A 56,661-nucleotide genomic window follows, 5' to 3' on the forward strand; every position below is an offset into this window, starting at 1 on the left:
GCAATATGGAGGTCGCAATGCGTATTACAATTGTTTATTCTACTTTCACTGCAGCTGTACTGCTCGCTTACTCTCAGATTGGTCTTGCTGATAATGCTTCCGTCAAGATCACTTCTCCATCGGAGGGTGCCACACTGGACGCCATGGCTCAGAACAAGGTGGCCTATGAAGTCGTACCCGGTCCCAAGGGGGACCATGTTCACCTTTATGTGGATAATAAGGAAGTGGCTATTCTGCGTCAGCTAAAGGGCAGCTACACAATGGAAACGCTGGCAACGGGCAAGCATGATATTTGTGTCAAGGTTGTAAATAAAGGTCATACGCCTATTGGCGTGGAACAGTGTGTCAAAGTGACTGTCAACTAACATCGGTGGATCTGCAAAATCTGGCCTATACGGCCATACAGATAGTACATAATTTTGGCGCTGCGGCTGTAGTTGGCAGCGGCGTGTTTGCGCTATGGTCAGGACCTTGGCAAGCAGCGGCACGTAAACCACTGGCATGGGTAATGCTGGCAGGGTGGGTAGCGCAAGCTGCCAGTGGCGGCGCTTTTGGCGGAGTCAGCTGGGTTTATTACGGGCAGTTTCCGGATATTCATGGTGTTGCTATCATTGCGCTGTCGATCAAAGTAGCATGCGCTGCTGCGGGTATTCTGCTCGCCGCAGCATACATTAATAAGGGCAGTAACTGGAGCGAAAGCGCGCAGCAGAATACCTGGCGTATTCTTGCTGTGCTGGCCATCATTGCGCTGACTGCTGCTGCATTTTTGAGGTGGTTTTCCTGAAATGTGATTCAGTATTTCAGGGTAAGTGAGTGAAGTGCGCGCCCTGATTCGCTTCCAGTTTCTCGCGATATTGCCTGCTTAGTGCATTGAATCTAGGAGTGGGGCCAATATCTTCATAGATAGGATCATCCTGTTCATCACGTGCAATTTCCTTGCTGCCCTGTACATAGGGCATGGCACGTTCAAGTTCATTCAACGCTGCGGTCAGTAATTCTGTGATGATTTCTGTTTCACTTCGTAAGGGATACATTTCAGTCAGTGCGGCAATTTTTGCAGCATCACGTAGCGGTAGATGAATGCGGTATTCTCTCGCGGTTAAATGACCGCCTCCTGCGCGTTCCCATTCCCTGACAAGGTCGGCTATTTGCATCGTTTTCCTCCTATAGTTTTTAGCATTTATTGGCTATGAAAATTTGTGGAAGTAGCTTCATCATTGCCCTAGTCGGTCAATGAATTTCATGAAATGGTAGTGTGAATAAGAATTCATTGATTTTAAATATAGCATCTGACTGAAAAACGACCATATTTTGAATTACATTAAATGGTTATCTTGTTCCTTTGAAAAGATGCATTTTAGCGATAAAGAAAATTTGGTCTATAGTGAAATGAGCGCTGCTTAAAGCTCGTCCAGTTGCAAATTCCAGCTTTATTTTTAGGAGGGTAATTTCGATGCAAGTTTCTGCTATGGAGCAGACAATTTTAGATTTGACTGCCCCGGCCAAAGGCATTCTTGCAGCAGATGAAAGCACCGGCACGATGGAGAAGCGTTTGAAAAATGTCGGTGTGCAGTCCACCAAGGAAACGCGGCGCAGTTACAGGGAGTCCTTGTTTACGTCACCAGGGCTGAACAATTATATAAGCGGCGTGATTTTATTTGAAGAAACACTCAATCAGCGCAGTGAATCTGACGTACCTTTGCCGCAATTATTGTCTGCGCAGGGCATTGTGCCAGGGATCAAAGTGGATAAAGGCACTCAGGCACTTTCAAATTTTCCCGGTGACAAATGGACACAAGGCCTGGATGGTCTTTCTGAGCGACTTGCAGGATATAAGGAGTTGGGTGCATGTTTTGCAAAATGGCGTGCGGTATTTACGATAGGCGACGGTATTCCTTCATACCCTGTTATATCGGTTAATGCGGAAAGCCTGGCTCGTTATGCTGCTATCTGTCAGTCGCTCGATATAGTGCCAATTGTAGAGCCGGAAGTACTGATGGACGGAAACCATACTATCGAGCGCTGTGCCAGTGTGACAGAGCAGGTGCTGGAAACAGTTTTCCACTGCCTGCACAAGCATCGTGTGGTGCTCGAACATATGTTGTTAAAACCCAATATGGTTCTTCCAGGCAAAGACTGCTCACAGCAAGCAACACCGGAGGAAATTGCAGTAGCAACGTTGCGGTGTTTCTGCCGAACGATACCTGTCGCCGTGCCGGGGATCAATTTTCTTTCCGGCGGGCAAAGCGATGAAGCCGCCACGGCTAATCTTAACGCGATCAATGTCTGCGCAGGGCAAAAGCCTTGGCAACTAAGCTTTTCTTATGGCCGGGCATTACAGGCCCCTGCGCTAAAGGCATGGCATGGCGAAGCGGCAAATCAAAAAGCAGGCCAGCAAGCATTGCTGAAACGCGCACGCCTGAATAGCCTTGCGCGACAGGGAAAGTATCATACAAACATGGAAAACGAATAGGGTGAATCACATCGTTTGTTAGCGAAACCGCAAAACGGGCTTTGCGGTTTCTACCTGTAAAGGAGAAGATAATGGCAGAATTGGATAAAGAAGCCGTGATCGGCGTACTTAACAAAATACTGGAATCGGAACTGGCAGGCGTAGTGCGCTATACGCATTATTCCCTGCTGATTTATGGCTATAATCGCATCCCGATTGTGAGCTGGCTACGCGGACAAGCAGATGAAAGTCTGCTGCATGCGCAACGTGCCGGTGAACTGGTTACCCATCTTGGTGGACATCCCTCGTTAGCGATCGGGCCATTGCTGGAAACCCATAAACATAATATTGGTGACATTCTGCATGAATCGCTTGAGCATGAGCGTAACGCGCTGGCGGAATACAAACATCTGCTTGAACTGACGAAAGACCGTTCAGTGATGCTGGAAGAGTATGCCAGGGAATTGATTTCTCTCGAGGAGTTGCACGCAGGGGATGTGGATAAAATGTTACGCAAGCCAGGGGATATTGCTGTATTTTCGACCCCTTGAGAAGAGTCAAACTTGTCAATTGATGTACTCGATGCCCCCTATCCAGAGTTTGCAAGTTGTCTTTGGCCCCTGTTTTTGCGTGTCTGCAGCCAGTAATCTTCTAATCTAATGAGTTTTTATATCCTCATCATTCTCGTGGCAGCCATAACTGTTGCGAGAATGATGTTTGATTTCTGCGGCTTGCGATATACTAACAAAAACAACTGAAAGGATAGCTAATCTCATGAAATCTCGTCTTTTGTCAGGATTATTGTTGTGCCTGTGCACTTCTATGGTGATAGCAGGTAATTTTTACCGCTGGGTGGATGCCGAAGGTAAAGTGCATTACACCGATGAGCCACCGCCTGCTTCGGCTAAAAGCGTTCAGGAAAAAAAATTAAGTGGGAATGTCATTGAGATGGACAAGTCTTCCTACGCTACACAAGTGGCAGTAAAGCGCTTTCCGGTTGTGCTTTACACATCCGATTGTGGCGCTGGCTGTAATAAGGCGCGTGAACTTTTAGTCAATCGAGGTGTTCCTTACACCACTAAAAATATCACAACAGCAGCTGAGGGTGAGGCACTGAAAAAGTTGGTTGGTGCACTTGAAGTGCCAGTGCTTGTTGTTGGAAGCAGTGCCACAATAAAAGGATTTGAAGCGGGGGCATGGAACGCTGCGTTGGACGATGCAGGTTATCCTAAGGCGAGTGCTTCTCGATTACCTGCCACACCCAAAACAACAGCGGCCGAAAAGAAAGCAGAGGTTAAACCTGCCCCTGCAGCTAAATAATTACGGGTAAAAAATATACAGGCGATAACCTACCGCTTTTAAATCGTGGGTATCCAGATAAAGTTTCACGGTCACTTCACTGCCCGCTTTCATGCCTTTTGCAATATCTGCTTTGCTTATTTTGGGAGGTAGATAGTCAGCGGGGGCAAATGCGCGCCGTGCAGTGACGGTATCTTCTGTATTTGTTAGCGATAATTCCAGGCGTGGGTAATCTTGCGGAAACTTTGCCCGGTTGCGTAACACAGCGTTCAGTACCACTACCGTAGGCCGAGTGGGATCTGCCTGAAGTTCGGACGATTCTATGCTGATATTATCTGAATACTTAAGTAAATCATGCTTCCCCGGACAATCAAGGTGATTGCATAGTACAACCAGTTCAGCACCCATTTCAGTTAAAAACTGCGAGGTGGCACCATGTATGCCATAGCTGTTGTTATTGAAATTGTCGCCTGCAAAATAAGCCAGGTTGTAACGAAAGAAAACAGGTTGCGCAATGGCTGTCAGGATCAGTAACAGCGAGCCAATTACCCAGGGCCATACCCGTTTTTTTCTCTGAATAATCAATTCATCGTGTTCAAATTCGGATGTCACTTCCGCGACAGGACTTTCCCAGTCTGCATCGGATTCACTGATCAGGGTTTGCGGGAGTGTTTGTTCAAGAGGCGCAGGCCCAGTTTGCAGGGGTGCTGGTTCTGGTGCTATTTCAGGCTCTGAAGCAGGTTCAAATATTGACTCAGTTGTCGCTTCTGGAACTGGTTCATGTTCTGGTTCTTCGAAAGGTGCATATTCTGCATCAGTTTCTGGTTTCGGTATTTCAAAATAGGTAACTTGTTCCAGAGGTTCCAGATAAATTTCAAATGACTCTTTTACTGCGCCAATTTCACTTTTTTCAAAAGCTGTTTCTGGAATGGGAGCGCTTTCCGGTTCAGGTGAGATTTCAACTGGTTTTTGGGGCACTGAAGATGCGGTGCTGCTGCGCGGGGCCAGGCTTTCAAATGCATTGAACACGCGGGCGCAACGACCGCACCGCACATCCCCTTCATGGGCGTTGAGTTGCTCAGTAGAAACCCGGAACGTGGTTTTGCAACTCGGGCAGGTAGTAATCATATCGCCCATATCAGATTACCTTTTTATTCCAGCAAGTCTTACCCAGCCTTCATCCTGCCCGCTTACTGCCATCTCAAACCATTCCTGGTAAATAGCGAGAACATCCTGTGCCTGCTCAACAAGAATACCGGATAAGACGATGTGGCCGCCGCCACGAACGGAAGATGCTAATGCGGGAGCCAACACTTTTAATGGGTTGGTTAAAATGTTTGCAACCAGAATATCTGCCTTGAACGAAGGTGCAGCACCAGGCAAAAAGAATTCAGCGTCAACTTGATTTTGAGTGGCGTTGTCGTTGCTTGCCTGGATAGCCTGGGGGTCAATATCGACACCAACTGCCCGTCCTGCTCCCAGTTTCATCGCAGCGATGGCCAGAATGCCTGAACCGCAGCCGTAATCCAGCACGCTTTCTCCCCCTTTGATGTTTTCATCCAGCCATTGCAAACACAAACGCGTAGTGGGGTGGCTACCGGTACCAAAGGCAAGGCCCGGGTCCAGCACCAGATTAATGGCATCCTGTGCGGGCGCTGTGTGCCATGTGGGGACAATCCACAACCTGGGTGAAATTGGAATGGGATCGAATTGGGCCTGAGTCAAACGTACCCAGTCCTGTTCCTCTAAGTGATCTATGATGTAAGGTGGAATTTTTTCCAGGTGAGAAGCTTGTGCAGCAGCAGCCATAATGGCTGGCACATCGGCGTCAGTCGGAAACAGGGCGTTAACAATACTGCTCTGCCACAAACCGGCTTCAGGCTCACCCGGTTCACCAAAAATCGGCTTTTCCTGTTCAGTACCTGCTTCGGCATCTTCTATACTGGCTGACAGCGCACCTAAGTCCATCAAAATATCGCTTAGAATTTCCGCTGTCAGCTCGTCTGCTTGTATGTTGACTGATTGCCAGGCCATTTTCAGTTTGCTCCGCTGGCTATACAGTTAAGAATGGATGAACGAATTGATCAGGGCTTTTTAAGGTCAGCAATCTTCTTTTCCAGATAATGAATGCTCGCGCCACCTTGCAGAAAAGCCGCATCGTGCATCAGATCCTGATGCAGCGGAATATTGGTCATGATACCTTCTACCACTGTTTCAGAAAGTGCAGTCCTCATTCGCGCGATAGCTTGCTCTCGCGTGTCACCATGGGCAATGAGCTTGCCAATCATCGAATCGTAGTGCGGAGGAACAAAATAATTGTGGTAAACATGGGAATCAACACGGATACCAGGGCCGCCTGGCGTATGGTACTGGGTGATTCGTCCAGGAGAGGGTACAAAGGTATAAGGATTTTCTGCGTTGATACGGCATTCAATCGCATGCCCTTTAAAGGTGATTTCCTTTTGCTTGAAGCGCAGCTTTTCGCCGGCAGCAATGCGAATCTGTTCTTGCACAATATCCACGCCGGTAATTTGTTCAGTGACCGGGTGCTCTACTTGAACCCGTGTGTTCATTTCAATGAAGAAGAATTCATCGTTTTCATACAGGAATTCAAAGGTGCCTGCACCACGGTAACCAATCTTGCGGCAGGCTTCTGCACATCTTTCACCAATTTTATCCCGTAATTTTGTTGCCAGTCCCGGGGCAGGCGCTTCTTCCAGAATCTTTTGGTGGCGACGCTGCATGGAACAGTCACGCTCTCCTAAATGGATCGCATTGCCATGCTCGTCAGCCAATACCTGTATCTCAATATGGCGTGGATTTTCCAGGTATTTTTCCATATATACGGTGGGATTGCCAAAAGCTGTTTGCGCTTCAGCCTGAGTCATACTGACAGCGTTTAGCAATGCAGCTTCAGTATGAACAACGCGCATACCGCGTCCGCCACCGCCACCAGAAGCTTTGATAATGATCGGGTAGCCAATGTCGTGAGCAATACGCATCATTTCATCCGGGTCTTCAGGGACAGCCCCTTCAGAACCAGGCACGCAAGGTACATTTGCCGCTTTCATGGCATCTTTCGCGCTGACTTTGTCACCCATCAGGCGAATGGTTTCTGGTCGAGGACCGATAAAAACAAAACCACTTTGCTCGACACGCTCGGCAAAGTCTGCATTTTCAGAAAGAAAACCGTAACCAGGATGGATCGCTTCCGCATCCGTCACTTCGGCAGCGCTGATGATGGCCGGAACATGCAGGTAGCTCAGGCTGGACGGCGCTGGTCCAATGCAAACAGACTCATCTGCGAGCTTGACGTATTTTGCTTCGGCATCTGCTTCAGAGTGAACGGCAACAGTTTTAATGCCCATTTCACGACATGCACGCTGGATGCGTAGTGCAATTTCACCACGGTTGGCGATAAGAATTTTTTCAAACATGGGGTAACCTTAGTTTAACCACAAAGACCCTGAAGAGCAGGAAAACTTCATTCATTACAGGAGCCAGAGTTTATCTGCCCCTGATGGCTAACTGAAAATGTAATTAACCAATGACAAACAATGGCTCGCCGTATTCTACGGGATGGCCATTCTCAACCAGAATGGCTTTGATGACACCACCTTGATCGGCTTCAATTTCATTCAGTAGTTTCATTGCCTCGATAATACAAAGGGTGTCACCTGAATTAACCGATTGACCCACTTCAGCAAACGCTTTTGATCCGGGTGAAGCTGAGCGGTAGAAAGTTCCTACCATAGGCGAACGGACGATATGTCCATCCGGCGCAGATGGCTCAGCATCCACGATGGTAGCCGCAGCAGGCGTACCTACAGCAAAGGCTTGCGGTGCCTGTTGCGGAGCGTACATGTATTGAGCAGGCTGTGCGGATTGGTTAACGCGGGTAATGCGTACCTTTTCTTCGCCTTCGGATATTTCCAGTTCGGCAATGCCGGACTCTTCGACCAAATCGATCAGTTTTTTAAGTTTTCTAAGATCCATGATTAACCTTTGTTAAATTGGTGTAGTGCGAATTCCAGCGCCAGTTCATAGCCTTTGGCGCCAAGACCGCTGATAACGCCGATAGCAAGATCGGAAAAATAAGAGTGGTGCCGGAAGGGTTCACGGGCAAACACATTGGATAAATGAATTTCTATAAAAGGGATAGCTACGCCAGCCAAGGCGTCACGCAATGCAACACTGGTATGAGTGAAAGCAGCCGGGTTGATGAGAATGAAATCTACACCCGAAGCCGGGGCTTGGTGAATGCGATCGATCAGAGCAGCCTCGGCATTGCTTTGGAATGAATCAAGTACACAACCAGATTGCTCTGCCAGGGTTTTCAGGCGGTCATCAATATCGGCAAGTTTATCCGTACCGTAATGAGCCGGTTCGCGTGAGCCAAGCAGATTTAAGTTGGGGCCATGTAGTACCAGAATCTTCTTCATAAGCGCAAGTTTGACGCAAATAAGGTCATTTTGTCCAGTTTTTTGCAGATTTTCACGTCATTATAGCAGAGGGATTCTGTGACGGGTCAGCCTGTTGTATTAAAGTAATGGAACGAGTAATTGGTCTAGTTTTGCTTCGGTGATGCCACCGATTAATGAGGTCGTAATTTTACCATGACGATCAACAATCAGGGTATAGGGAAGTCCGCCAAGCCGGTTGCCAACCTGTTTAGAAAGTGAAATAGCGTCCATTTCACCCAGCAGGACAGGGTAGTTGATACCCATTTCATCTGAAAAGGCTTGCACTTTGTCCTTCTGGTCAATGGCGATCCCTATAAATACCAGGCCTTGTTTGCCGTATTTATCCTGTAGCTTGATAAATTCGGGAATTTCAGTACGACAAGGAGGGCACCAAGTAGCCCAGAAATTGACAACGAGCACTTTTCCCTTCCATTGGGAAAGTGGCTGCTTTTTGCCGATCAGGTCGTCAAAACTGGCATTAAATAATGTTGAGCTGACGTCTGGTTGTGTAACAGAGGTGGCAGGAGGAACATTATCTTTCAGGGCGTAGGTGAAGATCCCGACAGCAATGGCTACAGCTGCAACCAGACTGACTATAAGCGGTGTTTTGGCTATTTTCATTGGATTGAACTAGCGCATGTGAGTATTAAGATTGTTCAGAAATTTTTCTGCGGGCACATAGCCAATGATTTTTGCAGGCACAATTTCGGCACCATTTTTGTCAAAGAAGATAATGCCGGGAGGGCCGAACAGATTGAATTTTTTCAATAGTGCTTTATCCTCAAGACTGTTCAATGTCACGTCAGCCTGCAGCATGATGGCGTCTTTTAACTTGGCTTTTACTCTTGGGTCGCTAAAAGTAAAACGCTCAAATTCTTTGCAGGACACGCACCAGTCTGCGTAAAAGTCCAACATGACATACTTGCCCTTGGCCTCTTGAATTTGAGATTCCAGCTCAGCAATGTTTTTGACTCGCTTGAACTGAAGAGAAGTAGTCTCAGTTGCACCAGAAGCGGTTTCTGCAGCGCTTGCACGCAGTCCGGACAAAGGTTGAAGTATGTCACGTCCACCACTTAAAGCGCCTATCAGCATCGCAACTCCGGCAATCAAAGTAATGATGCCGACCCCTTTCCAGAATTTGGCAAAACCATGGGCATTGGTTGGTAGAGGATCCAGCGCTTTCAGGTAAATAGCCGAAACAATGAGGAGCGCAGCCCATAACAGCATATGGGCTACGGTTGGAATCACAGGTGAAATGAGCCAGATTGCCACGCCGATCAACAATACGCCAAAGAAGCTTTTAACGGCATTCATCCAGCCACCTGCTTTAGGCAATAACGCACCGGCAGAGACACCCACCAGAATCAGCGGGACGCCCATACCCATTGCCATGGCAAACAGAGCAGATCCGCCAAGCCATACATTGTGGGTTTGACCTATATACAGCAGCGCTCCGGCAAGGGGTGCAGCAACACATGGGCCTACTATCACGGCGGAAAGTACACCCATGATAAAGACGCCTATCGTGCTGCCGCCTTTCATTTTATTGCTGGCATTTGAAAACTTGCTCTGGATTGCACTGGGTAGTTGTAATTCATAGAAGCCGAACATGGAAAATGCCAGTACGACGAAGACCAGTGCGAAAGTGCTTAGTACCCAGGGATTTTGCAATGCAGCAGAGAGCAAGCTGCCGGAAAGTCCTGCTGCAATCCCTACCAGCGCATAGGTGATGGCCATTCCCAGTACATAGGAAAGGGATAGAACAAAAGCACGGGCTTTAGTCAGGTGTTGTCCTTGTCCAGCGATGATGCCTGACAAGATAGGGATCATCGGGAATACGCAGGGAGTCAGAGCTAACAGCAGTCCTGCACCAAAGAAAAAGCTGATTATCAGCCAGAAATTGCCACCCTGGAACAGGCGTTCTATAGTGGATGACTCCGATGATGTTTCATTTCCAGATGGTTGTGCTGGAGCAGCTGTTTCTGGCGTTACTTGCTCTGCTGAAGTTTTTTCAGGCTGAATGGAAGCTGAAGTAACAGTTTTAGTCAGTTCAGCTAAACTCAGGTTAAACGTTTTGTTAATAGGAGGGTAACAAATACCTTTCTCGCTACAGCCTTGAAAAGTAGCAACTAGTGTCACCTTTTCGGCTTGTTGTGTATCACGCTTTAATGTAATAACTGCTTGAAATGGTTGGTGGTAAACCTCGGTTTTTCCAAAATTAGGATCGGTTTTGATATCGCCTGCGGGTAGCTTTACTCCGGCAATACTGATCCCGGTACTATTTTTAAGCGTAAAACTGATTTTATCTCGATACAAATAGTAACTTGGTTCGGGTTTGAAATCGGCGAGCAGCGTATTGCCGTCTTTTACGGTGACATTCAATTTAAAAGCGACTTCCGGTGGGAGAAACTCGTCAGTTGAGCCACCCAGACTTGCGCCCAGTTGCTTCAGTTTTGCCAGTCCACTCAAGGGTTCGGACACCTGAGGAGTGGCAGTGGCCAGTTTAAGTTCTGCAGTTTGCGTAATGGGTGGGTAACATACACCTGCATCCGCACACCCCTGTGAAACTGCTTTTAATGAAACGGTTTGCAAGTTTGAATTGGCGTTCTTCAGGGGAATCGTTATTTTGACATCATGGCGATAGGTTTCCACTTTACCAAAATATTCATCCTGCTTTACTTTTCCGGGGGGAAGTGTTGGTGCGCCGATAGAGACTTCAGGGGTTGTGATCTCGAATTTGAATTTATCACGATAGAGATAATAGCCATCTTCAATTTTATATCTGACTTCAATTGTACCGGCGTCCGTCAGACGTGCCGAAAACTTGAAAGCCTGTTCTGGCTCCAGTAATTCTCCCTCAACAATTGCGTGAGCAAATAAAGGCAGGCACAAGAGCAGGGAAAGAAAAAAACGCTTCATTAAAAGTGGTCCTAAAGTGTGATGGTTTTTATTGGTTTCTGGTCTTATTTGTTTATTTTATCGTTTCGGCGGCAACCCATGCTAAATATTCCGGTAAACCACCCTGAACTGGGACATAGATAATTTCCGGAAGTTCATATGGATGAAGCTCCTTGATTGCTTTCTCAACCGCATCATAGCACTGCTGTGTTGTTTTTATAAAAATGGGCACTTCTTCCGCTGTTTCGACATTATCCTGCCAATGGTACACTGAAGTGCATGCAGCGAGAATATTGACGCAAGCAACTAACCGTTTTTGTACCAGAATCCGGGCCAGGGTTTCCGCACTCTTTCTGTCGGGCAAGTTGGTGATAATCAGTATGATATCCATTTTTTTACGTCATTGACTATTGTTAAGGCTGATTTTGCCCGCATATTAACTTTCAGGGCGCGCTTTTCACGTAAATTATATATTCAGGATACATTTTGCGTAGTTTTGGTTTTATTTTTTTAATTATTTTACTCGGATTTCCAGCATTGGAAATCTATACCTTATTCCAAGTGGCGCATGCGATAGGCTGGTGGCTATTACCATGGCTTATTTTTACCACGGGTGCAGGCTGGGTGTTGATTCAAGAAGAACGGCTGGCAATTTTTGGCAGGCTGATGCTGGCCATTCAAAGTGGTCAATCGCCTTTTGGTGCATTGTGGGATAGCGGGAGAACCATGGTAGCAGGAGTGCTGCTCATTTTCCCGGGCGTGTGGAGCGATGCGCTAGCGTTCATTTTGTTGTTGTTCCCACGTCAATCTGCAGGTGGTGGAGCAAGCCAAAACACACCGGCAGATGACGGCGTGATTGAGGGCGAATGGCGCAGGGTAAATTCCGAAAAGCTGGAATCTCGGGATAAGGTATGATTATTTCCCAGAATAAATTATTCTGGGATGGCAGTATTAGATGTCAGTGCCGCACGAATCCCGGCAGCAACATCCGGGTAGAGTAATTTTGCACGTAATTCTTGTTTGATACGGGTATTGGACAAACGACGTGACTCATCCATGAAGGAAAGCATGGCAGGGGAAATGCATGTCTTTGCTTCTTCTCTTGAGACGCGAGGGGGGCGTTGCAGACCATAATTGTCTGCTACCAGATCGAAGTATTCACCCATTTTCATCATGGAGTCATCGCTGGCGTTGTAAACCCGGCAAGGCATTCCTCTATAAAGTGCAATAGTAGCGAGATGGGCTAGATCATCCTTGTGAATGTGATTAGTGTAGCAATCTTCGTCACTATTCAAGGCTGGTGTCTGGTTCTGGAGGCGAGTAATGGGTAACCGATCTGCACCATAAATGCCAGGGACACGCAAAATACTGACACTGGTACCTGTTCGTCTGCTCCACGCCCGCAGTACTTTTTCTGCGTCCGCACGGCGAATGCCACGAGCGCTTTTGGGAGCGGTAGGGCGAGATTCTGAAACCCATTCGCCATTGCAATTGCCATAAACACCGCTGGTACTGATATAGACCAGACGTTGTGGTAAAATTTTTGATTTATTCAGTGCGCTAAGAAAATGCCGGGTACGTTTGTCTTTTTTGCCGTTGTTTTGTGGCGGCGCAAAATGCAGCACAAGGTCAGCCAGGCCTGAAATCCTTTTAAGGCTTTTGGGTTCATCCAGATCGCCCAGCACGGGTGTGACACCCAAGGCACGAATTTCGGAAAACCGCTCCTTATTTCGCGTTAGAGCATAAATATGGTAATTTTTGCGAAGGTAAGGCAGCGTGCGTTGTGCAACATCGCCAAATCCTATAATAAGTAATCGTCTCATGCGCATATTGTAGCAATATTGCCTGTTTCAGTGTATGTAAAAGGTTATCAGTATGTGTTCAAAGGGTCGCGAAGTTGGCATTCAGTGAATAGTAATATAAGGATTACCCATGTCTCATCAAATAACGATTAAACCAAGCAATCATGTTTTTACGGCAGGCGAAGACGAAACCATTCTTGAAGCCGCATTGCGTGAAGGTTTTGCTTTGGCTTATGGCTGTCGCAATGGTGCTTGTGGCACATGCAAAGGCAAAATACTGGAAGGTTCAGTGGATTATGGTGTTTATCAGGAAAATGCATTAAGCGAAGATGAAAAACAACGTGGAATGGCATTGTTTTGCTGTGCTCAGGCGCAGTCAGATTTGACGATAGAATGTCGTGAAATTGGCGCGGCCAAAGATATTCAGATTAAAATACTGCCCTGCCGCGTGCATCAGTTGGAAAAGCTGGCGGATGATGTCATTGTGATGCATCTCAAGTTACCCGCTAATGAGCGTTTGCAGTTTTTAGCGGGGCAGTATGTTGATATTCTGATGAAAGATGGCAAGCGTCGGAGCTTTTCTCTGGCAAATGCGCCACACGATGATGAATTGCTGCAGTTACACGTCCGCAATATTTCAGGTGGTGCTTTTACCGAGCATGTATTTACGAAAATGAAGGAAAAAGACATTCTGCGATTTGAAGGTCCGCTAGGGACATTCTTTCTGCGTGATGACAGTGATAAACCGATCATATTTGTGGCGGGCGGCACAGGTTTTGCGCCAATCAAGAGTATGCTGGAGCATGCTTTTCATGTTGAGTCAGACCGTCAGATGGTAATGTATTGGGGTGCACGTACTTTGTCTGATCTGTATATGCCGGAATTGCCGGGCCAGTGGCAGCAAGCCCACTCCAATTTTACTTTTATTCCGGTTCTTTCTGAGCCAAAACCAGAAGATAATTGGGATGGTCGTACAGGGTTAGTTCATGAAGCGATCATGAAAGACTTCCCGGATCTTTCCGGATATCAGGTTTATGCCTGCGGTTCACCGCCTATGGTAGAAGCAGCCCATCAGGGTTTTATACAACAAGGGTTGCCGGAAGAGGAATTTTTGTCTGATGCGTTCCTGTTTCAGTCAACGCCTGCACCCAAAAACTCAGATTGATTGCCTGACGGGAATGAGCAATGTAACCAGGGTTCTGAAGGCCGTGGATTATATTGCTTCCTGAATGATGATAAATTCGGCTTCTGCAGTAGCCTTGTTGATGCTGATGTGCATCTCGCAATAAGCATTTTGTGGCATGGGGTCATCGCCACACCCACAACAAATGACGATTTCCGTGAAAAATATCCCCACTTTGGTAAGAATGGTGTGCTCAGTCTCTGTGGTGCTTAACACCGTTGCTGAGATATTGCTGTCATCAACATAGCCGCCTTGGGAAATACCTTGATGCAATGGCAGCGTGCCTGTTTTTAACTCGACGATTTCATTTTTGAGTGTTTGTACGAAAGCGTCTGAATGCCAGTCACGCAATGAGCGGGGTAATTTAGGCATGGTCACGTTAAAGAGTTTGGAAGTGACGTTTTAACTGAAGGTACTCAGCCAGGTAGACTGTTTTGCTGTAATGTCAGTTCCAGACTCTTGCGGTAATGTCCGCAGGCATCATTTTCCCGCTTCATTTTTTCAAGCAACTGTGCGAACGCAATATGGGTTTCACTGGTTGGTTCAACGCTAAGACTGGCTTCCAGGTAGCTTTGTGATTTACCCCAAAGTTCCTGACGCATGCAAAGTTTTCCCAGCGTCAGCAATAACGCAGCGTCTTTGGGATGAGTAGATAGCCACTTTTCCGCACGTTCCAGTTGCTTGAGAATATCCTTGCTGTGACAGGTACCGTAGAGTTTGATCAAGTTGCTGTCCCATTGTTGCTCCAGGCTGGTTTCTATCATGCTCAGAGCGGTCTGGTCATCACCTATCTTGATGAACTGCTGGGCAGCAGTGAATGTCACTTTTGTGTTGGCGCGGATGGCGGAGGGGATTTTAAGCCAGTATGCTTTCAGCGTCTTGTCATCATCCTGTGCCTTGCGCTTGAGATTTTCCAGGTAGGCATTTATCTTTAATTGTTCAGCCTGAGTGGATTCGATAGCACCTCGTTTCTCAAGCTGGGTGACCAGGGTAAGTACTTGCTCCCAGTTTTTTGCTTGCTGCTGCGCTTTAAGTTCGAGTCTCATGGCAGACAGGTGCTTGGGTGCCAGTACACTAAGTTGTTTCAGACTGTCCATCGCTTCCGGAAAGGCGCGCTGGTCAATCAGCAGATCAGCTTGCGTCATCAAGCGCACAAGAGATTCATCGGGAGCCAGCCGTTCTGCGCGCATGAGGTATTCATCTCTGCGATTAAAAGCGCGTTGCTCATGGGCTGCGCGCGCAGCGAGTGTGGCTGTGATGGCAGGTGATTCCTGCATCTCCATGGCTTTGCTGGCCAGTTTTTCGGCTTTTTCATAGCGACCTTCGAAAAAGGCAAGAAGGGCATTGTCTGTGATTTTTCTGGCCTTCTTGTGTCGGCGTTCAAGTCGAAAGCTGCGTACGTAGGCTGGGAGGCGCAATGTATGTGTTGCAAGCCGAATTAAAATGTATCCCAGGAAAAAAATGCCAAGCAGAAGCGCAATCATTAAATTGAGCGCAAGCTCAATGCGATAGGGCGGGTAAACCAGCAAAACGTAGCTGGATGTGTTTTTGCCGGCAAGGGTAAATGCCACTGCCAGGCCGAATACAGCAAGAATCCAGAATAGTCCTCTCAACGTGGATTCCTTTCATGTGCTTGTTTGTAATTCTGCACCACCTGAAGACTCTCTGAAATATCAGGAGCGTTAATGCTGACTTGGCTTTCTGCCAACTGGCGCAAGGATGATTTCGCAAGCTTTGTGGATTTTGCATTGCTATCGAAATAGCGTGTCAGCCACTCTTGTGCTGCTTTCAGGTCCGCTTTATAACTTTGTTCATCATGTTGCAGTAAAGCAATGCGTGCTGTGAGTAGCCGAAGTTTCATGTTTTCACGGACAAAATAAGCTTGCTCAGGCGGCAGCAAAGGGATTTCAGGGTGGTCAATTTTACTCACCTGAACCATTTGTTTGATGTCCTGCCATGCTTCCAGACCCAATTGCTTCCACCACTTTTCGCTTGCATCTTTCTTTGGCGGAGGAATGTTGTCTTTCATGGGGGTGCCAATATCCAGAGGCAGGGAATCTATTCTGCCAATCATATCGTCAAGGCGCAGACTGATTCCAACCGTATCTACGAAAGGCATTGCCTGCAGCCGCTCGATATCCTTGTTGATGGCTTTGCGGATGCCAATAAACTGGGGTTTGTCTAATCGTTGTAGTCGGCTGTCAGCTGTCTGCATGGCAATCAACGCAGCTTTAACGTTGCCGGAAATCTGTAATTGCTGGCTGGCAATGGATAAAATTTGCTCGATATCTGCCAGCGCCCATTCATCGCGGTTGCGTGAGAGCTCCTGGTAGAGTGTTTCAAGTGCAACTTGCTGGTTTTGCGAATCTACCAGTTTGCTTTCGAGTACGCCCAGTTTAACCAGTGCTTCTCTGGTGCCTTCCTGAGCCTGGGAAGAAACGACTTGATTTTCTTTATTGGTGGACTCAAATTGAGCCAGGCGTTTACCCAAGGTTTGCTCAAGATCATTGATGCGATGCCGCGACTCAATACTCTGCCAGACAGAAAGAACCAAGGCAATGACGGCGATAATAAAGCCGAAACTAACATAACGGCTCCAACCGGAAAAGCGGCTGGGGCCAGAAGGGGTGGCTGGTTTTGGTGCTTCAATTGCTGCTTGTTCTGAATTTTCGGTGGTCATGCTTTATCTCTGCTGAACCATTCAATTAGGCCATTTAATAAATCTTCATCGGTCATTGGGGTAACAATCACCTGTGCCAGGCCGAGTTCACTGGCGGTTTGTGCAATTCTTTCATGAGGAACAAATACGGGTGTTTTAATCATCCACTGCCGCCCCAGTTTGCCTACCATATCATATAAGTTGTGCAGGCCTTCACCGCTGGTAACAATAATAGCATCTAGCTCATTGCGCGCCCAGTGACGCAAAAGTTCGCCAGAACTGGTGTTGGGTCGCGCGCGCCGGTAGCACTCTGCATATTCTATATGTGCTCCCCGGCTTACCAGGGTATCACCCAGAACTTCCCGGCCACCATCGCCGCGAAAAATCACGATACGCTTATCTTTCACATCCTGAAACTCAGGCATCGCCAACAGATTCTCGCTATCAAAGCGTGTGGTGGGTGTAATCACGTCCGTTACGCCAAAATGTTTCAACTCTTTTGTGCTGCCACGGCCAATGGAGGCGATTTTTAGATTGGGAGGCAGCTCACGGCGCGCCTTGATCAGGTTCATCGCTTTTTGTACGGCATTCGGGCTGATGAAAACAGCTATGTCAAATGTTTCCAGTCGTTCGATAAGTGCATTAAGCGGCTGTAAGTCTTCAGTGTCTAAAATCTCCAGCACCGGAAACAGAATGGGCGTGCCGCCATTGTTCCGGATTAATTCTGCTAAAGGTCCGGCCTGGTGCGCCGGGCGGGTAATGACAATACCGCGTCCTGAAAGCAGCTTGGTGGCAGGTTCGCTAAGGTTGGTGCCGAGATACTGCATTATTTAATGATCCAATGCCAGTGCGGCTAAAATTTCGCCTGCACCTTGGGCAAGTAATTGTTCCGCCAGATTGGTACCGAGTATTTCAGCCTCTTCCGGCAGGCCTTGCACAGCGGCTTCAATGATTTGACTGCCATCTGGCTTTGCAACAAATCCGCGCAGTTTCAGTACACCGTCTACTATTTCGGCAAAACCGCCTAATGGAACCTGGCAACTTCCTTCCAAAGTCCGGCTCATAGCGCGTTCTGCGCTCACACAATGGGCTGTTACGGGATGATTAAGGGGCTGAACCAGTTCGATTAAATCGGCCCGATCTGATCTGCATTCGATTCCCAATGCACCCTGGCCCACGGCGGGCAAGCTTTGTTCAGGGCTAAGCAAGGAGGCAATCCGGTCGCCCAATCCCAGGCGCTTGAGTCCGGCTGCAGCAAGAATAATCGCGCTGAATTGACCTTCATCCAGTTTTTTTAGACGGGTGCCGACATTTCCACGCAATGCCTTGATATTAAGATGAGGAAAACGGGCAAGTAGCACGCTTTGACGGCGCATGCTGGAGGTCCCTACAATACTGCCCTGCGGTAAATCAGCCAGGCTTTTAAATTGATTGGAAACAAAAGCATCGCGCGGGTCTTCTCGTTCCCCAATGGCGGCAAGGCAAAATCCTTCCGGCATGGTCATGGTGACATCTTTCATGGAGTGGACTGCGATGTCAGCGCGTCCTTCCGACATAGCCTGTTCCAATTCTTTGATGAACAGCCCTTTGCCACCAATTTTACTGAGGGGCATGTCTAAAATCTGATCACCTTTAGTGGTCATGCCCAAGATTCGGACCTCAAGTTCGGGGTATAATTGCCGTAAGCGTTGTTGTATGTACTCAGCTTGCCACATGGCAAGAGCGCTTTCACGCGAAGCAATGGTAAGCGTACCGAGCTTACTGGCGATAGTATGTGAACTATTACTCAAAAAAATCATCCAAAAAAAATTATAAATTAATGCCAACTTGAACAGGCGCAAATTGAATGAAACAAACCATAACACGAATAGCTGTCATTTTAACATGGATAATGGGAAGCTGGATGCCTGCAGCTTGGGCTGATGGTCTTCCTTATGTACAGGATTTTACAACAGAAGCTAAAGCTGCACAGGCAAAACAAGTTCCCATTCTGGTGTTATTCATGAGCCCGCATTGCGTATATTGTGAACGGGTATTGCAAGAATTTTTGCTGCCGATGGGGCGAAATGCTGACTATGATACCAAAGTCATTATGCGTCAAATCGATATGGGCAGTGAATCAAAATTACTGGATTTTAAGGGAAGATCAACCACGCAGAGCAAGTTTGCCAGTATGCATAAAGTACGCATGGTTCCGACGATAAAGGTATTTGATGCGCAGGGAAATGAATTGGCAGATCCGATTGTCGGTTTACTGACCCCGGATTATTACGGCGGTTATCTGGATAATGCCATTGATCAAGGACTGGCTAAAATCAGGGCTAACTAAACGGGGAATTTTTTTACCGCGATTGAAGCTGTGGTCAGTTTTTAATTTCCTTGACGAGGTGGAGCTGGCGTCGGCTGATGGCCAGCTTTTCATCCAGACCTTTTAACAGGACTACCCACCCGGATTGGGATTCTGCGTTTTCAGTTCCACCTTCGGTTTTCTCTAATCCGATGATAAATTCTTTTGCCACCAGGCAATTACGATGAATACGCACGAAGCGCGAGGCGTATTCCTGTTCCAGCTTGGTCAGGGATTCTTCCAGCAGATACTCTCGCTCGCAGGTTTTAATTGTGACGTATTTAAGCTCGGCTTTAAGGTAGAGGATTTCATTGATCGGGATAAGCTGGATTTTTCCGCGTTCAACCACGCTTAAATTGGCAGGTGCCCGTGGCGAGAGATGCTGTAGTGCAAGCAAGCTTGCGGCAGACAGGGCCTGCGCTTTTTTTAGAGCGGCAGCCAGGCGTTCAACCCGGATTGGCTTTAAAAGGTAATCAATGGCGTTCACTTCAAACGCCTGAATAGCATAATTGTCGTATGCCGTGGTAAAAATAATGGCAGGCGGCTCTGGCAATTTCTGAACGTGCTGGGCAAATTCAATCCCGTCCATTTCCGGCATGCGGATATCCAGAAGAATGACATCCGGTTTCACTTTATCAAGGGCAGCCAAAGCCACAGCACCATTTTTGGATTCTTCTACAATTTCCAGATTTAATTCTGCTGCGCAATCCGATAGTAACTCCCTCAAGCGTTTTCTGGCGGGCGCTTCATCGTCAACGAGCATGATTTTTAATGGGACCGTGTTCATTTTTGCGTGGTTACATAAGGGATAATGATGTGCACTTGATATGAATTCCCGCTAATTTTTGTTGTCAGACTGGCTTCTGCATCGAAATGCAGGGCAAGTCGTTCGCGAATGTTCTGCAATGCCATTTTATTACCAGAATGGTGATTGCCATCTTGTTGATAAGGATTTCGCAGCACCAGATTTACTTGATTACGCGTACTATATATATTGATGGTGATCTCACCTGCCTGGCTGGAAGGTTCGATGCCGTGGTATACGGCATTTTCCAGTAATGGCTGTAGCGCAAGTGGTGGAATGAGCGCCCCTTTGGGCATTTTGTCGGTATGCCAGGTTATCTGGAGCCGCTCGCCCAGGCGTAATTGCTCCAGATTGAGGTATTCCTTGCATAACTCGATTTCTCTTTCCAATGTGGTCAGTTGCCGATTGTCCGCCATGACTACGCGAAACAGATCAGCCATATCTTCCAATGCACGTTCAGCACGCTTTGGGTCAGTGCGAATCAAGCTGAGCACTGCATTGATACTATTAAACAGAAAGTGGGGGCGAATGCGCGCCTGCAGTGCTTGCAATCTGGCTTCGGCCAGCGCGGGAGAAAGTGCACGGCTACGCAAATTAAAGTAGGCGAGCAGAAAAGCGGTCATTGATCCGCTAAAAAACCAGTTTCGCTGTAGTGCGCTGGTTTCAAAAGTACCAAAGTAGCGTTGGTCCAGCATATAGATGGCTGTTGTCAGGCACAGCTCCAACGCAATGACGGCAAATACCCCTGACGGGTAAGTAATCTTTGCAAGCACCCGGTTTGAAAGACATAAAAGAATCAGGCTCAGTAATAAAATGGGCTGAACCAAAGCAGATATGGCTAATAATTCTTGCCATAAAAGGGCAACAGTTGGCGCTTTAGCTGCAGCTGCCAGCACACTTGCCGCATCCACAAAAACCAGGATGCGCAGGCTCGTCCCCATGTTGCAAAAATTTGGCAGGGAGATTGGAAGGTCGTTTTGATTTATAATTGCCATAATTTTCCATTTTGAACAAGGCAGTAACACTATGCAAGATAAAAAGAATGACGCTCCAGTTGAAAGCAAGGCGTGGTCTGGCAGATTTTCTGAACCCGTGGCAGAGCTGGTAAAGCGTTACACTGCCTCGGTGGGGTTTGATCATCGCCTGGCTGCTTACGATATACAAGGCTCGCTGGCGCATGCCCATATGTTGCAAGCAGCAGGTATTCTGGGCGCAGAAGACTGGGCTGCGATTCAAAGAGGCCTTGCAATGATCGAGCAAGAAATTAGCGATGGTCGATTCAAATGGTCTCTGGATCTGGAAGATGTTCACCTTAATATAGAGAAGCGTCTGACCGATTTAATTGGTGATGCAGGGAAGCGATTGCACACGGGTCGTTCACGTAATGACCAGGTTGCTACAGATATCCGGTTATACCTGCGGGCTTCTATTGATGGCCTGCTTGAATTGATTCGCCATGCCCAATTGGCTTTTCTGGATCTCGCTGAAAAAAATGCCGACACCATCATGCCAGGCTTTACTCATCTGCAAGTAGCGCAGCCTGTAACTTTTGGACATCATCTGATGGCTTATTTTGAGATGCTCAAGCGGGATGCGGATCGGTTGCAGGATTGTCGTAAGCGTGTGAATCGTTTGCCACTGGGCGCGGCTGCACTGGCAGGAACCAGCTATCCCATTGATCGGGAAATGGTCGCAAAAGAACTGGGGTTTGATGGTGTTTGTGAAAATTCACTGGATGCAGTTTCGGATCGCGATTTCGCCATCGAATTTGCATCTTGCGCTGCACTGATCATGACACATCTTTCCCGTTTGTCAGAAGAGCTCATCCTCTGGATGAGCCCGCGCTTCGGCTTCATTAGTATTGCAGATCGTTTTTGTACCGGCTCCAGCATTATGCCGCAAAAGAAAAATCCGGATGTGCCGGAATTGATTCGCGGTAAAACGGGGCGTATTAATGGGCATCTCGTCGCATTGCTAACGCTCATGAAGTCCCAGCCACTAGCATATAACAAAGATAATCAGGAAGATAAAGAACCATTGTTTGATACGGTGGATACATTAGCCAATACCCTCACAATTCTCGCAGACATGATGACAGGTATAACAGCAAAACCTGAAGCAATGCGGGCTGCTGCAGCGCAAGGGTTTGCCACGGCAACCGACCTGGCCGACTACATGGTCAAAAAAGGGTTGCCTTTCCGTGATGCTCATGAAGTGGTTGCATTGGCTGTTCGTCATGCTGAAACCAAGGGGTGTGATCTGAGTGATCTGCCTTTGGCAGAATTGCGTGGGTTCTCTGATTTAATCGAAGATGATGTTTTTGGTGTACTCACGCTGGAAGGTTCACTGAACAGTCGTAACCATATTGGTGGAACTGCACCCAATCAGGTCAGGGCTGCGATTGGTCGAGCGCGCAAATTGCTGGGTTAGAAATCGGACCTGGTTAGTTTAAGTTAACAACTTAGGGATACGATTAAGTCGGGGACACGTGAAGTCGGCAAATTTTACGAGTCTCGGTAATGCCTAATTTGTCACCGGTCAGACCGCACCTGAAAATTCGTTTGCTTTCCTGGCGGCAATAAACACAGGTATTGCACACGCCAAATGATTTTATACTTTCGATGATTTGAAGATTGTTCAAGGTTTCGTTCAGCACCAATACAGCTGTCCTCAATTTTGTGGGGCTGATGTATTTGGTTGCTGATTGCCAGCTAGAAGTCAGTTCAACTTCCTTTAATAACTTTTCGCCTGCTTCACTAAGTGTCAAACGTACCTGACGCTTATCCATTTCATCCATGTAACGATCTATCAGCCCTTTTCTGTGTAGCAGAATAAGGCTTTGGGAAATGCTGCCTTTGGTTTGTCCTAAATATTCAGTCAGACCTTGGGGGGTGTTGCTATAGCGGTTGGCTCGCTTGATGTATTTCAAAGCCTGAAGATGAACGGGTTGCAAATTATGCGCATTTTCCAGATTGCGCACATCTGCGCGAATCCGGTTCCCGACTCGTTCGATTAGGTCCGATAATAATAAAGTATTTTTATCCATCTGCCTGATACCTGCTTCGAAATGAATTTATTTCATGGTATCGGTTCGCTACAGCATAATCAAGAAAAATGGATGGGCAGCGATTTACGAAGACAATTTGACTGGAACGCCAGCTTGTTCTGAAATAAGTCTGGAAAGTTCGCTCATCAGTTCAGTATTGTTGCGGGTATTGAGCCAGGCATCATCTTGCCATTTATAATGAAACCCGCCTGATTTTGCTGCGACCCACATTTCCTGCACGGCGCCCTGACGGTTAACAATAATTTTGCTGCCGTTTTCGAATTCCAGTTCCAGAATGCCGCCGCCGCTTAATTCATAGTCGATGTCGACATGGGTAACAGCATCCAGTGCTTCCTCAATCTGCTTGAAAGTTTTTTCAGTCAGTTGGTTGTATTCATTTTCGGTCATTTTTCAGCCTTTGCTTTGTGATAAGATACGATTTTTCGCAAGAATAGAGAGAGAATACTATGCGGCTTGCCAGTTTTCTAGTTCTGATGTCAACTTTGCTTTCCGGATGCGGTATCAGAGGCCCCCTCTACCTGCCGGAAAACAAACCTGCTCAATCCAAATCTGTTCCTACAGGGGAAGTCGTACCGCAAGCTTTGCCTGCTCCAGAACAAATTAAACAATGAATCGTTTGACTTAAGGTTACCCAAGTGAATATTTTTGAAATGAAGAATGCAGAATTGCATGCAGAATCTGTGCCATTAACCGATATTGCTGCGCAATTCAGTACACCATGTTATGTGTACTCGCATGCAGCGTTGACGGCAGCGTATCAGGAATTTGAACAAGCCTTCAAGGGGCATGATCATCTGATATGTTACGCAGTTAAAGCAAACCCGAATCTAGGTATTCTGAGTTTGTTTGCACGGTTGGGTAGTGGATTCGATATTGTTTCAGGCGGTGAGTTGAAACGAGTGCTGGCCGCAGGGGGTGATGTATCCAAAGTGGTGTTCTCCGGTGTTGGGAAAACAGCAGAAGAAATCCGTCTTGCTTTGTCATGGGGCATTCTCTGTTTCAATGTGGAGTCGGAAAGTGAGTTGCAGCAACTGAATAAAATTGCTGGCGAAGCAGGAAAAGTGGCACCAATTTCATTGCGTGTGAATCCAGACGTGGATGCTAGAACCCATCCTTATATAGCAACCGGTTTAAAAGATAATAAATTTGGTGTGGCCTATGAAGAAGCTTTACGTCTTTATCGCATGGCAAATGGATTGCCTAATTTGAGCATACATGGCGTAGATTGCCACATTGGTTCGCAGCTTACAGAAATATCTCCATTTGTAGATGCGCTTGAAAAAGTGTTGGTGCTACTGGATAAATTGGAAGCCGAAGGGATTCATGTCGCTCATCTTGATCTGGGTGGTGGAATTGGTATTTGCTACTCAGATGAAACACCACCGAAAGTGGCCGACTATGCAAATGCTTTGTTTAAAAAATTGGCGGGGCGGTCTCAGAAAATTCTGGTTGAACCCGGGCGTGCACTGGTTGGGAACGCAGGGTTGCTATTGACAAAAGTAGAGTATTTAAAGCCAGGAGTAGACAAAAATTTTGCCATTGTAGATGCAGCCATGAATGATCTGATGCGTCCTGCACTTTATGATGCGTATCATAATATTGTGCCGGTTCACAAAAGAAATGGCATCCCGAAAAATTATGAAATAGTCGGTCCGGTTTGTGAAAGCGGTGATTTTCTCGGACATGATCGCATGCTGGATATTGCCGAAGGCGATCTGCTGGCGATCATGTCGGCGGGTGCATATGGCATGAGTATGAGCTCAAATTATAATACGCGACCACGCGCAGCAGAAGTGATGGTTGAAGGTGAAAAAATACATTTGATCAGGGAACGAGAAACAGTGGAACAGCTTTTTTTGCTAGAAAAAACGCTGCCAAAAATCTGAAAAATATAATTTTTTCTTTTTTTTATCAAAATTGTTGCATGCTCGCAACGCATTGGTAATAAATATCTATTTAGTTACCATCTCTATACCCCTTTTAAAAAGCCATTCTTTTTTCATTAAGTATCGAATCGATACTTAATGAAAATTTTCTTGAAATTAAATGCAATAAAAGTGCATTAACTTGTTGTGTTTTATTAATAATCTGGAATAGAATTGCCTCACCAAGCGAAGGTGGGAGCCCGTCTTTGTGATTAACTGGTACTTAAGATGATGTGCAATACCGGGAAATGGATTCACGTTGTCGCTTGAAGTGCAGATGAAAATCTCTCTGTGATGTTAGAGGCAACAACATAAACCGGCTTAACTTTTTTATAGGAGTAGATCATGGCAACACCAGAAAAAAGCAAGACTGCAGCTACCGCTAAGAAACCGGCAGCTAAAACAACCACAGCAAAAGTAGCAGCAGTAAAAAAACCTGCAGCTAAAGCAGCAGCCAAGCCAGTGGCAAAAGCCGCAGCAAAACCTGTAGCTAAAAAAGTAGCGGCAAAAAAACCTGCAGCTAAAGCAGCAGCCAAGCCAGCGGCAAAAGCAGCAGCAAAACCTGTAGCTAAAAAAGTAGCGGCAAAAAAACCTGCAGCTAAAGCAGCAGCCAAGCCAGCGGCAAAAGCAGCAGCAAAACCTGTAGCTAAAAAAGTAGCGGCAAAAAAACCTGCAGCTAAAGCAGCAGCCAAGCCAGCGGCAAAAGCAGCAGCAAAACCTGCAGCAAAAAAAGTAGCGGCAAAAAAACCTGCAGCTAAAGCAGCAGCCAAGCCAGCGGCAAAAGCAGCAGCAAAACCTGCAGCTAAGCCAGCAGCTAAAAAAGTAACGGCAAAAAAACCTGCAGCAAAAAAACCAGCGGCCAAAAAAGCACCAGCAGTGAAGCCTGCTACCACAGCTTAATTCTATTAAGTTGTTTCAGTAATTGATCAGGGAGAGTATTTTTATACTCCCCCTGATTGTTTCTAAGTCTCCTGCAATTATTTAGGACGCTTATTCAGCCCCTAAAGTTAATGACTGCCAAATTGATTTGCTTGATAGTCATTATTTTCTGATAAGTAAATTCTTCAGAGTGAAATGAAGCAAATTGCTTAAATGTACTCTCATTAAGTTCGTAAAAACCGCCTTCAAGAATTCCGCCTTAGTTTTTCTAAGATAATCAAAATAATCTGCCGCAATCCATTAATGGACGAGTGTTTTTTAATGCAAAACAAAAAGTTGCAAAGCAGTCTGTGCTTGCATAAAATTGACTGACCGATCGGTCAATACAACAAATTTTATGAAGGTCTGTTGCATATAACGAGTTAACTATTATTGAAAAATGCTCTTTCAAATAAAATGGTATCGCCATCCAGTGAATCGCAAAGCGAGAAGGATAGTGTGCAAAGAATTCTTGATGCGGCACAATTCCTGTTTGCAAAGCATGGGTTTGATGCCGTATCGGTGAACGCTATTGCAGCGATGGCAGGCGTAAGTAAGGCCAATGTATTTCACCACTTTACTTCCAAGCGAGAGTTGCACCTTGCAGTCATGCAGTCAGCGAACCAGAAGTTTGGCGCAACGCTTAATAAACTGGGGCATGAAGGCGCTGATGTAGTCGCTAATCTTGAAAACTATGCGAAAGCACATTTAGGCAGCATTCTGGAGAATGAACAATTATCTCGTCTAGTATTAAGGGATGTGTTGGAAAATGCGCCTGAACATAGTCGTGAATTGGCAGGGAAAATATTCGGAAATAATTTTGCTCGATTAGTGGGGTTATTGCGGAATAGTCAGGAAAGCGGAGCTTTAAAAACAGAGTTGGATCCCGCCATGATAGCGGTGATGTTGATTGGCGCAAATGTGTTCTTTTTTGAAGCGCGTGAAGTGCTCAGACATTTTACGGATGTGAATTTTGTAGATAAGCCAGAGCAATACAGTCATATGCTGGTGGATATTTTACTAAATGGCATTTTGCCTGTGGACGGCAGTAAAAAAATTGAAGGATAAGGTTTAAGAACATGAAAAAACAACCTCTGATCATGATCGTGTTAAGTGCCAGCCTGTTATTTGGTTGCGGAAAAAAAGTCGAAGAGCAGAAAAAAGGGCCGCCTGCCACGATTGTGACCGTTGCCAAGTCGCAAGTCCAAACAGTTGAAGTGTTGCAGGAGAGCGTAGGTGTGATAGATACAGACTCTGCCCCGACCCTATCTGCAGAAGTTTCTGCAAAGGTTGAACAGGTTTTAGCAGATACGGGTGATTTGGTGAAACCAGGACAGGTGTTGGCAATACTGGATAAAAAAGATTTAAGTAATGCATTGAAGGTAGCACAGGCGGAAGCTGCGCGAATAGATGCGTTACTTGAAAGTCAACGAAAGTCGACTGAGCGTAATCGTCAGCTGGCCGCACAAAATTTTATATCGCCGACAAAACTGGATGACAGTGTTGCACTGCTCAATGCATTGGAGGCGCAATTAAAAGCATCGCGCGCTGCACAGGATATCGCCAGTCATAATTTAAGCAAGATAAAAGTAGTAGCACCAGTTGCCAGCAGGGTGGAACAACGTTTTATTTCCAAGGGCGATTATGTCACTCCGGGTAAGCCACTATTTTTATTGGCGACATCGCAAAATCTGATGGTGCGGTTGCCTTTTCCTGAGGGGGTGGCAGATCAGATTAAACCAGGATTAACTGTCAGGTTAACGACCCCTACCGCACCGAATAAATCAGTAGTTGGGAAAGTGCAGGAAGTGCGGACCATGGTCGGTGCAGCTAATAGGGCATTTGAGGCCATTGTGGAAGTGGCTAATCCGGGAGACTGGAAACCCGGTGCGAGTGTCACTGCCGCCTTAGTTGTAGCTGAGCACCCTGGCGCAGTAGTTGTGCCTGAGGCAAGCCTGGTATTACGTCCCGCAGGGAAAGTGGTGTATGTGATAGAGAACGACAAGGCAATGCAGCGATTGGTCAGTGTAGGTGAACGCATTGGCGGTGTGGTTGAAATTACTTCCGGACTGAAAGAAGGCGAGATGGTCGCAGTGGATGGGGCAGGGTTTTTAACGGATAAAGCGGTAGTGAAAATACAGAATTCGCAATCAGATAATAGTAATGCTGAGGCCAGGAAATGACACTGCCAGAGCTTTCCATCAAGCGCCATGTGTTGGCGTATATGCTGTCCGGCGTACTGGTGTTATTCGGTATTATCAGTTATCAGCGCCTTGGTATTGATCGGTTTCCATCCATTGAATTTCCGATTATTTCCATCACCACAACACAGCTTGGTGCAAACCCGGAAATTGTGGATGCCAGTATTACCAATATTATTGAAAAGCAGCTTAACAGCGTGCCAGGTATCGAACACATCCAGTCGAGTTCTTCGCCAGGGGTGTCGACCGTGGCCATTACCTTTGATCTGGATAAAAATATTGACGTTGCTTTTAACGAAGTGCAGGCCAAGATCAATCAGGTATTGAGACTGTTACCAAAAGATGCTGACCCGCCTGTGGTTGCTAAAGTGGAAACAAATGCGCAGCCAATCATGTGGCTGGCGCTGCAAGGAGATCGAACACAGCAGCAGCTTAACCTGTACGCACAAAACATTATCAAGAAAAAACTGGAAACAATCAGTGGTGTGGGAGAAGTGCGTTTAGGTGGAAAGCGTGATCGCACCATACGCGTGAATCTCGATCCGGCACGCATGGCTGCATTTGGCGTCACGGCAAAAGATTTAACCGATGCTTTTCATAATGAACATTTGCAATTGCCAGGGGGATTTTTGGTAGGTGAAAAAACAGAAGCATTGCTGAAGCTCGATCTGGAATTTCATCAAACGGATGCATTGCAAAATCTCATTGTGGTATATCGTGATGGCGCACCGGTCAGATTGAAAGACGTGGCATCCATAGAGGACGGCTTGGCCGACTATCGCCAGCTTGCGCGGTTTAATGGTAAGCCGGCAATTGGTTTGGGTATTGTGAAGATCGCCAATACCAACACTGTGGCAATTGTGGGCGAGGTAAAAAAACGACTGGATGAAGAGATTATTCCGCAGTTGCCCCCCGGCATGACAATAAAGGTGGCTTCCAATGATGCATTGTTTATTCAGCAAATGGTGGATGCGTTAAAACAGCATTTGATTGAAGGTACACTGCTGGCTGCGCTAGTGGTATTGATATTTCTAAAAAGCTGGCGTTCTACACTGATTGTCTCGGCTGCGATTCCTGTGTCTTTATTAGGCGCAATTGCAGTGATGTATTTTGCAGGGTTTACATTTAATACGCTCACGTTACTGGCGCTGTTATTACTGATTGGCGTGGTAGTGGATGACGCTATTGTGGTGTTGGAAAATATCTATCGCCATAGAGAAAAAATTGACCCGGATCCAGAAACTTCAGCGATAAATGGTAGCAGGGAAGTGGTTTTTGCAGTGCTGGCAGCCACGTTGTCCCTGGTGGCGATTTTTGCACCAGTGCTGTTTATGGGTGGCATTATCGGCAAGTTTTTTAAATCCTTCGCCGTAGTTGTAACGTTTGGTGTGCTGGTATCCATGTTTGTTTCGCTGACGCTAACTCCGATGCTTTGTTCGCGGTACCTGACAGTGAGTAAGGAGCATGGGCCAATTTACCGTTGGCTGGAGAACATGTTCAACAAGCTGGATCATTTTTATCGGCACTTGCTGAACTTCGCACTGAACCATCGCTGGAAGGTGGTGGTGGCAACCATACTGGTAGTACTTTCCAGTGGCTATTTTTTCGCGAATGTTGGCAAGACCTTTGTTCCGGATGAAGACGAGGGACGTTTTCTGGTATTTTTTAAAACCCCTCTTGGCTCAGGCATAAACTATACGGATGATCGACTGAAAAACGTACAGAAGGTTTTGGCCGGTCACAAAGAGATCGCAACTTATTTCACCGCGATTGGATTGGGCCAGGCAGGGCAGGTAAATCAGGGTATAGCCTTTGTGCGAATGGTGCCGCCGGAAGAAAGAAATATCAAGCAATATGAATTGTTGTCAGTGTTACGCAAAGAGCTGGCCGGGATTCCTGGCGTACGGGCGTTTGCAGCACCCGTGGCGATTGTGGGCGGACAGCGAGGTGAGCCGTTACAGTTTGTAGTGAGGGGGCCTAACCTTGAACAGGTCTCAAAAATGAGCCAGCAGTTATTGCAGAAATTGCAGTCTGATCCAGGGTTGGGTCGGCTTGATCTGGATTTGCAACTGGATCTGCCGCAATTGGTGATGAATATAGATCGCACCCGATCCGCCAGTTTAGGACTCTCGGCCAAGGATATTGCGGATGCAGTGAATATGATATCGGGTGGTATCAATGTGGCCAAGTATAACGACCAGCCCGGTGACGGAGAGCGATATGATATCCGTTTGAAAGCAGGGGAGGGGACGTTTACCCAGCCATCGGATCTAAGTCGGATTTATTTGCGCAGTCGTGATGGGCAATTGGTGCGTCTGGATACGGTTGCCAGCTTTAAGGAAACTATTGGTGCAGCAGTCATCGGCAAGCTTGATCTGCAATATGGCGCAAACTTCTATGCAACGCCAACGGTGCCTCTAGGTGATGCAGTGACGCGTATCAAACAGGTTGCTGCAGAAATCATGCCTGCTGGCTATACGGTAAAATTTGTAGGTCAAGCAGAAGAGTTCAGTAAAACCATCAATTACATGGCATTTGCTTTTGTACTGGCACTGATATTGTTATATATGGTTTTGGCCAGCCAGTTTAATTCATTTGTTCAGCCTATGATCATCATGGTTGCCCAACCTCTGGCAATTATTGGTGGCGTGATGGGTTTATGGCTGATGGGAAATGTGTTCGCGATACAATCCATGACATTGAATATCTATTCCATGATCGGGCTTGTACTGTTGATCGGGTTAGTGGCCAAAAATTCCATTTTGCTTGTGGACCTGACCAATCAAAGGCGGGAGGGTGGAATGGGGATTGATGCGGCTTTGAAAGATGCCTGTCCAATCCGAATGCGCCCCGTTTTGATGACATCATTGACCGTGATTCTGGCATTATTGCCAGCAGCGACAGGTCTGGGTGCGGGAGCTGAAACCAATGGTCCGCTTGCCGTGGCGGTTATCGGCGGTATGATCAGTTCAACTTTGCTGACATTGATGGTAGTGCCTTCAGTATATTCATTAGTTGAAAACGGCATTGCAAAATGGAAAGCAAGATAATTTGTTTTGAATCGATACTATATAACCTATAAATCAAGTCCGATACAATTGGAATGGTGAGAAAAATTATTATGTACAAAGCAGGCATGATTGCGAGTGCACTTTCATTGGCATTGGTCGGATGCAGTGCACAGCCGAGTAATGTTTATCAAGGGTATGCCGAAGGTGAGTTTCTGAGAGTGGCCGCACCCTATGCGGGGTCATTGATTGCGCTCAATGTGCAGCGGGGAAATCAGGTGCAAAAATCAGCGCCGATTTTTGTGCTTGAGCAGGAAAATGAAAAAGCAGCGCGCATGGAAGCAGAAGAACGCCTGCATAGAACCGAGTTCCAGTTGGAGAATTTGCGTAAGGGTAAACGGCCTTCAGAATTGGCTGCGATACGTGCCCAGCGAGATCAGGTTCAGGCTTCACTGAAACAGTCGGAACAGGATTTTCGTCGCGATGAAAAGCTGGCGGCAACCGGATTTATTTCTCAGCAAAAACTGGAGGCAGGGCGTACTGCATTGATCAGTAATCGAGCGCGTATAGCTGAGTTGAATGCACAATTAGCCACAGCGCAGTTGAGTGCGCGAAGTGATGAAATCCGTGCGGCCGAATCCGATGTGGCTGCTGCCCAAGCGACACTTAAGCAGGCGGAGTGGAAGCTAGCCCAAAAATCCATCACTTCCCCGGCCACAGGCTTGGTGCAAGATACCTTATATGTAAAAGGAGAATGGGTGCCTGCGGGCAGCCCAGTTGTCTCGCTACTGCCCCCAGAGAATATCAAAGTGCGTTTCTTCGTCACTGAGAATACGTTGGGAAGTTTGCATCTGAGTCAAAAAGTGAAAATCAGCTGTGATAGTTGCGGCCCTGCAATCGCTGCCGTAATTTCCTATATTTCACCGCAAGCCGAATATACACCTCCAGTCATTTATAGCAAAGAAAACCGCAGCAAGCTGGTATTCCTGATTGAAGCCAGAACATCTCCCGCAGACGCAGTTAAGCTGCATCCGGGTCAACCTGTCGATGTGGTATTGTAAATTTTATGTCCAATGGTGAATTCGTCATTGATGTACACGGCCTGAGTAAAAGTTTTGATGGCAAGCTGGCTGTGAATCAGCTCAGTCTGCAGGTAAATAAGGGAGAGATTTACGGTTTTCTCGGCCCGAATGGCAGTGGCAAAACCACCTCTATACGCATGTTGTGCGGCTTGCTGACGCCAGATAGCGGCAGCGGTACCTGCCTGGGGTTTGATGTGATTTTGGAAACCGCTGAAATCAAACGTCAGGTCGGTTACATGACACAGCGATTCAGCTTGTACGAAGACCTGACCATCCAGGAAAATCTGGATTTTACTGCACGTGTTTACGGTATGAAAAACCGCCGTGAAGTGGTCGAGAACAGTCTCGAACGCCTCGGCCTCACCCAACGTCAAAAGCAACTGGCCGGAACCCTTTCTGGTGGGTGGAAGCAACGCTTGGCATTGGCCGCCTGCATGTTGCATGAACCGCGTCTATTGTTACTGGATGAGCCCACCGCAGGGGTGGACCCAAAAGCGCGGCGTGATTTCTGGGATGAGATTCACAAACTGGCAGCTGATGGGATTACCGTTCTGGTGAGTACGCATTACATGGATGAGGCAGAGCGTTGCCACCGTCTTGCGTACTTGGCTAACGGTAGTTTACTGACACATGGCACAGCGACAGAAGTGGTGGCGAAATCAGGGATTATTACCTGGTCAGTTGAAGGGGATGAATTGATCCATCTGGCGGAACAATTGCGCGGATTGCCAGGTATCAAACAAATTGTGCCATTTGGCAATACACTCCACGTAAGTGGCATTGATGCCGAACTATTGCATCGGAGTATTTCCGTATTTCAGGAAGATGAACGCTATCATTGGGTCCGTGCCAAACCTGGACTGGAAGATGTCTTTATTCAAATGATGGATCAGTCGCAGGATGTTTTTTCATGAGAGGCGATCGTTTTTCCTGGTCAAGATTTTCAGCGATTGTGGTGAAAGAATTCATCCAGATGCGACGGGATCGGCTCACTTTCGCCATGATGGTCGGTATTCCCATGATGCAGTTGATCCTGTTTGGATTCGCCATTAATTCAGACCCCAAGCATTTACCCACTGCGGTATTGTCGGCAGACCATAGCCCATTTTCCCGTTCATTTATCCGCGCATTGGAAAATAGCCAATATTTTGTCGTAGAAAAACAGGCCACCAGTGAAGCAGAAGCAGACCGAATGCTCGCGGTAGGTGATGTGCAATTTGTCATCAATATTCCTGAAAATTTCTCTCGAAAACTGCAGAGGGGTGAACGTCCAAGCATTCTGGTTGAAGCCGACGCGACCGACCCTTCGGCAACAGGTAATGCAATTAGTGCTATTAATAATCTGGCGCAGACGGCAATCAATCGTGATTTGCAAGGGGTTTTGCAAACACAACAACCCAAGCCTGCTGCTTTTGATGTAAATATTCACCGGCGCTATAACCCAGAAGGTATCACCCAGTACAATATTGTGCCGGGCCTGATGGGGGTGATACTAACCATGACCATGATCATGATGACCGGGCTTGCCATGACCCGTGAACGGGAACGCGGTACCATGGAAAATCTGCTCGCCACACCGGTAAAACCGTTTGAAGTCATGGCAGGCAAAATCATGCCGTACATACTGGTTGGCTATATACAGGTGACGCTGATCATGCTCGCTGCACGCTTGATATTCAATGTGCCGATGCTGGGTAGTATTCCCATGTTGTACCTGGTAATCCTCGCCTTTATTGCGGCAAACCTTTCGGTGGGCATCATGTTTTCTACCATCGCCAAAAATCAGATGCAGGCCATGCAAATGACTTTTTTCTTCTTTCTCCCCTCGTTGTTGCTGTCAGGCTTCATGTTCCCCTTTCGCGGAATGCCGCCTTGGGCACAAACCATTGGAGAAATATTACCCCTGACACATTTCTTGAGGATGGTGCGTGGCATCTTGCTGAAAGGAAATGGCGTGATGGATACGCTGCCGCATTTATGGCCCATTGGTTTGTTTATTTTATTTGTGGTGGGTATTGGTTTAAAGCGGTATAGGAAAACACTGGATTAGTCCGTTTTTATTATTCACATCAAGCAGTTATCTGGATGAACTTTCCGTCTGTTAAGCATGATTTTTAAAACCTGCTACGCTTGAATTTCCTTCAGAAAAAACTGATCTAAACATCTAGTGGTTACCATTTTACGGTTTAATCTGAAGCGTAATTTTTCAGAAAAACGCGTAACGTTTATTAACTAAAGAGGATAAATCATGAAACTGAACAGACTACTTTTTGCATCACTGCTTGCGATATTTTGTATGGGATTTATTGTTGAATCAGCTTCCGCAGCAGATGAGGGAAAGTCCCCTCAGAAAATGCCAGCAGTTCAAAAATTCGAACCGATCCCTGCTAACAAGGATGATGACATACGGGTGTTCTATCCTGATGGAAAAGAAGTTAAAGGGGTGCAAGCTCTTGAATTGATGCAGGCTGGTAAACCGGGCTTAACCATCTGGCTTGCAGGGAATCAATTCTTTGCCATGGAAGATGTAATCCATGCCTTTCAGAAAAACAACAAGGAAGTGGTAGGGGTCATTACCATGCCTCCTGGCAAGGTAATGAACGCCATTCTGAATGGGGGGTGGTCCTACATGAACAAAGACTATGCGATGACCCCTGATGTATTCGGGATGGTGGACATGGGCTCGGTAAAGAAACTTAAGGAAGCAGGTAAAGGCAAAGACTATGTGACCTACATGCACAACCAGCTGGTGCTAATGGTCGCGGATGGTAATCCAAAAAAAATCAAGGGCATTGCCGATCTTGGTCGACCTGAGCTTAAAGTGATGCTGCCAAATCCGATCATGGAAGGCATCATGAAATTCTATGCCAAAAAAGTTCTGGAACATAATGCTCTCTGGGACAAATTATCAGCCGGAAAAAATTGTCAGTCATGCTATGGCGCACCCAACGTTTACTTTACATCTGTTCATCATCGGGAAATCTCTGATGGCATCAAGGCCGGAAAAGTGGATGTGGGCATCGTGTGGGCAACGGAATATAAGAATGCCCTCAAAGAAGGCCAGAAAGTAGGGGTAGTAAACCTGCCTGAGAAGGATAGCATGAAGAATGAGGTCAACTATATTGCCGGTAACATCCCCGGCACAGCCCATGAAAAAAACGCAGTGGCGTATCTGAAATTCCTGGGAACCAAGGCTGGACAGACCGCATACTCAGACCATGGCTTTATCGAAGCAACTGAAGAAGAGTTGAAGGTTCATGCTATTCCGTAAATGGTTGTACCTTTGAAACAGGACTGCGATGACAGGCTTGGGTTAAAGCTGTTTCAGTATTGTATAAACGGCAGATCATATTGACTCAATCCTCTCGCAGTAACTGTTTGGAAAGACTTGAAAGGCTCGGTTTATACACTGAGCTTTTCAAAATATTTGAACAGTCCGTCATTTGAATTGGATGCCTGCTGTCAGCGTGTCACGTATAAAAGATTTGGTTGAGTAGATCTGTGAAATTCAACGTTGTGCATGAAGGTTTAGAATGATCATGGGCATTGTCAGAAGAGCGTCTCCCGATACCGTTCATGTCCGTTTAGCATTACTGCCAGAATGCCAGCCTTTCCACGATTGTCGATTGCGACAAGCATTGAGACCTTCTCGCCCCCCTGCGGCCGCTCAATCTGTCTGCCTGTCCCTTCCTGCACATAATACTGTTCGATACCGTAGCGGACATTCAACGTGCGTTGCTTAACTGATTTGTTTGTTGTGCGGTCCCACTCGAATTCGCTGGAATACTGGACTTCGCCTTTAAGTGGCAGAAGACCGGACGGGATATCACTGCGCTGGTGGTAGACCGAGATGGCTTTCGCGCCATTGGGGTCGGGTTTGAGCGCAACCCATACCGTGTCATAACGTTTGAAGTCTTTATCACCCCCAAGAGCCGATTCGCCGTCGAGATGAAGTCGGCTGATCGGATAGGCAAGGCGCGCGAAATCTCCCATGAACATGGAACGCGGGTCGACCGGTTCGGTTTGAAGTATTACTGGCACTCCGGTATTCAGTGTCCACTGCTTATCGGCGATCATTGCCGCTAGCGCGGAAATCTGAATGCCAGCCAGAAGAGCGATTTTTAGCCACAGATTCATGATTGCCCCCGGTCTGCCATGTCGTGCATGAGCGAGCGACGACTGCGCTCCAGCCAGCCGCCACCGGCCAGGAGCAACACGCCGCCAGCCATGAAGAAGAGTGAGCGATCTAGGAGTGTCCAGAAAGTATCAAAGTAGCGGGCCAGCACCAATATTGAAAAGGCGGTAAATGCCCTGTTCACCATTGCGCGGTCGCCGTGGCGGATACCGAGATCACCGATCCAGTAAAGCATCCCGAGAAAGAGGGCATTCCAGAACAGCGCAAGCAATCCACCACTGCGAGGTACCATGACCTCGATCGCCAGCAGTAAAGCAAATCCTATCCCCAGTGCAATGACAATACGCAGCCGCTCAGTGGATAATTCGCTGTTTCGGGTAAGGCGAAGAAGGCCAGCCGTATAAATCGCTGCGGTGCCGGCAAGGGCAATTAACCACGGTGCAAGGTCACGCGCAGGGTTGGCCTGGTGCCCCGCAAAGTCGGGAAAGGTGAAAACGAAGGCCCCTGCCAGCGCAGCAAGTAAAAAGTCAGCGCGCACTGCACGGGCGAACGGATGTTCGCTGGCTTGCGCGAGCGCCCAGCAGCCCGTAATGCCCAGCACCTGCAGTGCAAACAGGCGCATGTGATCGTATGACTCCCATGAACCGCCAAACCATGGCTGGGCATGCCAGCCGACCATCCAGAGGATAAAGAGCGCGCCCCATCCACGGGCCGCAATATGCCATTCGTGGCGTAAGAGCGGCACGGCAGCAAGCAATAAATAGCCCAGTAGCGGCCAGTTCATCATCCGGTAATCAAATTGCTCGTTCCATGTCCACAGTGCAGCCAGCGCGATTGAGGCCACCAATGCGGGTTGGGATTCTAGCAGCCATGCGGTCAGCAAGCCACCAGCCGCCCACATCGCGATTCCGTCGGGGAAGTGTGCATCGATATGGTAAATCTGACCAATCAGCATGATCGCTGCGCCAAAGAATAAGACCGAAAGGAGCGCCATACCTTGTGCCAGTTTGGGCAGAGCGCCACGGGTAAGGCAGAAGCCATGTGCGATATGACTGGCGGTGAGGGAAACCAGGATAAGCACAAGCTTGGTGAGCTTATTCATCTCGTTCCAGTGAGCGGCAAACCAGGTGATGACACCAACACCAAGCAAGAGCGCGCCAATCAGTGCCAGTGAAGAAGCCCAAACCAGTTTAGGCTGCCGGGTAGCAATGTCGTTAAGGATAGCCTGCGCACCTTCGGCGGCCACCCATCCTTCTTGTTGCCAGCGCGGTAATTCCTGCGCAAGCCGTTTACTGAATCCCTTGTCGCTCATCGTTCCTCTCACCAAGATGCTTTTAATCTATATCAGCGCTGAATTCGCGCGAGTGTTTATTTATTTGGTACCACACTCGGGATACCTTCAAACTGCATGATTGAAATAATGCAGTTTGAATGAACACGGATGGCAGGAAGCTTTTATCCTAGTTTGCTCACTCTTTAACCTCGCCACGCTCCGTATACAACAAATCATCCAGGCGGACTAGCTGACCTTTTTCGACCCTTTCAGCTATGGCATCAAAAGATTGCTAAAATGAATCAATGATAAAATGATAATAACATAACTCAAGAAGCTTGCTATTGATCTTGCTTAATGACTTGTTAGAACGCAAAAATTTTCTATCAGAGTTCAAAGCTGAAGTGGGGATGTGGGTTTAAAAGTCCAAAGGGTATTGCGTTGTATGAGATTCACACTTTCGAGGTTGGACTTTGCATTTGATAATTCTTGAGTTGAAGTAAAAATCGATTCTACTTTTGAAACGTATACCCTCACCAGAAAGGTGAGGGGGAAGTATTTACCTGTGAGCTTCAACCATGTATCAAATTAAGCTGTTTGGCAATAATGTCATGATTCAGCCACACAACCGGTGCAGATGGGTCAGATGCTGCGTGGAACATCAGCGGCCCGGTTCCTTCCAGTACCAGAGCACTCAACAGATCGGTTATCAGTGCTTTACGGTCGATATGCATTTGGGTGATTTCGTCTGACGTACCAATCATGATATCTGCTAGGGGTGCGGAGTTATCCATTGGCCAGGCTTCAAAATTACGGAATTCGGTGATGACACCGTTTTTATTGTAATCATCAATTTTCTGTAACAGATCTTCAAGCGAAGACCCTTCTTGCAATAACGCATGGCAAGCTTGCCACTGCGCGTCTACCCAAGCACCGCCGCCTTCTTTCTTCAGCGACCTAAGTAGTGGAAAGAGGGAAAGTTCAACCCCAACGAAAATATCAGAGGAGTTGGTGCGTATTTCAGGGCAGTTGAATACTGTGGCCTTGATACCTTTGCTCCATGCGTCTTCTGCAATATGCTCCAGGCGCATTTTGGCTTTGCCCTGGGTATAGTTGGTATAGGTTTGCCACTGGTACTTTCCGTCGATAAGAATTTCTGTGCCATGATAGCCATAGGCAGTGTAACGTACCTGGCCGCCGGTTTTTTCCATCCGTTCGCGGATAGCGGCACTACCTTCAATAAGGTATTGAAACGTGTTGGCCGTCACTTCGTCAAAATTCATCAGGATCAGCTTGCCAAGATCACTTTCCAGCAGCGCGCGCGAAGACAGGAAGCGCTCGCCGCGACCTTTGTAGATTCGGTTGGCAATAGCAAGGAAAACCTTCACCTTTGGGATGCCACCAGCCATGGTATGAGCAAAGAAGACGTTGCTGCCATCTGCAATCATGCCATCAATTTGGCTCATGACTTGTGCAATAGAATCTTTTACGCGTTTTACACCCACTTCGCGGCATTTTTCGATGTGTTTGAAATCGAGCTTGTCATCTTGCCAGCTTTTCAGGGTCATGCCAGCAAGCATATCGGTTGGTGTGAGTTCGCCAGTTGGCGCATCCAGATCAAATCCGGCCATTAGCGGTATGTTGATGATTTTGCTGCCGAGATTTTCTTCGGCCGTAGCCAATTCTTCGTCCGTGAGCGGCCGTAAAGCGTTGTTTTCATCGCGGCGGCCGACGGTAACGCCGATTATCGTCATACCGGCTTTGCGGGCTTCGTTTACCAGTCCGTTAGCGTAACCTCGCCCAAAGAGTTCACCGAACAGTACGAAAACATCTCCTTTGCGAAAAATATTTTTCTGTGGAATATCTCTTAAGGGAAAAGGTGCAATCATAGGTAATAGCCTCAAACGGAATTGCGTATTGTATCAAATTCTCATTTGGAAGCATGAAAAACGACGAATGATGAATTTCAGCGCTTATAATGTAGGAGGACCTTAAATAAAACAAATTATTCCCGGATTGTCTTTCTCGACAATATGAATGGCTAAGAATCATGGATGAATATATATACAGTAAAACCGGCAAAGGGCTGCGCGCCATTAACACGGGTACGTCTGAAATACCTTCTGTTGCAGCAAGTGTGCTTGCCCAGGTGGATGGTAAGTCCAGTGCAATAGAGGTGCATATGCGATGCCCTGAGTTAAGCAGCGAACAAGTGAAGCAGGCGTTTGACTGGCTTTTGCATGCAGGTTATGCCAAGGCATTGGCTAGTGAACTGCAAACGATTCATGCCCCCGCGAGCAACGCCGGTGTGGTGATGCTCGACCCTGTAGAGGGTTTGCAGGAGTGGGCCAAGGCGCAGCGCATGACGAAAGACTTGGCAAATGTGGGGTATTGCTCTTCAGGAAGTGCGGGGCAGTCCAAGCCCATAAACGCGAGTATCCTGATTGTCGAGGATGACCCGCAATTGGCTCAGCTGGAAATAGCTTTGCTCAGAAGAGAAGGGTATAAGTTGAGCCATGTGAGTTCAGGCGAACTGGCACTCGAAAAGTTAGAAACAGGTGCGCTGCCGGATGTTGTCATTCTCGATATCGTGTTGCCCGGTATAGATGGATTTGAAACGCTGCGTACCCTGCGCGCCAAGGCAAGAACGGCGAATCTGCGCGTGGTCATGGTGACTTCACGGGTGAGCGATGAGGATGTGATGGAAGGCTTGATCAGCGGTGCGGATGGCTATATTTTTAAACCATTCCGTCCGGAAAAACTGACGAACAATCTGCTGGAGGTGCTTGGCTGGTAATGGGGGTGAAATATTAATCCAGTCTGACGCAAAATTACAATTTCAGTAAGACTTAATTAACCGCAGAGGCGCTGAGGCACGGAGAAAGGAAATGTTTTGGGCGAGTGAAATGTCGCCATGAAGCAAAGCGTCACAAATTATATATTGAATGGCCCGTCACCTCAGCGCCTCTGCGTCTCCGCGGTTAATCTTCAATGCTTCCGGAAACGCGAACAAATGTTATCTTATGTTTCTGTGCCCACTTTCTTATGCGATGAGGGGTGTTTTTGAAAAAACCATAAATACCAGGTAGAAATGAAACTGAAACCGCAAGAACTGGAAGAGGCCGCTGCCCTTACACTTGAGTACTATAATCAACAGGCTGATGATTTTTTTGAAGGCACAATTGGCCATGATGTCAGTCAGAATATCGCGGCATTGTTGCAGTACATTGAAGGGGCGTTGCCTTTTACCATACTGGATGTTGGTTGTGGGCCGGGGCGTGATCTGAAAGTTTTCAGAGAACAAGGACACATTGCTGTGGGTCTGGAAGGCGGTGTTCGTTTTGTTGAAATGGCGCGGACGTATAGCGGTTGTGATGTCTGGTTGCAAAATTTGATTAACCTCGACCTGCCTGCAGATCATTTTGATGGTGTTTTTGCTAACGCTTCGCTGTTTCATGTACCCAGCCAGGCGTTGCCTCGTGTATTGTCCGAGCTTTATGCCACACTAAAACCAAATGGTGTTTTGTTCAGCTCGAACCCTCGTGGCAATAATCAGGAAGGCTGGAATAGAGGGAGATATGGTGCCTACCACGACCTTGAATCCTGGCGCATATTCATGACCAATGCAGGGTTTGTTGAACTGACCCATTACTACCGGCCACCTGGCGTGCCCATAGAGCAACAGCCCTGGCTGGCGAGTGTGTGGCGCAAGCCGCTTTTGCCCGTTGTAACAGAATAAAATCTCAGTTATTTATTCGTTGCTTTGCTTATGCCTGTTTGCATAAGCATGGGCATCGCTAATAATAACTTGATGTGATAAAAGGTGAGTTATAAATGAAGCAAATAGTTATTGTATGGATAGTATTCTTACTGGTGAATTTAACTGGATGCGTTTCTATTCCCAGCGACCCTGCTTTGCTCACATTTGATCAGTCCAGATTGCCTCCCGCTGATATCAGTTTGAATATTCCGGGGCTGGGTCCTTGCACAGATAACCCGGATCGAACTTTACACCTTAATTCAGACCAGCCTGTTACCGTGCTAGTGCATGGCTGTTTTGCTTCTACGGGACGTTTTCGTGCTCTGGCAGAAGTGATGGCGTTTCACGGTCAGCAATCAGCCTGCTTTACTTATGATGATCGTGACAGCTTAATGTTGAGTTCTGCCCAACTGGCTACGGCGCTCGATAAGCTGTCTGGACAGATGCGTAATAAACAGGTTACCGTTGTCGGGCATAGTCAGGGGGCTTTGATCGCCCGGAAAGCATTGGTTGCAGACCGACCTGATGCGCTTCGGAATAAAGAATTGAAACTAAGGCTGGTGACTATTTCAGGCCCTTTTTCCGGGATTGCTGCTGCGGAACAGTGCGGGTCTCCATCTCCATTGGTTCGAGTGCTGACTTTAGGGTTGGTTCAACCTCTTTGCAAGATAGTCAGCGGCGATAAATGGTTTGAAATCACTTCCGCTTCCGACTTTATCCGCCAGCCGGGTGAGTTGCTTGGCCAAGTACAGTCTTATCTTAAAATTGATACGGACGAACGGGGTACTTGCCGTCAATTTAATAATGCCGGTATTTGCATTGAGCATGATTATGTATTCAGTCTGGATGAGCAGTTTTACAAGCCCGTCGATGAGGCAAAAGTAGTCAAAAACGTGGAAGTAAAAGCGGGGCATGTTGAAATTGTCGGTGATCAACGGGTTGCTCCGCTCAAGCTCATTGCGGTCTTGCAACAAAATGGGATTTTGAATCAGACAGAAGCAAAGCGCAGTGCTGCATTTAACCAGCTTCTGACTAAACTATACCTGGCTGATTATGCAAATCCTTCGCAGAATGGTGAGTCTGGATATTGTAAAGCGTGCGCTTATCCAGACTAACTCTTAAGGCTTTTACTCTAAATAGCCTTAAGAGTTCTGTTGAGAAGGCTTCAGCATAGGTTTGCTGTGCGAGCTGGATAAATTTGCACTTTTGGTTTTTCTTAACCATACCAAGGCACGATACCCAAGTAAAACCGACAAAACGATCGCATAAATCACTGGTTGTGTGATGTCTTTTTTAACCAGCCACCAGTAATGGATGACACCAAAGGTAGCAATGATATATACCAATCGGTGAAGCTGTTGCCAGCGTTTTCCACCCAGCCGTTTGACCATTTTATTGGTTGAGGTGACTGCCAGGGGTATAAGCAGCAGAAATGCAGCAAATCCGACCGTGATAAAAGGCCGTTTAATAATATCTTTGTAAATCGTTTGCGGGTCAAAAAACTGATCCAGCCAGATATACGTGGTGAAATGCAGGCACACATAGAAAAACGCATACAAACCCAGCATGCGACGTAGCTTGATAAGCCACGACCAACCCGTCAATTTTCGCAAGGGGGTGACACCCAGCGTGATCATTAAAAACACCAGAGTCCATGTGCCAGTAGACCGGGTGATGAGCTCAATGGGATTGGCGCCGAGTTGACTGGTATAGCCGAACCACCCAAGCCGTGCGAGAGGGATGAGACAGGCAAGAAAGACCAGGGCTTTTAATGCAGGAAAAAATTTCATCAGAAATACTTTTTCAAATCTAGACCAGCGTACATACGGGCGACTTGGTCTCCATATCCGTTATACATCAAGGTTTCACGTTTAAAAAACTCGCCGATACGACGTTCTTTTGCCTGACTCCAACGGGGATGGTCTACATTCGGGTTTACGTTGGCAAAGAAACCGTATTCTCTTGGGTTGGCTTTCATCCACGAAGAATTGGTTGGTTTTGAAACAAAGCGGATCTTCACGATGGATTTAGCGCTTTTGAAGCCATATTTCCAGGGCACAACCAGCCGAACAGGCGCGCCGTTCTGGTTGGGCAATACCTCACCGTATAGGCCTACAGCCATTAAGGTCAGGGGATTCATTGCTTCATCAATGCGCAGGCCTTCTACATAAGGCCAGTCCAGCACACCGGAGCGCTGCCCGGGAAACTGCTTGGGGTCGTGCAGCGTGGTGAATTCAACAAATTTTGCGTTACCTGTGGGTTCTACCTGTTTGATCAATTCGCTGAGTGAGAAGCCTACCCAGGGAATAACCATAGACCATCCCTCTACGCAGCGGAGTCGATAGATGCGCTCTTCAAGGGGGACGAGCTTGAGCAGATCTTCTATATCGTATACTTTAGGACGTTTGACTTCGCCTTCTACCGCAACGGTCCATGGACGGGTATTCAGCGTGCCGGCCATTTGTGCAGGCGAAGATTTGTCGGTATCAAACTCGTAAAAATTGTTGTAGCTGGTGACGTCTTTGTAGGGTGTTAATGGATCGGTCACACTGAATGAACTTTTTTGAAGGCCGCTTAATTTAGCTGCAGTTGCGGCTTCCACTTCTTGGGAATGGGACAGTAAACCAGGTAAAGCAATACCTGCTGCCACTGCAGCAATAGACTTTGTGGCTGCACCCATAAAATCACGTCGAGATTGGTAAATGCGTTTGTCCGTTATTTCGGAAGGTTTAATGTCGCTAGGTTGCTTGATGAGCATGATGAGTCTCCTGTAATTTTCTTTTAGTCGTTATGAGCAGCCATTCCTTACAACATAATGACAGGAAAGTTTTGTGGCAGTTCATATTTTCTGGCCAAATCAAAAAAATAAACACTGTCTGGAATAATATGGAATGGATTGCTGTTAACAGTGTTGGACGGGTTAAAAATGCTGGTGCCTGTTTGGGAAATCGTAAAACAATGGGGTTACTTACGCTTTGATTTTAACTTTTTTAAGAGGAAAAAGTATGAAGGTTTCAGTGAATGTTATTTTGGCAAGTTTGTTGGTTGTGGCATTTAGCAGCAATGTGATTGCAGATGAAGTGAAGCCTGAAGATGCGATTAAATATCGTAAATCAGTCATGACAGTGATGAACTGGCAGTTCAAACCTTTGGGCGCCATGGTCAAAGGGGATCGTCCATTTGACAAGGATGTGTTTATAAAAAACGCAGCCTATCTGGAAGTGCTAAGCAAAATGCCGCTGGAAGGGTTTATTGCGGGTTCCGATAAGGGCGAAACCAAAGCCAAGCCGGAAATCTGGGCTGAAATGGAAAAATTCAAAGGAGGTATGGAAAAGCTGCAAGCTGAAACTGCCAAATTGGCTCAGGTGTCTAAAACGGGCGACATGAACCAGATTAAAGCGCAATTCGGCGAAACCGGCAAAACCTGCAAAGCTTGCCACGATAACTTCAAGAGCAAGTGATTTTAAGGTAATGCAGGCATGGGGTGATTTACCTGCACCGGGTAAATCGCCTGCTTAGGCTTTGGTGACGAGTAGCGCAACACCCGCTATCACTATTCCAAACAGCAGTAGCGCAATCCAGTTGCTGGTAAAGCGAAGTTTTGGCGGGGTTTCACCTGCTAGCGGCTTGAATCCGGTGATCAAGGGTGTAATCAGATTGTCCCGCTTAAAAAAACGATAAAACAGCACGGCTGCGATATGCAACCCTACAATCACTAATAATATATCAAAGGATTCGTGGTGCAATCCGCTCAGAATGTCACTGATATCTTTGCTGATCCAATGAGCAAGCGGCCCTTCGCTACTGACATCATCATTAGAAAATAACCCGGTTACTGCCTGAAATAACAGAAAACCCAACATAAGCAGGACCATCCATCCACCTAGTGGGTTATGACCGATCTGGTTGCCGGGTTTGGATTGCAGCAGGGTTTTGGCATAAGCGATAGTGGGCTGCAAGCCGCGGATGAAAGTTCTAAATCGTGACGTGGTACTGCCAAATATTCCCCACAGCACACGGAAAATAACCAGGGAAAGGATGGTATAGCCAGAATATTCGTGAATATTGAAAGCATTATCACTGAGCTCAATGCTCGCCCACGAAACACCCAATAAGATCACCAGGCTCCAGTGAAACAATCGGGTAGGTAAATCCCAGATTTTGATAGTCTGAATATTTGGATTGGTTTGGTTTTCTTGCTGCATGATGGGTTCCTGCAAGGAATGGTAGTAAAGCTCGCCTACATACAGATTTAAGTATCTTGTATGCAGGCGCATCCTACCTATTTTTTATGGGTTACACAATTTGCCGGTAGTGCTTTGACGAAATTGCTGGCATTGAGGTACCTATAAATTCAGCTGGTGGTAGACCACGTTAGCGACTAACAGCAAATCAGGTTTGGCCAGTTCTCCACTCAGCGCGTAACCTATTGGCCCGTCTACCCAGTAAAACACGCCCACTTTGCCTTCCTGCTCAAAGCGGAAAGCCGTTTCGCGCATGTCCTTGACGTGAGTACGTACATACAGGGTTAACCGCTTTCCTTTTGTATCCTGGTACATGAACTGCGCTGCCGGCCCATCTGTTCCTGGTAATAAACGCCCGCCTACCAGCTGGTACCCCGCTTCTGTCAGGTGAGGGGCATGTACGTTTGCATCCAGCCGTTTGGATAACCATTTAACCAGATGCGCTTCTTGATCGGCACCCACTTCAACAGGGTGTAGCACTTCCGGGGTATACACAACATGCGCAATGGCTGCCTGATGCGGCAAGGATGCCAGGTAGGCTGGTTTCGCGCTATCTGCCCCATGAATCAGCCACCCGGCAACACCGCCCAGCACCATCCAGAGCGCAACTGTCGCATAACGCATGATGGGCATGAAAGATCGGCGGCGGGCAGCCGGGTGCATTGCCAATGGGATGGGTTCAGCGGCAACAGGGTCAAATAGGGCATGCAACATGTCATTTTGCTGCTGATACGACTGAATACGCTCCGCTTCTGCGGGGTGCGCAGCAAGATAGGCTTTTACCTCCGCCATGCGCGCAGGGTCAAGCTGCCCATCCACATACGCATGCAGATCATTTTCCTGAATAGGTTGTGTGCTGTTGTTCATTTCACTCTCCGCAGTGTTGGTGCGGCATTTCCGGCCATGAGCACGCGCAGTTTTTCCCTGCCGCGTGATAGCCGCGACATCACTGTGCCGATGGGTATGCCCAATACTTGGGCGACTTCTTCATAACGCATTTGTTCCAGGCCCACCAGTAATACGACTTCTTTAAATTCCCCCGGCAACCGCGAAATGGCGGACATCAGGTCGCGCATTTCCAGCCCTTCGTCCTGGGTGGCGCGCACTGGAATATCCAGTGCCTCTTCGTCCAGCGTGACAAAAGCATGAGGGTTAGGGTTTTGCCGGATATGATTGATAAAAAGATTATGCATAATGGTAAACATCCAGGCGCGGATATCGCTTCCCTGCCGCCACAGGTGGAGTTTCCCCCAGGCGCGCTCCAGCGTGTCCTGCACCAGATCATCAGCACGGTCCCGATCGCCAACCAAAGCGCGTGCATAGCGCCTTAGTCGGGGGATCTGCTCTTCAATCAGGGCATTTTTGATATGCGTGCCCCTCTGTAAGTGTTACTGGACAATGATGTGCCAGACATCGTTAACATTATCGCCATTCATATCACCCGGTTTTTCGTCTTTAGCATATAGATAGAGAGGTTTGCCTTTGAGTGCCCATTGTTTGCTGCCATTGTCACGGGTAATCACCGTAAATGGACCCGCATCCTGAGCGCCTTCGGCTGCGAAAGGTGGCCAATTGGTTGCACAAGCATCATTGCAAACGCTTTTTCCACTGCCCGCTGTATCTTTATCAAACGTATACAGTGTCATTCCTGCGTTAGTCACTACTACGCCCATGGCCTTTTTTGCCGGAAACTTGGGCGCATCTTCGCTAAGAGCGGGTTGCGCTGCGAACGCAATCAAGCAAGCGGTTGTAAGTGTCAGCGTTTTCAGGATGTTCATATTTGTACCTCGGTTTTTTAGTAGTGAGTTCAACCACTATTTTAGCAGTTATCTCCATAAAACCGATTTTAAAGCAGTTGGTGCAGCAGATTTCCTGCTGCACCAACCCCAATCAAATATCAATAAGCAGGAGTTACTGACAACTTTGGATCGATTTGCCAGATTTCATTAACGAGCTTGCCACCACGATAAACCAGCACATATCGAACTTTAATAGTCGCTTTACCTTTAAATTCCACGTTGGCTGTGACGGTAGTGCCTTTGTCATTGGCACTTTCTTCTAATTTGGAAGTGGTGACTTCAAAAGGAGCATTCTTGGAAAACTTGCCCCAGACTTCCTTTATTTTGTCTGCGCCAGCGTAACCACCATCCAGCGGACCGCCAACCCATTGAAATGTGGCGGTGTCATTATAGGATTGCATGATCTGATCTACATTGCCAGCGCCGATGGCTTTGAAGTGAGCACTGGCATCGTCTGCAGCACCAGCAAAAGCGAATGAAGAAAGTGAAAACAAGGTGGCAACTGCCAGAGTACGGGTAAGCATGATCAATCTCCAGATGATGAACAAACACAAAGTTGAAGCAACGATTTTGCTGCTTATATTGTGGTTAACGCTGGCGATTAGAAAATATTCCCGTAAATATAAAATAATATGGGCTTCTGAATTTTTCTGTGGGGATTATTATCGTTAAACGATAAATTTCATCCAATTACTATGGGCGGTAGGTTTCGATGATTGAATTTGCTTACGTTTGCATGCGGCAGAAAAGGGGCCATGAGCGTTTGGTCGAGTAATCATGGTTGGCAGTCCGGAAAGTAGTAAAAAACAGTCGGTCAGCGTAAAGTTAAGGGGTGAAATAATTTCAGTCACTGATACAATCGTTCATTCACGCCCCCACGCATATTTTCTAAATCTAGCATTGCTGCAAATGCCCATTCCGCAGCAAAATCAATGTCTCTAGTTTGGTATACGGGGCATGGCCTGAGCCTGTAGAAACCTCAGCCAACAGCCCGCTGGGTAAGCACCCTTCTCATCACACAGCTCGCCTTTCAATACCAAAATTTCTTCGCCAAAGGGATGAGTGTGGGCATGCACTCGGGTTCCGGGCTGCCACAGTACGAGCGATAACTGATGAGGCGATTTTGCGAGATAGGCGACTCTCATGCCCTGTAGGTAACCAAAAAACCAAACGAGATCATCGCCGGCTATGGTTTCTGGTCTGCATGCGTTATCGATTGCATCGCGATTAATAAACAGCAATGACCCTACAGCGCCAGCGGCCAAAGTACTGTTCGTGCCACGTCGCAGAAAACTTCCTGCTCGATGTCCATGCGTATTTTCGTACAATGTTCCGCTGATGATATATATATCGTGGCGAATACATTTAGCTAGTTCGATGGTTTCAAATGGTGCCAAAGACTGAATTCCTGACCAAGGAAAATTTCGAGGAGACGAGAGGTGAACCAGGGAGCTCCCCAGCCCTTTCATGGTGGTCAAGTCGATGTTTTGCTGTTCAATCATGAAGCCTTCCTGGCCGCGTATGCAGCCTAATCAACCTTAATAATAATTACGCAACCAAGCCAACGGGGGTTGTCGTCATTGGTACAAATCCCGGCAAAGCTTCGATGCGCGCTAACCATGCACGAAGGTTCGGATAAGGTTGCAGCGAGACATTTCCCTCAGGTGCGCGTGCAATGTAGCTATAGTTGGCGATGTCAGCGAGCGTTGGATTCGATCCCACCAGAAAAGGCGTTTGCGAAAGCGTTTGCTCCATAACGCCAAACAGATTGTTCGCCCTAGCAATGGCTTCAACAGTATTGATCGGGGCGTTAAATAAAACCGCTACTCGCGCCGCAGCCGGGCCAAAAGCAAGTAAACCAGCAGCCACCGACAACCAGCGTTGAACCTGGGCTGCTTGCGTCGAATCAAGTGGCAGCCAGGTATCTGGAACATATTTATGGGCTAGATAAACCAAAATTGCGTTGGCATCGGCCAAAGTGGTTGCACCATCTTGAATTACAGGAATTTGTCCAAACGGATTCATTGCCAAAAATTCAGGCGATTTTTGAGCCCTGCTCGTCAAATTGATGTGAATTAATTCTATTGGCAAATTGAGCAGCGAAAGAAAAAGTTCAACCCGGTGACAGTGACCAGAAATCGGATGGCGATAAAGTTTGATGGGCTGAGCCGGGTTTGCGGCAGACTTTAAGCCTGTTGATATGGGATTCATGTTGTTACTCCTTTCAGTACAATTGTGATCTATTGGAAAATCCATCATTACTTGAATTGAGCGGGAAATTGCTTGGCAAGGGCGACAGTCAAGGCGTCAGCAATACCGACCATATGTGTTTTCATCGCTTCCCAGGTTTGGGCTTCTTCGGCGTATTGCTGATTAGCGACTTGCTGAATTTGTTGGATATGATGACCGCCATGCGCTAGTAGCATTCCGCGCAGCGCATCAATAGGCAGATTGGGGTTGGCTTTGCTCAGGAATGCCGCAATCTGCTCAACATTGTCGATCATATCTTGCCGCGTTTCATTTTGCCTGGTTTCGTTTTTGTTTTGAGTCGCAATCAAATATCCCTTAACGGCAGTGTAGTGTCCTGCCAATAGTTTAAAAAGGGTTTCAGATGCTGCCTTGCCGTAAAAAGGTTCGATTGAAGCAGCCAACTGCTTCGCATTATTGACTGTTTCTTTCTCAGCTACTGCGGCTGCAACGCTATTGCCATTCATGGTTTCTGTTACTACGGCGCGTACCCAAAAAGCATGGCCGATCCAAAGATCACGCAAAGCCGCGTCCGTGAGGCTAATTTTATCATTCGCCAGGATGGTATCAGTGTGCATGGCATGTTTGTGGGCGAACGCAGGGGAAGTGAAGCCTAGCGCAATGCTCAAAAGGGAAATGCTTATTAGATTTTTAGAGATCGAATGCATGTTCGGTACGCCTTGTAGTGAGTTTTTAAAAAAGTTTTAGATGAAGCTCCATGAAAAACCTTATAAGAGAGATCGTTGTTAATTACTGTGTCGATCCATCGGAAGCAAGTATGATTGCTGCGAATTAAATGATAAATACCGAAAATATTATTTAACTACTCCACTTTTCGGATTAATATTCGAGCATGGACAAATTCAAAGCGATGCTAACCTTCACGCAAATTGCCGACAGTGGCAGCCTAACTGCGGCGGCACAAGCAATGGAATCCTCTTTGCCTGCCGTGGTAAGGTCACTTGGCGCACTCGAGGCGGAGTTAGGGGTGCGTCTTTTTAATCGCAGCACAAGGCGAATTTCACTCACCGAGGAGGGCAGACGGTATTTGGAAAGTTGTCGCCAAATACTTGGGGCGGTTGCCGATGCCGAGGCGGGTTTAAGTTCACAAGTGCAAGAGCCGAGCGGCTTACTCACTATCACTGCATCGGTGGCCATTGGTCAAATGGTGGTTACGCCCGTTATCATGAGCTTGGTAAAACGCTACCCCAAGGTGCGCTGCAATCTGGTCTTGTTGGATCGTGTCGTCAATTTACTGGAAGAAGGCATCGACATCGGGGTTCGGGTAGGCGAGCTACAGGATAGTACCTTGATTGCACAAAAAATTGGCGCCGTCAGAAGGGTGTTGGTGGCGAGTCCGCGCTATCTTGAACAACACGGCAGACCTAGCCACCCTAAAGACTTACTTAAGATAAATTGCATCCGTTTTTCAACTACTAACGGTCCTTGGTGGCGCTTTCAAGAAAATGGCAAGGAATTCACACTTGCGGTTACTGGTAACCTTGAATTTAATCACGCTGGTTCCGCCCTTGCCGCATGTGTGGAAGGCTTAGGCATCGGCGTTTTTACCTCATACCAAGTGGCGCCCTCTCTTGCTACTGGGCAGCTGCAAATATTGCTCGAAGCATTCGAATCCCCGCCTCGCCCCATTAACTTGATCTATCCGCATGCGCGCCTGCTACCAAGTCGCACCAAAATTTTTATTGAGATGATGAAGCAAGGGAGTAAAGCGTTGCAGGAATAAACTACAGGATGTAAATTGTAGAATAGCCAAACGCAGCTCCCAAAGTCCGTCTTAACAAGTGTAAATAAGCACTTGGAGTCCGCAATTGGTATTGTGCCGAATGCTTCCTCCTTACTCTTCTTCAATAAATAAAATAGCTATTTCCATCGGCGAACTCGAAACAGATGCCTGTTTTTGCAATTTTTCGGACCGTAGGCGTCACGGTGATGACGGTCTCTGAAGGGGCGGGGACGGCTGTACACCATTCCATAAAGCCGACGTTGGGATTTGGTTGCGGAGGCTGTCAAAGAAAACGGCCATCCACAGCAAAATCAAAAATACCCCAATACAAAAACTATTTGCCGAAAACCTGCTCCGAAAGTCCCCACTTGGCGGCGAGCGTTTCGGTGGCATTGAGTATCTCTTCTGCTCGTGCAGGATGATTGTAAAAAGTACTGGCAAAACGGTTCAGGGCATCTTCCTGGCCGAATTGCTGTGCGATGAGATGGATAAGTTCCCCTGCTTCACTGCCAATGACTTCTGCACCTAGCAATGCGCCGCTATCCATATCGGCAATTAACCTGACAAATCCTTCTTGCTCATCCTGCCCTAGCGCACGCGGGTTGCCTTCAAATGAAGCAAAGCCGACACCAGCTTCAAGCCCTTCGTCTTCGGCTTCATCTTCACTAATGCCGATAATGCCCAGTTCCAGCGCTGAATACACAAGCTGTGGCACAGCTTTGTTCTGCTGTTTGCGGGATTGCGGGGAAAGGATGTTGGATACAACGACTGCCGCATCGGCTAAGGCATGGTTAGCTGACATATGGTGGTTGGCTACATCACCAATGGCGTAAATATGAGGGATATCGCTTTGCAAATATTCATTCACTTTGACGAACCCTTTGGTGTCAGTAGTGACGCCGGCCGATGCCAGGTTCAGTCCCTCGGTATGGGGAATCCGACCAGTGCCAAGTAGTACCCAGTCAACATTGATTTCAGAGCCATCATCCAGATTAAGGGTAACGCCCGGCCCAGTGAGATCAACGCTTTTTGTACGGGAACCGGTATGCGGGACGATTTTATGTCTTTCCATGGCATTGGAAAGAAGTTTTAGCGCGGGTTTGCTGTAACTGCTTTTTGAAAGGGGTTTGGACTGTGTGATCCAGGTAATTCTTTTGCCCAGCATGGCAAGAATAAAAGCAAATTCAGTGCCGATTACGCCAGAGCCGATAACCGCTACCCGGCGGCCTCTTGGTGGGACGCTATCAAACAGGTTGTCGGTGGTGAGAATTTTATCCGGTACTATTGGAAAAACGTCGGGAATATAAGCAGAGGAGCCAGTGGCAATGACAATATGCTTGCCGTGCAATGTTGTTTGCCCATCAATGCTTATCTTGTGAGCATCCACAAAACTGCCGGTTCCTTTGAAAGAGGCGATGCCGAGTCGCTTCATATAGTCCAGATAGCTGTCCCGGACCACTTGGACAGTATCTTTCTGGTGCCGCCATGCGATAGTAATGTCAGCGGTCAGGTTGCCATGAATGCCACGTTTAGCATAGTTTTTACTGGCGGCAACCAGGTGTGCGGTATGGTGCCAGTCTTTTTTGGGAACGCAACCGCGGTTGAGGCAGCAACCACCCCAATCTGCTTTTTCTATGATGGCTACGCTCAGTCCGCGTAGTTTGGCAAGTACTGCAGCCCGGTAGCCGCCCGGGCCAGAGCCGATCACGATGAGATCAAATTCTGACATGGAAAATCCTTCTGTAAAATAGCCATTCTCCAGTTGCCCTGGATGAACTCGGGTTTTATTATTTTTACAGTGATTTCTAAGTGGTCACTGCTATTGTTTGAAACAAGGTCGTTTTAAAGCAGGAACAACGTGGCCAGACCCAGAAAAATAAAAAACCCTCCGCTATCGGTGATGGCAGTAATCAACACGCTTGAGCCTACGGCCGGGTCACGGCCCATTTTGTGCATCAACAGGGGAATCATGACCCCCATCACCGCAGCCAGTAATAAATTGAGGATCATGGCACCAGTCATTACAAAGCCTAATGCAATGTTGTTATATAAAATATAAGCGAAAACGCCCACTACTGCCCCCCACACCACCCCATTCAACAGGCTGACGCCGACTTCTTTCAATAATAGCTTGCGGGCATTTCCGGGATGGATTTGACCAAATGCCAAGGCACGCACGATCATGGTAATGGTCTGGTTGCCGGAGTTGCCACCAATGCCGGCAATAATAGGCATCAGTGCCGCCAGTGCGACGAGTTGCTGGATAGTGCCTTCGAACAGGCCGATCACGCGAGAGGCAATAAATGCGGTAACCAGATTAATGGCCAGCCATGCCCAACGGTTCTGGACGCTTTTCCAGACCGTAGCGAACAAATCTTCTTCTTCTCTAAAACCGGCCATGGAGAGCATGTCACTGTCCGATTCTTCACGGATAAAATCCACGACAGCATCAACAGTGACGCGACCAATGAGTTGCTCATCTTTATCAATAACAGGAGCGGAAACCAGATCATAACGTTCGAAAGCCTGTGCAGCCTGATCAGCCTCTTCATCAGCGTGCAGGGTGATCGGGTCATCGACCATTACTGCTGCCACGCTCACATCAGGATCATGCAGTAACAAACGCTTCAAGGGGAGGACCCCAATTAGCTTTTTATCCCGGTCAATTACGAATAACTTGTCGGTCTGATCGGGTAATTCGCCCACGCGACGCAAGTAACGCAGTACCACCTCCAGACTGATGTCTTCGCGGATGGTAACCATGTCAAAATCCATCAGCGCACCGACAGTGCCTTCAGGATAACCCAGTGCAGACTGCAATTGAGCACGGTTTTGTGCGTCAAGGGACTGCAGCAAATCCTGCATCACATCATGGGGAAGGTCCGGCGCCAGATCGGCAATTTCGTCAGTGTCCAGATTCTCGGCCGCTGCGAACAGCTCCTCTGAATCCATGCTGGCAATCAGGGTTTCCCGAACGGCATCCGATACTTCCAGCAGAATTTCACCATCCCGCTCCGCTTTAACCAGATCCCAGACTAAAAGCCGGTCATTAAGCGGCAGGGACTCAAGAATATACGCAACGTCTGCCGGGTGAAGCTCATCCAGTTTTTTCTGGAGCGCAACCAGATTTTGTTTGTGCACCAGGGATTCAACGAGATCGTGGCGTGGCATTTCCTGTTTGTGCACCAGATTTTCGATAAGCCGATAGCGCTGCAACATATCCACTATCTGGTGCAGGTTTTGCGTGTCTCTCTCAGGGTGCTTTATTTCTTCTGCTTCGGCCATGCCTTATCGATTTTATTTTCGCCAATTACGCTATTTTAAGAACTTAAAGAGTGCCCGTCTAATCAAATAAATTTAATGCTCATAATAATAGTGACATCATAGCCTGTAATATGACAATTCTTGCAGTTCGAGAGAGATAAAATGCATTTTTTTACTGCAAATCCGGCTGGGCGCGATGTTGTTGATTTCCCCAATCGTTGGGATTTGCTGATCCTGCCTGGTGTTTTAGCCGCTCTTTTCAGCTTGGCATGGGGTATGCACCAAATGACTGCGCCCTATGATCTGGGGCAGCAGTTGCCAGTTTCCCTGGAGCCTTCTAATTTGCCCGCATATGCCATGCGAACAACACTGCGTATGGCTGCGGCGATGTTGTTTTCCATTCTGTTCACTTTTATTTATGCGAGCCTTGCGGCCAAAAGCCGGCGCGCCGGTATGGTGTTAATCCCTCTGCTGGACGTCTTGCAATCGGTCCCTATACTAGGTTTTTTGTCCATCACTATTATGGGGTTTATTCACCTGTTTCCGGGTAGTTTGATGGGGCCAGAGGCAGCAGCAATTTTTGCAATTTTCACATCTCAGGCGTGGAATATGGCATTCAGTTTTTACTACTCTTTACGCATGATACCCACTGATTTATATCAGGTTGCCGATGTTTTTCAACTTTCGGCATGGCAGCGTTTCTGGAAGCTGGAAGTGCCATTTGCTATGCCAAATCTGGTTTGGAACGCCATGATGTCGGTGTCCGGGGGGTGGTTTTTTGTGGTTGCCTCGGAGGCAATCAGCGTTTCAGGGCAAACGATAATGCTTCCGGGAATCGGTTCTTTTATCGCCCTGGCGATTCAACACAAAGACCTGAGTGCGATCGGTTATGCCATCTTTACGATGTTCATCGTTATTTTACTTTACGATCAATTGATATTTCGCCCGCTGATAGCCTGGTCGGATAAATTCAAATTTGAGCTATCAGAATCGCAAGATGTACCGTCTTCATGGGTGCTGACATTGATGCAGCGCACACGACTCTTGCCTAAGCTATTGGCATTGCCAGCTATATTCTGGGAAATTTCTTTGAAAGTTTTTAGACATATACCCGCCAGGCCGTTGCCAAAATTCAAACTGAAAATATTAAATAGAAATGTTCGCTTGTTAGACAAGGTCTGGTTGGCGCTACTGTTGGTATTATCGATTATCGGTTTGTTGACTTTGTCGCATTTTGTTTTGAGCGAGGTAAGTTACAGCGAAATTGGGAATGTCTTTTTTCTGGGATTGCTGACAGCTGGCAGGGTGATTGTTTTAATCATTTTGGCCACTTTGTTCTGGGTGCCGATTGGTGTGTGGATAGGCATGCGGCCAAAATGGGCGCAGCGGGCTCAGCCAGTTGTGCTGTTTTTGGCGGCTTTCCCCGCAAATTTGATGTTCCCGTTAGCGGTCGTGCTGATAGTAACCTACCATTTGAATGTGGAAATATGGCTGAGCCCGCTCATGATATTGGGTACACAATGGTACATCCTGTTTAACGTGATTGCGGGTGCTGCTGCCATTCCGAATGATATGCGCGAAGCAGCTGCCAATCTGGGATTGAAAAAATTGCTGGTGTGGCGCCGCATGATTTTACCTGCGATTTTCCCCTCTTATATTACTGGTGGCTTGACCGCCTCAGGGGGCGCGTGGAATGCAAGCGTGGTCTCGGAGTTGGTAAGCTGGGGTAATACAACTCTGGTTGCAAGCGGGATTGGTGCTTATATTACGCAACAGACAATGAATGGCGATCATCCTCGAATCGCCTTGGGGATTGGTGTAATGAGTTTGTACGTGATTATTCTTAACAGGGTGGTATGGAAAAGACTGTACCGGTTTGCTCAGGACAGGTTAAAACTGGAATAAAAATAAAGCCATGGATGAATCCAAAAAAGAATGTTTGATGCACTTGCATGGTGTCAGTAAGTCGTTTGCGGGTGCCGAAAAGAAAAGATTGAGTGTGTTGAAAGATATTGATCTTGAATTACATGCCGGTGAAATTGTGGCGATTCTGGGTAAGTCAGGTTGTGGAAAATCCACCCTGTTA

General features: G+C 47.3%; 60 protein-coding genes (1 of these 60 cut by a window edge). 26 read left to right on the forward strand and 34 right to left on the reverse strand.

Translation table 11 applies throughout. From position 1 onward, the window contains the following. The first annotated feature begins 17 nt into the window (after window positions 1-17). Window positions 18-365 carry a hypothetical protein gene (locus EDC63_RS08895; RefSeq protein ID WP_124945196.1) on the forward strand — a complete coding sequence of 116 codons (348 nt, stop codon included), beginning with the start codon at window positions 18-20 and terminating at the stop codon, window positions 363-365. A 5-nt stretch (window positions 366-370) separates the two neighbouring features. Further along, window positions 371-784 carry a hypothetical protein gene (locus tag EDC63_RS08900; protein WP_124945197.1) on the forward strand — a complete coding sequence of 138 codons (414 nt, stop codon included), beginning with the start codon at window positions 371-373 and terminating at the stop codon, window positions 782-784. Between the two features lie 16 nt (window positions 785-800). Here the strand turns inward: EDC63_RS08900 and EDC63_RS08905 are convergent, their stop codons facing one another. Further along, a complete protein-coding gene (locus tag EDC63_RS08905) occupies window positions 801-1,154 on the reverse strand; it encodes a pilin assembly protein (protein WP_124945198.1) in 354 nt (117 codons plus the stop codon). A gap of 299 nt (window positions 1,155-1,453) precedes the next feature. Here EDC63_RS08905 and EDC63_RS08910 point away from each other — a divergent pair, with 299 nt between their 5' ends. The 3 genes from EDC63_RS08910 to EDC63_RS08920 all read left to right on the forward strand — a co-directional run bounded on the left by EDC63_RS08910 (window position 1,454) and on the right by EDC63_RS08920 (window position 3,772). Then, window positions 1,454-2,473, forward strand: coding sequence for a class I fructose-bisphosphate aldolase (locus EDC63_RS08910; RefSeq protein ID WP_124945199.1), 1,020 nt, complete (start codon window positions 1,454-1,456; stop codon window positions 2,471-2,473). 71 nt (window positions 2,474-2,544) lie between these two features. Continuing rightward, window positions 2,545-3,003, forward strand: coding sequence for a ferritin-like domain-containing protein (locus EDC63_RS08915; RefSeq protein WP_124945200.1), 459 nt, complete (start codon window positions 2,545-2,547; stop codon window positions 3,001-3,003). Between the two features lie 223 nt (window positions 3,004-3,226). After that, window positions 3,227-3,772, forward strand: coding sequence for a glutaredoxin family protein (locus EDC63_RS08920; protein WP_124945201.1), 546 nt, complete (start codon window positions 3,227-3,229; stop codon window positions 3,770-3,772). Here EDC63_RS08920 and EDC63_RS08925 read toward each other — a convergent pair whose 3' ends face one another. From EDC63_RS08925 to cutA, 8 genes are all read right to left on the reverse strand, one after another. After that, window positions 3,773-4,888 (reverse strand): DUF3426 domain-containing protein, encoded by a 1,116-nt coding sequence (locus tag EDC63_RS08925; protein ID WP_124945202.1) that lies wholly within the window; start codon window positions 4,886-4,888, stop codon window positions 3,773-3,775. It abuts the gene before it with no gap. A 6-nt stretch (window positions 4,889-4,894) separates the two neighbouring features. After that, window positions 4,895-5,785, reverse strand: a complete 891-nt coding sequence (prmA, locus tag EDC63_RS08930; protein ID WP_124945203.1) for a 50S ribosomal protein L11 methyltransferase — start codon at window positions 5,783-5,785, stop codon at window positions 4,895-4,897. A 50-nt stretch (window positions 5,786-5,835) separates the two neighbouring features. After that, entirely contained in the window at window positions 5,836-7,188 is a 1,353-nt protein-coding gene (accC, locus tag EDC63_RS08935; protein ID WP_124945204.1) for an acetyl-CoA carboxylase biotin carboxylase subunit, read from the reverse strand. A gap of 103 nt (window positions 7,189-7,291) precedes the next feature. Next, complete coding sequence (accB, locus tag EDC63_RS08940; RefSeq protein ID WP_124945205.1) at window positions 7,292-7,747, reverse strand: acetyl-CoA carboxylase biotin carboxyl carrier protein; 456 nt, start codon at window positions 7,745-7,747, stop codon at window positions 7,292-7,294. Window positions 7,748-7,749: 2 nt separating this feature from the next. Beyond that, window positions 7,750-8,193, reverse strand: a complete 444-nt coding sequence (gene aroQ, locus EDC63_RS08945; RefSeq protein ID WP_124945206.1) for a type II 3-dehydroquinate dehydratase — start codon at window positions 8,191-8,193, stop codon at window positions 7,750-7,752. Window positions 8,194-8,292: 99 nt separating this feature from the next. After that, window positions 8,293-8,835, reverse strand: coding sequence for a TlpA family protein disulfide reductase (locus EDC63_RS08950; RefSeq protein WP_124945207.1), 543 nt, complete (start codon window positions 8,833-8,835; stop codon window positions 8,293-8,295). 9 nt (window positions 8,836-8,844) lie between these two features. Next, window positions 8,845-11,133: a protein-disulfide reductase DsbD gene (dsbD, locus tag EDC63_RS08955; protein WP_124945208.1), complete on the reverse strand. Its 2,289-nt coding sequence runs from the start codon at window positions 11,131-11,133 to the stop codon at window positions 8,845-8,847. 52 nt (window positions 11,134-11,185) lie between these two features. Beyond that, the gene (gene cutA, locus EDC63_RS08960; protein WP_124945209.1) at window positions 11,186-11,503 is read right to left on the reverse strand and encodes a divalent-cation tolerance protein CutA; all 318 of its coding nucleotides are present in this window, start codon (window positions 11,501-11,503) and stop codon (window positions 11,186-11,188) included. A gap of 95 nt (window positions 11,504-11,598) precedes the next feature. On the opposite strand from cutA, the gene EDC63_RS08965 reads away from it, so the two are divergent. Further along, a complete protein-coding gene (locus tag EDC63_RS08965; protein ID WP_165922954.1) occupies window positions 11,599-12,027 on the forward strand; it encodes an FxsA family protein in 429 nt (142 codons plus the stop codon). A gap of 17 nt (window positions 12,028-12,044) precedes the next feature. On the opposite strand, the gene EDC63_RS08970 is transcribed toward EDC63_RS08965, so the two are convergent. Further along, on the reverse strand, window positions 12,045-12,935 hold the full coding sequence (locus tag EDC63_RS08970; protein WP_124945211.1) for an SDR family oxidoreductase: 891 nt from the start codon (window positions 12,933-12,935) through the stop codon (window positions 12,045-12,047). Window positions 12,936-13,044: 109 nt separating this feature from the next. Between EDC63_RS08970 and EDC63_RS08975 the strand changes: the two genes are divergently transcribed. Then, complete coding sequence (locus EDC63_RS08975; RefSeq protein WP_124945212.1) at window positions 13,045-14,079, forward strand: CDP-6-deoxy-delta-3,4-glucoseen reductase; 1,035 nt, start codon at window positions 13,045-13,047, stop codon at window positions 14,077-14,079. A gap of 48 nt (window positions 14,080-14,127) precedes the next feature. Here EDC63_RS08975 and EDC63_RS08980 read toward each other — a convergent pair whose 3' ends face one another. Genes EDC63_RS08980 through hemC form a run of 5 tightly spaced genes read right to left on the reverse strand, consistent with a single transcriptional unit; the run spans window position 14,128 to window position 18,471 of the window. After that, window positions 14,128-14,469 carry a glucosamine--fructose-6-phosphate aminotransferase gene (locus tag EDC63_RS08980; RefSeq protein WP_124945213.1) on the reverse strand — a complete coding sequence of 114 codons (342 nt, stop codon included), beginning with the start codon at window positions 14,467-14,469 and terminating at the stop codon, window positions 14,128-14,130. 44 nt (window positions 14,470-14,513) lie between these two features. Next, window positions 14,514-15,710 carry a heme biosynthesis protein HemY gene (locus tag EDC63_RS08985; protein WP_124945214.1) on the reverse strand — a complete coding sequence of 399 codons (1,197 nt, stop codon included), beginning with the start codon at window positions 15,708-15,710 and terminating at the stop codon, window positions 14,514-14,516. Beyond that, the gene (locus EDC63_RS08990) at window positions 15,707-16,777 is read right to left on the reverse strand and encodes a uroporphyrinogen-III C-methyltransferase (RefSeq protein ID WP_124945215.1); all 1,071 of its coding nucleotides are present in this window, start codon (window positions 16,775-16,777) and stop codon (window positions 15,707-15,709) included. Before EDC63_RS08990 ends, EDC63_RS08985 begins: the two co-directional genes overlap by 4 nt. Next, window positions 16,774-17,583 carry a uroporphyrinogen-III synthase gene (locus EDC63_RS08995; protein ID WP_124945216.1) on the reverse strand — a complete coding sequence of 270 codons (810 nt, stop codon included), beginning with the start codon at window positions 17,581-17,583 and terminating at the stop codon, window positions 16,774-16,776. Before EDC63_RS08995 ends, EDC63_RS08990 begins: the two co-directional genes overlap by 4 nt. A gap of 3 nt (window positions 17,584-17,586) precedes the next feature. Further along, a complete protein-coding gene (gene hemC, locus EDC63_RS09000; protein ID WP_370685861.1) occupies window positions 17,587-18,471 on the reverse strand; it encodes a hydroxymethylbilane synthase in 885 nt (294 codons plus the stop codon). 131 nt (window positions 18,472-18,602) lie between these two features. Here hemC and EDC63_RS09005 point away from each other — a divergent pair, with 131 nt between their 5' ends. Next, complete coding sequence (locus tag EDC63_RS09005; RefSeq protein ID WP_124945218.1) at window positions 18,603-19,085, forward strand: thioredoxin fold domain-containing protein; 483 nt, start codon at window positions 18,603-18,605, stop codon at window positions 19,083-19,085. Between the two features lie 34 nt (window positions 19,086-19,119). Here the strand turns inward: EDC63_RS09005 and EDC63_RS09010 are convergent, their stop codons facing one another. Further along, window positions 19,120-19,866 carry a LytR/AlgR family response regulator transcription factor gene (locus EDC63_RS09010; RefSeq protein ID WP_262982414.1) on the reverse strand — a complete coding sequence of 249 codons (747 nt, stop codon included), beginning with the start codon at window positions 19,864-19,866 and terminating at the stop codon, window positions 19,120-19,122. Between the two features lie 20 nt (window positions 19,867-19,886). Then, window positions 19,887-20,903, reverse strand: coding sequence for a sensor histidine kinase (locus EDC63_RS09015; RefSeq protein ID WP_124945220.1), 1,017 nt, complete (start codon window positions 20,901-20,903; stop codon window positions 19,887-19,889). 31 nt (window positions 20,904-20,934) lie between these two features. Between EDC63_RS09015 and argH the strand changes: the two genes are divergently transcribed. Beyond that, on the forward strand, window positions 20,935-22,338 hold the full coding sequence (argH, locus tag EDC63_RS09020) for an argininosuccinate lyase (protein ID WP_124945221.1): 1,404 nt from the start codon (window positions 20,935-20,937) through the stop codon (window positions 22,336-22,338). 43 nt (window positions 22,339-22,381) lie between these two features. Here argH and EDC63_RS09025 read toward each other — a convergent pair whose 3' ends face one another. Beyond that, window positions 22,382-22,954 (reverse strand): MarR family winged helix-turn-helix transcriptional regulator, encoded by a 573-nt coding sequence (locus tag EDC63_RS09025; protein ID WP_124945222.1) that lies wholly within the window; start codon window positions 22,952-22,954, stop codon window positions 22,382-22,384. An 84-nt stretch (window positions 22,955-23,038) separates the two neighbouring features. Then, entirely contained in the window at window positions 23,039-23,362 is a 324-nt protein-coding gene (gene cyaY, locus EDC63_RS09030; protein WP_124945223.1) for an iron donor protein CyaY, read from the reverse strand. Between the two features lie 59 nt (window positions 23,363-23,421). Here cyaY and lptM point away from each other — a divergent pair, with 59 nt between their 5' ends. From lptM to EDC63_RS09080, 10 genes are all read left to right on the forward strand, one after another. Then, entirely contained in the window at window positions 23,422-23,586 is a 165-nt protein-coding gene (gene lptM, locus EDC63_RS09035; RefSeq protein WP_124945224.1) for an LPS translocon maturation chaperone LptM, read from the forward strand. Between the two features lie 24 nt (window positions 23,587-23,610). Beyond that, a complete protein-coding gene (gene lysA / locus EDC63_RS09040) occupies window positions 23,611-24,861 on the forward strand; it encodes a diaminopimelate decarboxylase (RefSeq protein ID WP_124945225.1) in 1,251 nt (416 codons plus the stop codon). Window positions 24,862-25,245: 384 nt separating this feature from the next. After that, window positions 25,246-25,800 (forward strand): hypothetical protein, encoded by a 555-nt coding sequence (locus EDC63_RS09045; RefSeq protein ID WP_189943303.1) that lies wholly within the window; start codon window positions 25,246-25,248, stop codon window positions 25,798-25,800. Between the two features lie 435 nt (window positions 25,801-26,235). Continuing rightward, entirely contained in the window at window positions 26,236-26,886 is a 651-nt protein-coding gene (locus EDC63_RS09050; protein WP_124945226.1) for a TetR/AcrR family transcriptional regulator, read from the forward strand. 11 nt (window positions 26,887-26,897) lie between these two features. Beyond that, on the forward strand, window positions 26,898-28,001 hold the full coding sequence (locus tag EDC63_RS09055) for an efflux RND transporter periplasmic adaptor subunit (RefSeq protein WP_124945227.1): 1,104 nt from the start codon (window positions 26,898-26,900) through the stop codon (window positions 27,999-28,001). Continuing rightward, a complete protein-coding gene (locus EDC63_RS09060) occupies window positions 27,998-31,069 on the forward strand; it encodes an efflux RND transporter permease subunit (protein WP_124945228.1) in 3,072 nt (1,023 codons plus the stop codon). Before EDC63_RS09055 ends, EDC63_RS09060 begins: the two co-directional genes overlap by 4 nt. 71 nt (window positions 31,070-31,140) lie before the next feature. Further along, the gene (locus EDC63_RS09065; protein WP_124945283.1) at window positions 31,141-32,088 is read left to right on the forward strand and encodes an HlyD family secretion protein; all 948 of its coding nucleotides are present in this window, start codon (window positions 31,141-31,143) and stop codon (window positions 32,086-32,088) included. Between the two features lie 5 nt (window positions 32,089-32,093). Then, window positions 32,094-33,023: an ABC transporter ATP-binding protein gene (locus EDC63_RS09070; protein WP_124945229.1), complete on the forward strand. Its 930-nt coding sequence runs from the start codon at window positions 32,094-32,096 to the stop codon at window positions 33,021-33,023. Next, on the forward strand, window positions 33,020-34,159 hold the full coding sequence (locus tag EDC63_RS09075; protein ID WP_124945230.1) for an ABC transporter permease: 1,140 nt from the start codon (window positions 33,020-33,022) through the stop codon (window positions 34,157-34,159). Before EDC63_RS09070 ends, EDC63_RS09075 begins: the two co-directional genes overlap by 4 nt. 198 nt (window positions 34,160-34,357) lie before the next feature. Further along, window positions 34,358-35,380: a molybdate ABC transporter substrate-binding protein gene (locus EDC63_RS09080; protein ID WP_124945231.1), complete on the forward strand. Its 1,023-nt coding sequence runs from the start codon at window positions 34,358-34,360 to the stop codon at window positions 35,378-35,380. Between the two features lie 278 nt (window positions 35,381-35,658). Here the strand turns inward: EDC63_RS09080 and EDC63_RS09085 are convergent, their stop codons facing one another. The 3 genes from EDC63_RS09085 to EDC63_RS09095 form a co-directional block, all read right to left on the reverse strand. Beyond that, a complete protein-coding gene (locus EDC63_RS09085; RefSeq protein WP_124945232.1) occupies window positions 35,659-36,246 on the reverse strand; it encodes a GDYXXLXY domain-containing protein in 588 nt (195 codons plus the stop codon). Then, complete coding sequence (locus EDC63_RS09090) at window positions 36,243-37,556, reverse strand: DUF2157 domain-containing protein (protein WP_124945233.1); 1,314 nt, start codon at window positions 37,554-37,556, stop codon at window positions 36,243-36,245. The genes EDC63_RS09085 and EDC63_RS09090 overlap by 4 nt, the downstream gene beginning before the upstream one ends. 533 nt (window positions 37,557-38,089) lie before the next feature. After that, the gene (locus tag EDC63_RS09095; protein WP_124945234.1) at window positions 38,090-39,406 is read right to left on the reverse strand and encodes an enoyl ACP reductase FabMG family protein; all 1,317 of its coding nucleotides are present in this window, start codon (window positions 39,404-39,406) and stop codon (window positions 38,090-38,092) included. A 161-nt stretch (window positions 39,407-39,567) separates the two neighbouring features. Here EDC63_RS09095 and EDC63_RS09100 point away from each other — a divergent pair, with 161 nt between their 5' ends. The 3 genes from EDC63_RS09100 (at window position 39,568) to EDC63_RS09110 (ending at window position 42,392) form a co-directional block, all read left to right on the forward strand. After that, window positions 39,568-40,314, forward strand: a complete 747-nt coding sequence (locus EDC63_RS09100) for a response regulator transcription factor (RefSeq protein WP_124945235.1) — start codon at window positions 39,568-39,570, stop codon at window positions 40,312-40,314. Window positions 40,315-40,608: 294 nt separating this feature from the next. After that, window positions 40,609-41,256 (forward strand): class I SAM-dependent methyltransferase, encoded by a 648-nt coding sequence (locus EDC63_RS09105; protein ID WP_124945236.1) that lies wholly within the window; start codon window positions 40,609-40,611, stop codon window positions 41,254-41,256. A gap of 95 nt (window positions 41,257-41,351) precedes the next feature. Beyond that, a complete protein-coding gene (locus tag EDC63_RS09110) occupies window positions 41,352-42,392 on the forward strand; it encodes an esterase/lipase family protein (protein WP_124945237.1) in 1,041 nt (346 codons plus the stop codon). A 27-nt stretch (window positions 42,393-42,419) separates the two neighbouring features. Here EDC63_RS09110 and EDC63_RS09115 read toward each other — a convergent pair whose 3' ends face one another. Then, window positions 42,420-43,067 carry a protein-methionine-sulfoxide reductase heme-binding subunit MsrQ gene (locus EDC63_RS09115; RefSeq protein WP_124945238.1) on the reverse strand — a complete coding sequence of 216 codons (648 nt, stop codon included), beginning with the start codon at window positions 43,065-43,067 and terminating at the stop codon, window positions 42,420-42,422. Beyond that, entirely contained in the window at window positions 43,067-44,035 is a 969-nt protein-coding gene (msrP, locus tag EDC63_RS09120) for a protein-methionine-sulfoxide reductase catalytic subunit MsrP (protein ID WP_124945239.1), read from the reverse strand. Before msrP ends, EDC63_RS09115 begins: the two co-directional genes overlap by 1 nt. Before the next feature lie 247 nt (window positions 44,036-44,282). On the opposite strand from msrP, the gene EDC63_RS09125 reads away from it, so the two are divergent. Continuing rightward, entirely contained in the window at window positions 44,283-44,738 is a 456-nt protein-coding gene (locus EDC63_RS09125; RefSeq protein ID WP_124945240.1) for a c-type cytochrome, read from the forward strand. Between the two features lie 54 nt (window positions 44,739-44,792). On the opposite strand, the gene EDC63_RS09130 is transcribed toward EDC63_RS09125, so the two are convergent. The 8 genes from EDC63_RS09130 to EDC63_RS09165 form a co-directional block, all read right to left on the reverse strand. Further along, window positions 44,793-45,482 carry a cytochrome b/b6 domain-containing protein gene (locus EDC63_RS09130; protein WP_165922955.1) on the reverse strand — a complete coding sequence of 230 codons (690 nt, stop codon included), beginning with the start codon at window positions 45,480-45,482 and terminating at the stop codon, window positions 44,793-44,795. Between the two features lie 141 nt (window positions 45,483-45,623). Then, window positions 45,624-46,388 (reverse strand): anti-sigma factor family protein, encoded by a 765-nt coding sequence (locus EDC63_RS09135; RefSeq protein WP_124945242.1) that lies wholly within the window; start codon window positions 46,386-46,388, stop codon window positions 45,624-45,626. After that, complete coding sequence (locus tag EDC63_RS09140; RefSeq protein WP_124945243.1) at window positions 46,385-46,888, reverse strand: RNA polymerase sigma factor; 504 nt, start codon at window positions 46,886-46,888, stop codon at window positions 46,385-46,387. Before EDC63_RS09140 ends, EDC63_RS09135 begins: the two co-directional genes overlap by 4 nt. A 21-nt stretch (window positions 46,889-46,909) precedes the next feature. Then, window positions 46,910-47,299 (reverse strand): COG4315 family predicted lipoprotein, encoded by a 390-nt coding sequence (locus tag EDC63_RS09145; RefSeq protein WP_124945244.1) that lies wholly within the window; start codon window positions 47,297-47,299, stop codon window positions 46,910-46,912. 119 nt (window positions 47,300-47,418) lie between these two features. Beyond that, on the reverse strand, window positions 47,419-47,844 hold the full coding sequence (locus EDC63_RS09150; RefSeq protein WP_124945245.1) for a nuclear transport factor 2 family protein: 426 nt from the start codon (window positions 47,842-47,844) through the stop codon (window positions 47,419-47,421). Window positions 47,845-48,258: 414 nt separating this feature from the next. Beyond that, on the reverse strand, window positions 48,259-48,717 hold the full coding sequence (locus EDC63_RS09155) for a cupin domain-containing protein (protein ID WP_165922956.1): 459 nt from the start codon (window positions 48,715-48,717) through the stop codon (window positions 48,259-48,261). 151 nt (window positions 48,718-48,868) lie between these two features. Then, entirely contained in the window at window positions 48,869-49,531 is a 663-nt protein-coding gene (locus EDC63_RS09160) for a glutathione S-transferase family protein (protein WP_124945247.1), read from the reverse strand. 47 nt (window positions 49,532-49,578) lie between these two features. Continuing rightward, window positions 49,579-50,235 carry a hypothetical protein gene (locus EDC63_RS09165; protein ID WP_124945248.1) on the reverse strand — a complete coding sequence of 219 codons (657 nt, stop codon included), beginning with the start codon at window positions 50,233-50,235 and terminating at the stop codon, window positions 49,579-49,581. 203 nt (window positions 50,236-50,438) lie between these two features. Between EDC63_RS09165 and EDC63_RS09170 the strand changes: the two genes are divergently transcribed. Next, window positions 50,439-51,311 (forward strand): LysR family transcriptional regulator, encoded by an 873-nt coding sequence (locus tag EDC63_RS09170; protein ID WP_223272284.1) that lies wholly within the window; start codon window positions 50,439-50,441, stop codon window positions 51,309-51,311. A gap of 334 nt (window positions 51,312-51,645) precedes the next feature. Here EDC63_RS09170 and EDC63_RS09175 read toward each other — a convergent pair whose 3' ends face one another. Both EDC63_RS09175 and mgtE read right to left on the reverse strand, forming a co-directional pair. Further along, window positions 51,646-53,040, reverse strand: coding sequence for a dihydrolipoyl dehydrogenase family protein (locus tag EDC63_RS09175; protein ID WP_124945250.1), 1,395 nt, complete (start codon window positions 53,038-53,040; stop codon window positions 51,646-51,648). Between the two features lie 113 nt (window positions 53,041-53,153). Beyond that, window positions 53,154-54,596 (reverse strand): magnesium transporter, encoded by a 1,443-nt coding sequence (gene mgtE / locus EDC63_RS09180; RefSeq protein WP_124945251.1) that lies wholly within the window; start codon window positions 54,594-54,596, stop codon window positions 53,154-53,156. Window positions 54,597-54,737: 141 nt separating this feature from the next. On the opposite strand from mgtE, the gene EDC63_RS09185 reads away from it, so the two are divergent. Then, a complete protein-coding gene (locus EDC63_RS09185; RefSeq protein WP_124945252.1) occupies window positions 54,738-56,480 on the forward strand; it encodes an ABC transporter permease in 1,743 nt (580 codons plus the stop codon). Window positions 56,481-56,490: 10 nt separating this feature from the next. Continuing rightward, window positions 56,491-56,661: the start of an ABC transporter ATP-binding protein gene (locus EDC63_RS09190; RefSeq protein ID WP_124945253.1), read on the forward strand. Its footprint extends 1,152 nt past the window's final position; only the first 171 of its 1,323 coding nucleotides appear in the window; it begins with the start codon at window positions 56,491-56,493; its stop codon lies off the right edge, out of view.

This window comes from Sulfurirhabdus autotrophica (assembly GCF_004346685.1).
Taxonomy (GTDB): domain Bacteria; phylum Pseudomonadota; class Gammaproteobacteria; order Burkholderiales; family SMCO01; genus Sulfurirhabdus; species Sulfurirhabdus autotrophica.

Coding starts and splice junctions, on each gene's coding strand:
- EDC63_RS09160 (WP_124945247.1), bottom strand. CDS start 49,531: ATGAATCCCATATCAACAGGCTTAAAGTCTGCCGCAAACCCGGCTCAG.
- EDC63_RS08895 (WP_124945196.1), top strand. CDS start 18: ATGCGTATTACAATTGTTTATTCTACTTTCACTGCAGCTGTACTGCTC.
- EDC63_RS09175 (WP_124945250.1), bottom strand. CDS start 53,040: ATGTCAGAATTTGATCTCATCGTGATCGGCTCTGGCCCGGGCGGCTAC.
- cutA (WP_124945209.1), bottom strand. CDS start 11,503: ATGGATATCATACTGATTATCACCAACTTGCCCGACAGAAAGAGTGCG.
- EDC63_RS09085 (WP_124945232.1), bottom strand. CDS start 36,246: ATGAATCTGTGGCTAAAAATCGCTCTTCTGGCTGGCATTCAGATTTCC.
- lptM (WP_124945224.1), top strand. CDS start 23,422: ATGCGGCTTGCCAGTTTTCTAGTTCTGATGTCAACTTTGCTTTCCGGA.
- hemC (WP_370685861.1), bottom strand. CDS start 18,471: ATGTGGCAAGCTGAGTACATACAACAACGCTTACGGCAATTATACCCC.
- dsbD (WP_124945208.1), bottom strand. CDS start 11,133: ATGAAGCGTTTTTTTCTTTCCCTGCTCTTGTGCCTGCCTTTATTTGCT.
- EDC63_RS09165 (WP_124945248.1), bottom strand. CDS start 50,235: ATGCATTCGATCTCTAAAAATCTAATAAGCATTTCCCTTTTGAGCATT.
- EDC63_RS09095 (WP_124945234.1), bottom strand. CDS start 39,406: ATGATTGCACCTTTTCCCTTAAGAGATATTCCACAGAAAAATATTTTT.
- EDC63_RS08905 (WP_124945198.1), bottom strand. CDS start 1,154: ATGCAAATAGCCGACCTTGTCAGGGAATGGGAACGCGCAGGAGGCGGT.
- EDC63_RS09010 (WP_262982414.1), bottom strand. CDS start 19,866: ATGCTCGTTGACGATGAAGCGCCCGCCAGAAAACGCTTGAGGGAGTTA.
- EDC63_RS09130 (WP_165922955.1), bottom strand. CDS start 45,482: ATGCAGCAAGAAAACCAAACCAATCCAAATATTCAGACTATCAAAATC.
- EDC63_RS09185 (WP_124945252.1), top strand. CDS start 54,738: ATGCATTTTTTTACTGCAAATCCGGCTGGGCGCGATGTTGTTGATTTC.
- EDC63_RS08950 (WP_124945207.1), bottom strand. CDS start 8,835: ATGAAAATAGCCAAAACACCGCTTATAGTCAGTCTGGTTGCAGCTGTA.
- EDC63_RS09145 (WP_124945244.1), bottom strand. CDS start 47,299: ATGAACATCCTGAAAACGCTGACACTTACAACCGCTTGCTTGATTGCG.
- EDC63_RS09135 (WP_124945242.1), bottom strand. CDS start 46,388: ATGAACAACAGCACACAACCTATTCAGGAAAATGATCTGCATGCGTAT.
- EDC63_RS09075 (WP_124945230.1), top strand. CDS start 33,020: ATGAGAGGCGATCGTTTTTCCTGGTCAAGATTTTCAGCGATTGTGGTG.
- EDC63_RS09025 (WP_124945222.1), bottom strand. CDS start 22,954: ATGGATAAAAATACTTTATTATTATCGGACCTAATCGAACGAGTCGGG.
- EDC63_RS08980 (WP_124945213.1), bottom strand. CDS start 14,469: ATGCCTAAATTACCCCGCTCATTGCGTGACTGGCATTCAGACGCTTTC.
- EDC63_RS08990 (WP_124945215.1), bottom strand. CDS start 16,777: ATGACCACCGAAAATTCAGAACAAGCAGCAATTGAAGCACCAAAACCA.
- EDC63_RS09170 (WP_223272284.1), top strand. CDS start 50,439: ATGCTAACCTTCACGCAAATTGCCGACAGTGGCAGCCTAACTGCGGCG.
- EDC63_RS09090 (WP_124945233.1), bottom strand. CDS start 37,556: ATGAGCGACAAGGGATTCAGTAAACGGCTTGCGCAGGAATTACCGCGC.
- prmA (WP_124945203.1), bottom strand. CDS start 5,785: ATGGCCTGGCAATCAGTCAACATACAAGCAGACGAGCTGACAGCGGAA.
- EDC63_RS09110 (WP_124945237.1), top strand. CDS start 41,352: ATGAAGCAAATAGTTATTGTATGGATAGTATTCTTACTGGTGAATTTA.
- EDC63_RS08920 (WP_124945201.1), top strand. CDS start 3,227: ATGAAATCTCGTCTTTTGTCAGGATTATTGTTGTGCCTGTGCACTTCT.
- EDC63_RS09125 (WP_124945240.1), top strand. CDS start 44,283: ATGAAGGTTTCAGTGAATGTTATTTTGGCAAGTTTGTTGGTTGTGGCA.
- EDC63_RS09150 (WP_124945245.1), bottom strand. CDS start 47,844: ATGCTTACCCGTACTCTGGCAGTTGCCACCTTGTTTTCACTTTCTTCA.
- EDC63_RS09050 (WP_124945226.1), top strand. CDS start 26,236: ATGGTATCGCCATCCAGTGAATCGCAAAGCGAGAAGGATAGTGTGCAA.
- EDC63_RS09070 (WP_124945229.1), top strand. CDS start 32,094: ATGTCCAATGGTGAATTCGTCATTGATGTACACGGCCTGAGTAAAAGT.
- EDC63_RS09055 (WP_124945227.1), top strand. CDS start 26,898: ATGAAAAAACAACCTCTGATCATGATCGTGTTAAGTGCCAGCCTGTTA.
- aroQ (WP_124945206.1), bottom strand. CDS start 8,193: ATGAAGAAGATTCTGGTACTACATGGCCCCAACTTAAATCTGCTTGGC.
- EDC63_RS09065 (WP_124945283.1), top strand. CDS start 31,141: ATGTACAAAGCAGGCATGATTGCGAGTGCACTTTCATTGGCATTGGTC.
- EDC63_RS08970 (WP_124945211.1), bottom strand. CDS start 12,935: ATGAGACGATTACTTATTATAGGATTTGGCGATGTTGCACAACGCACG.
- EDC63_RS09005 (WP_124945218.1), top strand. CDS start 18,603: ATGAAACAAACCATAACACGAATAGCTGTCATTTTAACATGGATAATG.
- argH (WP_124945221.1), top strand. CDS start 20,935: ATGCAAGATAAAAAGAATGACGCTCCAGTTGAAAGCAAGGCGTGGTCT.
- EDC63_RS09115 (WP_124945238.1), bottom strand. CDS start 43,067: ATGAAATTTTTTCCTGCATTAAAAGCCCTGGTCTTTCTTGCCTGTCTC.
- EDC63_RS09105 (WP_124945236.1), top strand. CDS start 40,609: ATGAAACTGAAACCGCAAGAACTGGAAGAGGCCGCTGCCCTTACACTT.
- EDC63_RS09015 (WP_124945220.1), bottom strand. CDS start 20,903: ATGGCAATTATAAATCAAAACGACCTTCCAATCTCCCTGCCAAATTTT.
- EDC63_RS08995 (WP_124945216.1), bottom strand. CDS start 17,583: ATGCAGTATCTCGGCACCAACCTTAGCGAACCTGCCACCAAGCTGCTT.
- accB (WP_124945205.1), bottom strand. CDS start 7,747: ATGGATCTTAGAAAACTTAAAAAACTGATCGATTTGGTCGAAGAGTCC.
- accC (WP_124945204.1), bottom strand. CDS start 7,188: ATGTTTGAAAAAATTCTTATCGCCAACCGTGGTGAAATTGCACTACGC.
- msrP (WP_124945239.1), bottom strand. CDS start 44,035: ATGCTCATCAAGCAACCTAGCGACATTAAACCTTCCGAAATAACGGAC.
- EDC63_RS09060 (WP_124945228.1), top strand. CDS start 27,998: ATGACACTGCCAGAGCTTTCCATCAAGCGCCATGTGTTGGCGTATATG.
- EDC63_RS08925 (WP_124945202.1), bottom strand. CDS start 4,888: ATGGGCGATATGATTACTACCTGCCCGAGTTGCAAAACCACGTTCCGG.
- EDC63_RS08910 (WP_124945199.1), top strand. CDS start 1,454: ATGCAAGTTTCTGCTATGGAGCAGACAATTTTAGATTTGACTGCCCCG.
- cyaY (WP_124945223.1), bottom strand. CDS start 23,362: ATGACCGAAAATGAATACAACCAACTGACTGAAAAAACTTTCAAGCAG.
- EDC63_RS09080 (WP_124945231.1), top strand. CDS start 34,358: ATGAAACTGAACAGACTACTTTTTGCATCACTGCTTGCGATATTTTGT.
- EDC63_RS09045 (WP_189943303.1), top strand. CDS start 25,246: ATGGCAACACCAGAAAAAAGCAAGACTGCAGCTACCGCTAAGAAACCG.
- EDC63_RS08975 (WP_124945212.1), top strand. CDS start 13,045: ATGTCTCATCAAATAACGATTAAACCAAGCAATCATGTTTTTACGGCA.
- EDC63_RS09100 (WP_124945235.1), top strand. CDS start 39,568: ATGGATGAATATATATACAGTAAAACCGGCAAAGGGCTGCGCGCCATT.
- EDC63_RS08915 (WP_124945200.1), top strand. CDS start 2,545: ATGGCAGAATTGGATAAAGAAGCCGTGATCGGCGTACTTAACAAAATA.
- mgtE (WP_124945251.1), bottom strand. CDS start 54,596: ATGGCCGAAGCAGAAGAAATAAAGCACCCTGAGAGAGACACGCAAAAC.